General features: G+C 61.2%; 51 protein-coding genes. 16 read left to right on the forward strand and 35 right to left on the reverse strand.

The annotated features are described in order from the left end of the window. Positions 1 to 32: 32 nt before the first annotated feature. From HX807_RS16555 to HX807_RS16595, 9 genes are all read right to left on the reverse strand, one after another. Entirely contained in the window at positions 33 to 797 is a 765-nt protein-coding gene (locus HX807_RS16555) for an ABC transporter ATP-binding protein (protein ID WP_003209529.1), read from the reverse strand. A 13-nt stretch (positions 798 to 810) separates the two neighbouring features. Next, a complete protein-coding gene (locus HX807_RS16560; RefSeq protein ID WP_177050490.1) occupies positions 811 to 1,929 on the reverse strand; it encodes a succinylglutamate desuccinylase/aspartoacylase family protein in 1,119 nt (372 codons plus the stop codon). Positions 1,930 to 1,938: 9 nt separating this feature from the next. Then, a complete protein-coding gene (locus tag HX807_RS16565) occupies positions 1,939 to 2,649 on the reverse strand; it encodes an ABC transporter permease (RefSeq protein ID WP_003209532.1) in 711 nt (236 codons plus the stop codon). After that, positions 2,646 to 3,374 (reverse strand): ABC transporter permease, encoded by a 729-nt coding sequence (locus HX807_RS16570; RefSeq protein WP_134325837.1) that lies wholly within the window; start codon positions 3,372 to 3,374, stop codon positions 2,646 to 2,648. The genes HX807_RS16565 and HX807_RS16570 overlap by 4 nt, the downstream gene beginning before the upstream one ends. A gap of 57 nt (positions 3,375 to 3,431) precedes the next feature. Beyond that, the gene (locus tag HX807_RS16575; protein ID WP_003213667.1) at positions 3,432 to 4,211 is read right to left on the reverse strand and encodes a transporter substrate-binding domain-containing protein; all 780 of its coding nucleotides are present in this window, start codon (positions 4,209 to 4,211) and stop codon (positions 3,432 to 3,434) included. Between the two features lie 329 nt (positions 4,212 to 4,540). Then, entirely contained in the window at positions 4,541 to 6,175 is a 1,635-nt protein-coding gene (locus HX807_RS16580; RefSeq protein ID WP_102606224.1) for an ATP-dependent DNA ligase, read from the reverse strand. Continuing rightward, the gene (locus HX807_RS16585; protein WP_003213671.1) at positions 6,172 to 7,176 is read right to left on the reverse strand and encodes a ligase-associated DNA damage response exonuclease; all 1,005 of its coding nucleotides are present in this window, start codon (positions 7,174 to 7,176) and stop codon (positions 6,172 to 6,174) included. Before HX807_RS16585 ends, HX807_RS16580 begins: the two co-directional genes overlap by 4 nt. 194 nt (positions 7,177 to 7,370) lie before the next feature. Beyond that, positions 7,371 to 9,812, reverse strand: coding sequence for a penicillin acylase family protein (locus tag HX807_RS16590; RefSeq protein ID WP_177050493.1), 2,442 nt, complete (start codon positions 9,810 to 9,812; stop codon positions 7,371 to 7,373). Positions 9,813 to 10,045: 233 nt separating this feature from the next. After that, positions 10,046 to 10,690 (reverse strand): glutathione binding-like protein, encoded by a 645-nt coding sequence (locus HX807_RS16595; RefSeq protein WP_003213676.1) that lies wholly within the window; start codon positions 10,688 to 10,690, stop codon positions 10,046 to 10,048. 96 nt (positions 10,691 to 10,786) lie between these two features. On the opposite strand from HX807_RS16595, the gene HX807_RS16600 reads away from it, so the two are divergent. Continuing rightward, entirely contained in the window at positions 10,787 to 11,338 is a 552-nt protein-coding gene (locus tag HX807_RS16600) for a cysteine hydrolase family protein (protein ID WP_177050495.1), read from the forward strand. 159 nt (positions 11,339 to 11,497) lie between these two features. Here the strand turns inward: HX807_RS16600 and HX807_RS16605 are convergent, their stop codons facing one another. From HX807_RS16605 to HX807_RS16625, 5 genes are all read right to left on the reverse strand, one after another. Then, positions 11,498 to 12,286, reverse strand: a complete 789-nt coding sequence (locus HX807_RS16605) for an ABC transporter ATP-binding protein (protein ID WP_008432120.1) — start codon at positions 12,284 to 12,286, stop codon at positions 11,498 to 11,500. Then, positions 12,283 to 13,341, reverse strand: coding sequence for an iron ABC transporter permease (locus HX807_RS16610; RefSeq protein ID WP_177050497.1), 1,059 nt, complete (start codon positions 13,339 to 13,341; stop codon positions 12,283 to 12,285). The genes HX807_RS16605 and HX807_RS16610 overlap by 4 nt, the downstream gene beginning before the upstream one ends. 161 nt (positions 13,342 to 13,502) lie before the next feature. Then, positions 13,503 to 14,618 carry an ABC transporter substrate-binding protein gene (locus HX807_RS16615; protein WP_177021283.1) on the reverse strand — a complete coding sequence of 372 codons (1,116 nt, stop codon included), beginning with the start codon at positions 14,616 to 14,618 and terminating at the stop codon, positions 13,503 to 13,505. A gap of 28 nt (positions 14,619 to 14,646) precedes the next feature. Beyond that, positions 14,647 to 15,327 (reverse strand): Fe2+-dependent dioxygenase, encoded by a 681-nt coding sequence (locus HX807_RS16620; RefSeq protein ID WP_003213688.1) that lies wholly within the window; start codon positions 15,325 to 15,327, stop codon positions 14,647 to 14,649. A gap of 3 nt (positions 15,328 to 15,330) precedes the next feature. Then, entirely contained in the window at positions 15,331 to 17,712 is a 2,382-nt protein-coding gene (locus HX807_RS16625) for a TonB-dependent siderophore receptor (RefSeq protein ID WP_177050499.1), read from the reverse strand. Between the two features lie 196 nt (positions 17,713 to 17,908). Here HX807_RS16625 and HX807_RS16630 point away from each other — a divergent pair, with 196 nt between their 5' ends. Next, complete coding sequence (locus HX807_RS16630; protein ID WP_003213692.1) at positions 17,909 to 18,619, forward strand: response regulator; 711 nt, start codon at positions 17,909 to 17,911, stop codon at positions 18,617 to 18,619. After that, positions 18,616 to 20,007 carry an ATP-binding protein gene (locus HX807_RS16635; protein WP_087694265.1) on the forward strand — a complete coding sequence of 464 codons (1,392 nt, stop codon included), beginning with the start codon at positions 18,616 to 18,618 and terminating at the stop codon, positions 20,005 to 20,007. The genes HX807_RS16630 and HX807_RS16635 overlap by 4 nt, the downstream gene beginning before the upstream one ends. 140 nt (positions 20,008 to 20,147) lie before the next feature. Here the strand turns inward: HX807_RS16635 and HX807_RS16640 are convergent, their stop codons facing one another. From HX807_RS16640 to HX807_RS16655, 4 genes are all read right to left on the reverse strand, one after another. Further along, positions 20,148 to 20,348: an SEC-C metal-binding domain-containing protein gene (locus HX807_RS16640; protein WP_003213695.1), complete on the reverse strand. Its 201-nt coding sequence runs from the start codon at positions 20,346 to 20,348 to the stop codon at positions 20,148 to 20,150. Next, a complete protein-coding gene (locus tag HX807_RS16645; protein ID WP_003213697.1) occupies positions 20,345 to 20,845 on the reverse strand; it encodes an LEA type 2 family protein in 501 nt (166 codons plus the stop codon). The genes HX807_RS16640 and HX807_RS16645 overlap by 4 nt, the downstream gene beginning before the upstream one ends. Positions 20,846 to 20,906: 61 nt before the next feature. Next, positions 20,907 to 21,377 (reverse strand): YchJ family protein, encoded by a 471-nt coding sequence (locus HX807_RS16650; protein ID WP_003213699.1) that lies wholly within the window; start codon positions 21,375 to 21,377, stop codon positions 20,907 to 20,909. Positions 21,378 to 21,381: 4 nt separating this feature from the next. Continuing rightward, complete coding sequence (locus HX807_RS16655) at positions 21,382 to 21,879, reverse strand: DUF6231 family protein (RefSeq protein ID WP_177050501.1); 498 nt, start codon at positions 21,877 to 21,879, stop codon at positions 21,382 to 21,384. Between the two features lie 180 nt (positions 21,880 to 22,059). Between HX807_RS16655 and HX807_RS16660 the strand changes: the two genes are divergently transcribed. The 3 genes from HX807_RS16660 (at position 22,060) to HX807_RS16670 (ending at position 23,928) form a co-directional block, all read left to right on the forward strand. Continuing rightward, complete coding sequence (locus HX807_RS16660) at positions 22,060 to 22,755, forward strand: OmpA family protein (RefSeq protein WP_008432103.1); 696 nt, start codon at positions 22,060 to 22,062, stop codon at positions 22,753 to 22,755. Between the two features lie 128 nt (positions 22,756 to 22,883). Continuing rightward, positions 22,884 to 23,177 carry a DUF1145 domain-containing protein gene (locus tag HX807_RS16665; protein WP_003213705.1) on the forward strand — a complete coding sequence of 98 codons (294 nt, stop codon included), beginning with the start codon at positions 22,884 to 22,886 and terminating at the stop codon, positions 23,175 to 23,177. Further along, on the forward strand, positions 23,170 to 23,928 hold the full coding sequence (locus HX807_RS16670; RefSeq protein ID WP_003213707.1) for a hypothetical protein: 759 nt from the start codon (positions 23,170 to 23,172) through the stop codon (positions 23,926 to 23,928). The genes HX807_RS16665 and HX807_RS16670 overlap by 8 nt, the downstream gene beginning before the upstream one ends. A gap of 102 nt (positions 23,929 to 24,030) precedes the next feature. Here the strand turns inward: HX807_RS16670 and HX807_RS16675 are convergent, their stop codons facing one another. Continuing rightward, the gene (locus HX807_RS16675) at positions 24,031 to 24,495 is read right to left on the reverse strand and encodes a CopD family protein (RefSeq protein WP_003213709.1); all 465 of its coding nucleotides are present in this window, start codon (positions 24,493 to 24,495) and stop codon (positions 24,031 to 24,033) included. Positions 24,496 to 24,594: 99 nt separating this feature from the next. Here HX807_RS16675 and dinG point away from each other — a divergent pair, with 99 nt between their 5' ends. The 6 genes from dinG (at position 24,595) to HX807_RS16705 (ending at position 33,124) form a co-directional block, all read left to right on the forward strand. Continuing rightward, positions 24,595 to 26,739: an ATP-dependent DNA helicase DinG gene (gene dinG / locus HX807_RS16680; protein WP_008432096.1), complete on the forward strand. Its 2,145-nt coding sequence runs from the start codon at positions 24,595 to 24,597 to the stop codon at positions 26,737 to 26,739. A 95-nt stretch (positions 26,740 to 26,834) separates the two neighbouring features. Next, complete coding sequence (locus HX807_RS16685; RefSeq protein ID WP_177050503.1) at positions 26,835 to 29,162, forward strand: beta-galactosidase; 2,328 nt, start codon at positions 26,835 to 26,837, stop codon at positions 29,160 to 29,162. Positions 29,163 to 29,254: 92 nt separating this feature from the next. Beyond that, positions 29,255 to 30,400, forward strand: a complete 1,146-nt coding sequence (locus tag HX807_RS16690) for an EstA family serine hydrolase (protein WP_003211696.1) — start codon at positions 29,255 to 29,257, stop codon at positions 30,398 to 30,400. Between the two features lie 142 nt (positions 30,401 to 30,542). Continuing rightward, entirely contained in the window at positions 30,543 to 31,703 is a 1,161-nt protein-coding gene (locus HX807_RS16695) for an OmpA family protein (RefSeq protein ID WP_177021286.1), read from the forward strand. Positions 31,704 to 31,730: 27 nt separating this feature from the next. Then, positions 31,731 to 32,378, forward strand: a complete 648-nt coding sequence (pdxH, locus tag HX807_RS16700) for a pyridoxamine 5'-phosphate oxidase (RefSeq protein ID WP_003211693.1) — start codon at positions 31,731 to 31,733, stop codon at positions 32,376 to 32,378. 281 nt (positions 32,379 to 32,659) lie between these two features. Then, entirely contained in the window at positions 32,660 to 33,124 is a 465-nt protein-coding gene (locus HX807_RS16705; protein ID WP_003189251.1) for a glycine zipper 2TM domain-containing protein, read from the forward strand. 75 nt (positions 33,125 to 33,199) lie between these two features. On the opposite strand, the gene HX807_RS16710 is transcribed toward HX807_RS16705, so the two are convergent. The 3 genes from HX807_RS16710 to nhaA form a co-directional block, all read right to left on the reverse strand. Further along, the gene (locus tag HX807_RS16710) at positions 33,200 to 33,535 is read right to left on the reverse strand and encodes a hypothetical protein (RefSeq protein ID WP_134325849.1); all 336 of its coding nucleotides are present in this window, start codon (positions 33,533 to 33,535) and stop codon (positions 33,200 to 33,202) included. Beyond that, a complete protein-coding gene (locus HX807_RS16715; protein WP_177037026.1) occupies positions 33,532 to 34,761 on the reverse strand; it encodes an S-type pyocin domain-containing protein in 1,230 nt (409 codons plus the stop codon). The genes HX807_RS16710 and HX807_RS16715 overlap by 4 nt, the downstream gene beginning before the upstream one ends. 156 nt (positions 34,762 to 34,917) lie before the next feature. Next, complete coding sequence (gene nhaA, locus HX807_RS16720; protein ID WP_003211688.1) at positions 34,918 to 36,105, reverse strand: Na+/H+ antiporter NhaA; 1,188 nt, start codon at positions 36,103 to 36,105, stop codon at positions 34,918 to 34,920. 213 nt (positions 36,106 to 36,318) lie between these two features. Here nhaA and HX807_RS16725 point away from each other — a divergent pair, with 213 nt between their 5' ends. Next, a complete protein-coding gene (locus HX807_RS16725) occupies positions 36,319 to 37,416 on the forward strand; it encodes a PLP-dependent cysteine synthase family protein (RefSeq protein ID WP_173406096.1) in 1,098 nt (365 codons plus the stop codon). A gap of 135 nt (positions 37,417 to 37,551) precedes the next feature. Here the strand turns inward: HX807_RS16725 and HX807_RS16730 are convergent, their stop codons facing one another. Beyond that, positions 37,552 to 39,165, reverse strand: a complete 1,614-nt coding sequence (locus tag HX807_RS16730; RefSeq protein WP_102368251.1) for an NAD(P)/FAD-dependent oxidoreductase — start codon at positions 39,163 to 39,165, stop codon at positions 37,552 to 37,554. Between the two features lie 107 nt (positions 39,166 to 39,272). Beyond that, positions 39,273 to 39,944, reverse strand: coding sequence for a COG3650 family protein (locus HX807_RS16735; RefSeq protein ID WP_003211681.1), 672 nt, complete (start codon positions 39,942 to 39,944; stop codon positions 39,273 to 39,275). A gap of 172 nt (positions 39,945 to 40,116) precedes the next feature. Here HX807_RS16735 and HX807_RS16740 point away from each other — a divergent pair, with 172 nt between their 5' ends. Beyond that, positions 40,117 to 40,476, forward strand: coding sequence for a hypothetical protein (locus tag HX807_RS16740; RefSeq protein ID WP_003211679.1), 360 nt, complete (start codon positions 40,117 to 40,119; stop codon positions 40,474 to 40,476). A 16-nt stretch (positions 40,477 to 40,492) separates the two neighbouring features. Here HX807_RS16740 and HX807_RS16745 read toward each other — a convergent pair whose 3' ends face one another. Beyond that, complete coding sequence (locus tag HX807_RS16745) at positions 40,493 to 41,092, reverse strand: short chain dehydrogenase (protein WP_003211677.1); 600 nt, start codon at positions 41,090 to 41,092, stop codon at positions 40,493 to 40,495. 104 nt (positions 41,093 to 41,196) lie between these two features. Here HX807_RS16745 and HX807_RS16750 point away from each other — a divergent pair, with 104 nt between their 5' ends. After that, positions 41,197 to 42,105: a LysR family transcriptional regulator gene (locus HX807_RS16750; protein WP_003211675.1), complete on the forward strand. Its 909-nt coding sequence runs from the start codon at positions 41,197 to 41,199 to the stop codon at positions 42,103 to 42,105. Here the strand turns inward: HX807_RS16750 and HX807_RS16755 are convergent. The 10 genes from HX807_RS16755 to HX807_RS16800 all read right to left on the reverse strand — a co-directional run bounded on the left by HX807_RS16755 (position 42,102) and on the right by HX807_RS16800 (position 49,821). Beyond that, complete coding sequence (locus HX807_RS16755; RefSeq protein ID WP_008432068.1) at positions 42,102 to 42,587, reverse strand: DoxX family protein; 486 nt, start codon at positions 42,585 to 42,587, stop codon at positions 42,102 to 42,104. The genes HX807_RS16750 and HX807_RS16755 overlap by 4 nt on opposite strands. Beyond that, positions 42,584 to 43,360, reverse strand: a complete 777-nt coding sequence (locus HX807_RS16760; RefSeq protein WP_003211670.1) for a DUF2063 domain-containing protein — start codon at positions 43,358 to 43,360, stop codon at positions 42,584 to 42,586. Before HX807_RS16760 ends, HX807_RS16755 begins: the two co-directional genes overlap by 4 nt. Then, positions 43,357 to 44,232, reverse strand: a complete 876-nt coding sequence (locus HX807_RS16765; RefSeq protein ID WP_177050505.1) for a DUF692 domain-containing protein — start codon at positions 44,230 to 44,232, stop codon at positions 43,357 to 43,359. Before HX807_RS16765 ends, HX807_RS16760 begins: the two co-directional genes overlap by 4 nt. Positions 44,233 to 44,258: 26 nt before the next feature. Then, a complete protein-coding gene (locus HX807_RS16770; RefSeq protein ID WP_003211666.1) occupies positions 44,259 to 44,564 on the reverse strand; it encodes a DUF2282 domain-containing protein in 306 nt (101 codons plus the stop codon). Positions 44,565 to 44,825: 261 nt separating this feature from the next. Beyond that, positions 44,826 to 45,527 carry an ABC transporter ATP-binding protein gene (locus HX807_RS16775; protein ID WP_003211664.1) on the reverse strand — a complete coding sequence of 234 codons (702 nt, stop codon included), beginning with the start codon at positions 45,525 to 45,527 and terminating at the stop codon, positions 44,826 to 44,828. A 1-nt stretch (position 45,528) separates the two neighbouring features. After that, positions 45,529 to 46,296, reverse strand: a complete 768-nt coding sequence (gene livG / locus HX807_RS16780; protein ID WP_003211663.1) for a high-affinity branched-chain amino acid ABC transporter ATP-binding protein LivG — start codon at positions 46,294 to 46,296, stop codon at positions 45,529 to 45,531. Beyond that, positions 46,293 to 47,546: a high-affinity branched-chain amino acid ABC transporter permease LivM gene (locus HX807_RS16785; protein WP_003211661.1), complete on the reverse strand. Its 1,254-nt coding sequence runs from the start codon at positions 47,544 to 47,546 to the stop codon at positions 46,293 to 46,295. The genes livG and HX807_RS16785 overlap by 4 nt, the downstream gene beginning before the upstream one ends. Further along, entirely contained in the window at positions 47,543 to 48,466 is a 924-nt protein-coding gene (gene livH, locus HX807_RS16790; RefSeq protein WP_017137212.1) for a high-affinity branched-chain amino acid ABC transporter permease LivH, read from the reverse strand. Before livH ends, HX807_RS16785 begins: the two co-directional genes overlap by 4 nt. After that, positions 48,466 to 48,648 carry a hypothetical protein gene (locus HX807_RS16795; RefSeq protein WP_177009879.1) on the reverse strand — a complete coding sequence of 61 codons (183 nt, stop codon included), beginning with the start codon at positions 48,646 to 48,648 and terminating at the stop codon, positions 48,466 to 48,468. Before HX807_RS16795 ends, livH begins: the two co-directional genes overlap by 1 nt. 45 nt (positions 48,649 to 48,693) lie before the next feature. Next, positions 48,694 to 49,821, reverse strand: coding sequence for a branched-chain amino acid ABC transporter substrate-binding protein (locus HX807_RS16800; protein WP_003211654.1), 1,128 nt, complete (start codon positions 49,819 to 49,821; stop codon positions 48,694 to 48,696). A 340-nt stretch (positions 49,822 to 50,161) separates the two neighbouring features. On the opposite strand from HX807_RS16800, the gene HX807_RS16805 reads away from it, so the two are divergent. Then, positions 50,162 to 50,464 (forward strand): DUF2288 domain-containing protein, encoded by a 303-nt coding sequence (locus tag HX807_RS16805; protein WP_003211652.1) that lies wholly within the window; start codon positions 50,162 to 50,164, stop codon positions 50,462 to 50,464. Positions 50,465 to 50,811: the final 347 nt, after the last annotated feature.

Raw genomic sequence — 50,811 nt, forward strand, 5'->3', positions numbered from 1 at the left:
TAAATAACGGATATACACCCAACCCCTGCGGGCTACTTCAAATTCCCACTCAAAAACTGCTGCAACCGCTCGCTCTTCGGATTACCCAGCACATCCTCCGGCGCACCCTGTTCCTCCACCAACCCCTTGTGCAAAAACAGCACCTGGCTCGACACCTTGCGCGCAAAGCTCATCTCATGGGTCACCATGATCATCGTCCGGCCTTCCTCAGCCAAACCCTGGATCACCTTCAACACCTCACCCACCAACTCCGGGTCCAGCGCCGAAGTCGGCTCGTCAAACAGCATCACCTCCGGCTCCATCGCCAGCGCCCGGGCAATCGCCACCCGCTGTTGCTGGCCACCCGACAAAAACGCCGGATATTGACCGGCCACCCGCGCCGGCAACCCAACCTTGTCCAGATACCGGCGAGCGCGATCCTCGGCGTCCTTCTTGCTGCAACCCAGCACCCGGCGCGGCGCCATGGTGATGTTCTCCAGCACACTCATGTGGCTCCACAGGTTGAAATGCTGAAACACCATCGCCAACCGCGTACGCAGGCGCTGCAACTCAGCATCATCCGCCACGCGCATCCCATGGCGGTCACTGACCATGCGAATCTGCTGCCCATCCAGCGTCATCGCGCCATCATTCGGTTGTTCAAGAAAATTGATGCAACGTAAAAAGGTGCTTTTGCCCGAGCCACTGGCGCCGATCAAGCTGATCACATCACCGGTCTTGGCCTTGAGCGAGACACCTTTGAGCACCTCATTGTCGCCATAGCTTTTATGCAGGCCTTCAACGGTCAATTTGTACATGGGGCGTGCATCCTCAAGGCGAAAGTAGGTAGCCGCTGCGATAGGCTTCAGTGCCGGCGACATGGGCAATGACCATCCCGGCAGTGGCCATGCGCCGCAGCGAACGAGCGTAAAGCAGCCCGGCATTGCGGCAATGCACTGGCGTTACGCGGTCGGAAATGGGGTCGATGATTTCGGCGATCAGTTGCCCGGCGTCCACGTATTCCCCAGGCAGCGCGCTGAATACCAGCAAGCCGCCCACGGCTGTGGCCACCGGCTCGACGCCCGCCAGCGGTGTGGCGGGGTAGGGCAATTCCGGCAGCGGTGCCGGCTCGCCGCTGATTGCGCCGAAGTGAATCAGGTAATCGATGATCGCCTGGCAGTCGAGGCTGGCCAGGCCGTGGTTGACGTCGCCCTGGCCGCGCAATTCGACGGTTACCGAAAAGCTGCCCATCGGGATCGGGAAGTGCTCGCCAAACCGTTGTTGCAATTGCCACCACACCAGCGTGAAGCATTCATCGAATGACTGCCCGCCGGAGTCGGTGGCCAACAGGCTGGCTTCCGAACCGATATAGCGCGCCAGCGGCTCCACCCGGGGCCACGCTTCGGGGGTGGTGTACAGGTGCGCCACGGCTTCGAAGTCGCAGTGCAGGTCCAGCACCATGTCGGCATCACACGCCAGTCGTTGCAGCATCAGGCGTTGGGATTCCAGTTGTGTGACGGGCGTTTGCGCCGCCAGGGCCATGGTCAGCGCATCGCGGATCAGTTCGACGTTGTGCGCAGGATCATCTCCCAGCAGGCCTTCGACTTGATTGCCAACCTCGTCGGACAGGTCGACAAACAGGCGGTTGAAGTTCTGCCCGCTTTCCAGCTCGTAGCGGCCCAGGGGGATGTCCATCAACACCTGTTCCAGGCCGGTCGGGTTGGCGATCGGCACCAGCACGATCTCGCTGCGCAGGCGGCCGGCCGCAGCCAGCTCCGCCAGGCGCGCCTTCAAGTGCCAGGCCACCAGCATGCCCGGCAATTCGTCGGCGTGCAGCGACGACTGGATGTAGACCTTGCCTTCGGCCTGCTCCGGCCCGAAGTGGAAACTGTGAATTTGTCGCTCCGTGCCCGGCACCGGCGCCACAAGTGGATGAATCTGATGACGCATGAAGGCTCCTTAGTGGCTGGGGCCGAGAAAGGCCAGCCAGCGACGCTCCGCCAGACGAAACAGACCGACCAGGGCAAAGGTCACGGTCAGGTAGATCAGCGCAGCGATACCGAATGATTGAAAGGTCATGTAGGTGGCCGAGTTGGCGTCCCGGGCGACTTTCAGGATATCCGGGATGGTCGCGGTGAAGGCCACCGTCGTCGAATGCAGCATCAGGATCACTTCATTACTGTAGTACGGCAGCGAGCGGCGCAGGGCCGACGGCATGATCACGTAGGCATACAGCTTCCAGCCGCTGAGGCCGTAGGCTTTCGCCGCTTCGACTTCGCCGTGGGCCATGCTGCGGATCGCCCCGGCAAAAATCTCCGTGGTGTAGGCGCAGGTGTTGAGGGCGAAGGCGAGAATCGTGCAGTTCATCGCATCACGAAAGAACGCGTCCAGCACCGGCTGCGCGCGAACCGCCGCGATGCTGTAGATCCCGGTGTAGCAAATCAGCAACTGGATATACAGCGGCGTGCCGCGAAACAGGTAGGTGTAGAACTGCACCGGCCAGCGTACCCAGCGATTGCGCGACACCCGCGCAATGGACAGCGGGATCGATACCAGGAAGCCGATGAAGATCGACGCGCTGAGCAGCCACATCGTCATGGCCAGCCCGGTGATGTGCTGGCCGTCGCTATAAAGGAAGGGGCGCCAGTATTGCTGGATAAGTTCGATCATCGCACTGCCTCCCGGGAGCCTGCGGAGTAGCGCCGTTCGAGGCGGCGCAGGACGAAGTTGGACGCGCTGGTGATCAACAGGTAGATAAACGCGGCGATCACCAGGAAATAGAACAGCTGATAAGTACTCTTGCCGGCATCCTGCGCGGCCTTGACCAGGTCGGCCAGGCCGATGATCGACACCAGGGCGGTGGCCTTGAGCATCACGCACCAGTTGTTGTTAATGCCCGGCAGGGCGAAGCGCATCATCTGCGGGAAGGTCACGAAGCGAAACCGCTGGCCACGCGTGAGCCCGTAGGCCGTGGCGGCCTCCAACTGGCCACGGGGCACGGCGAGGATCGCGCCGCGAAAGGTCTCGGTGAAATACGCACCGTAGATAAAGCCCAGGGTGATCACCCCGGCGCTGAATGGGTCGATCTCGATGTAGTCCCATTCCATAAAGTCGGTAAAGCTGGTCAGCCAGATTTGCAGGCTGTAGAAAATCAGCAGCATCAGCACCAGGTCGGGCACGCCGCGAATCAGGGTGGTGTAGATCTGCGCGGGAATCCGCAGGAACGGCAGGCTGGACAGTTTGGCAGTAGCCCCGAGCAGGCCCAGCAACACGCTGACGGCCAGGGAGAACACCGACAACTTGACGGTCATCCAGGTGCCTTGCAGCAACAGCGGGCCGAAACCCTTCAAGCTGAAGGCACTGAGCCCCAGGGTTTGCAAAAGATCTTCGAACATAAATCAGGACCTATGGCGATAAAAAAGCGCCCCTCCAGAGGAAGGGCGCCCCAGGCATTATTTGCCGCTGTACAGGTTCAGATCGCCAAAGTGTTTCTTCTGGATGGTGGCGTAGGTGCCATCATCGTGTAACGCTTTGATACCTTTATCCAACAAGGCCTTGAGGTCTTTGTTACCTTTTTTGATACCGACCGCAGTTTTGGACGGCAGCAGTGGATCGTCGATGGCCTTGCTGACTTCGTAGTCAGCACCGGCTGGCGACTTCAAAAAGCCCAGTTCGGCTTGCAGCATGTCCTGCACGGAAGCGTCCAGGCGGCCGGAAGTCAGGTCGGCGTACACCTGGTCCTGGTTGGCGTAGGCCTTGGTGGTGACACCGGCCTTGTCCAGTACGGCCTTGGCGTAGGCTTCCTGGATGGTGCCTTGCTCGTAGCCAACGCTTTTGCCCTTGAGGGACTCAGGCGTGGAGTAGTTCGCGCCCTTTTTGAACACCAGGGAAGTCGGGCCGGAGAACAGCTCGTTGGAGAAGTCGATCGCCTTTTCACGGGCTTCGGTCACGGTCATCGAGGAAATCACGCCGTCAAACTTGTTGGCGTTGAGGCCTGGGATCATGCCGTCGAAATCACTTTCGACCCACTTGCACTTGACCTTCAGCTCGGCACAGATGGCATTGCCCAGGTCGATATCGAAGCCCACCAGGCTGCCGTCAGCGGCTTTAGACTCAAACGGCGCGTAGGACGGATCGACACCAAAACGCAATTCCTTGTATTCCTTGGCCAGCGCGGAACCGGCGGCCATGCACAGAGCCAGTGCAGAAAGGGTCAGCAATGCTTTTTTCATTATGTAATCCCTGGAAACCAAGATAAGCGCTTGTGGCGCGGTTAGGACTGTTACTGAACGGTGTCAGACCGGACTCAAGTAGCAATTTCTGCACCATAGTTCCGAATGGTCGTTTTAAAAGGTGAGATTAAGGAGTTGTGCCAGTAGGAAATGCCCGAAAATGGGCATTGATCAATCTATGCATTATTTTGGGGCGTGTGAGGTTTTCAAATGTGGGAGCGGGCTTGCTCGCGAATGCGGTGGATCAGTCGGTACATGTATTGACTGACACACCGCATTCGCGAGCAAGCCCGCTCCCACATTGATCGGTGGCGTTCGTGAGAGGCGTGTCAGGCCAGTAAATCCTGCAGGGTCGCCAGGTTGTCGGCTTCCTCGACGGCCTTGTCCTGGCGCCAGCGCAACATCCTCGGGAAACGCACCGCAATTCCGCTCTTGTGCCGCTTGGACAGGGCAATCCCTTCAAAACCCAGTTCAAACACCATGCTCGGCGTGACGCTGCTCACCGGGCCGAATTTCTCCACGGTGGTCTTGCGTACGATGGCGTCGACCTTGCGCATTTCTTCATCGGTCAGCCCCGAATACGCCTTGGCGAACGGCACCAACGTACGCTCAGTACCGGGCGGGCCGTCCCACACCGCAAAGGTGTAGTCGCTGTACAGGCTGGCGCGCCGGCCATGGCCGCGCTGGGCATAGATCAGCACGGCATCGACACTGAACGGGTCGACTTTCCACTTCCACCACACGCCCATGTCCTTGGTCCGGCCCACGCCGTAGAGCCCGTCCCGGGCCTTGAGCATCATGCCTTCCACGCCCAGGCTGCGAGACGCCTCACGCTGCTCTGCCAAGTCTTGCCAGCTATCGCCGATCAGCACTGGCGACGTGCGCAATATTGGCTGGTCGCAGTCGCTGACCACCAGCTCCAGTTGCGCCCGGCGTTCGGCCTGGGTGTGGTTGCGCCAGTCTTCGCCGTGGTGTTCCAGCAGGTCATAAGCCAGCACGGCGACCGGCGCGTCTTCGAGGATTTTCTTGCCCAGGGTCTTGCGGCCAATGCGCTGTTGCAGCAGGGCGAAGGGTTGCACCGAGTCCTTCCACACCACGATTTCGCCGTCGATCACCGTGCCATCGGGCAGGCTGTTTTCCAGGTCATGAAGCTCCGGAAAGCGCTCGGTGACCAGTTCTTCGCCCCGAGACCAGATCCACAAGCGGCCTTCGCGCTTGACCAGTTGTGCGCGGATACCGTCCCACTTCCATTCCACTTGCCAGTCAGCAGGGGAGCCGAGCAAGGCATCGAACTGCTCCACCGGCTGGGCCAGGCCATGGGCCAGGAAAAACGGATAAGGCTGCCCGCCACGCTGGGCGTGTTCGTCGGACGATTCGGCGGCAATCAGCTTCAAGTAGCCTTCGGCCGTCGGACGGTTCGACAGGTCGGTGTAGCCCACCAGCCGCTGGGCCACGCGTTTGCTGTCCAGCCCGGCCATGGCGGCCAGGGCGCGGGTGACCAGCAACTTCGACACACCGACCCGGAAGCTGCCGGTGATCAGCTTGATGCAGAGCATCAGGCTCGGCTGATCCAGCTGTGCCCACAACGCGGGCAGGCGTTCTGCCAGTTCTTCTGGCGGCAGGCCACGCAAGGGCAGGAGTTTTTCTTCCAGCCACACGGCCAGACCATCGTCCGAGGTGTGGGGCGATTCCGGTAACAGCAGGGAAATGGTTTCCGCCAGGTCGCCTACCGACTGATAACTCTCTTCGAACAGCCACGGCTCAATGCTCGCGGCTTCGGTGGCCATGTCCCGCAGCAACCGGGTGGGCACCAGTTGTCGGGGCCGGCCGCCGGATAAAAAGTAGACCGCCCACGCAGCATCTTCCGCGGGCGCCTGTAGGAAATAAGCCTGCAAGGCGGCGAGCTTGGCGTTGCTGGAGGTGGTGGCGTCGAGGTTGGCGTACAGCTCGGCGAAGGCTTTCATGACGTGGCCTCCTCTTCGTCATCGCCGTATTCGGTGGTGAATCCCTGGGCATCCAGGCCCTTTTCCCGCAGGTGCCTGACCAATACGCCCACAGAACCGTGGGTGACCATTACCCGCTCGGCACCGGTTTGCTCAATGGCCCATAACAGTCCGGGCCAATCGGCGTGGTCCGAGAGCACAAAGCCGCGATCCACGCCGCGCCGACGCCGGGTTCCGCGCAGGCGCATCCAGCCGCTGGCGAAGGCGTCACTGTAGTCGCCGAAGCGGCGCATCCAGGTGCTGCCACCGGCGGAGGGCGGGGCGATGATCAGGGCCTGGCGCAATAAAGGGTCGGTTTTTTTGAAGTCGCCGGCGTAGAGGGTTTCAGGGATATAGATGCCAGCTTCGCGGTACACCCGGTTCAAGGGTTCGACCGCGCCATGGCTGAGGATCGGGCCGATGCTGGCGTCGATGCCGTGGAGAATCCGCTGGGCTTTGCCGAAGGAATAACAGAACAACACGCTGGCCTTGCCGGCGGCGATATTGGCCTGCCACCAGTCGTTGATCCCGGCAAAAATCTGCGCCTGGGGCTGCCAGCGGTAGATCGGCAGGCCGAAGGTCGATTCGGTGATAAACGTATGGCAGCGCACCGGTTCGAACGGCGCGCAGGTGCCGTCGGGCTCGACTTTATAGTCGCCGGAGGCGACCCAGACTTCACCCTGGTATTCCAGGCGCACCTGGGCGGAGCCGAGGACATGGCCGGCGGGGTGGAAACTCAAGGTGACGCCGTGGTGGCGCAGGCTTTCGCCGTAGGCCAGGGTTTGCAGGTTGATGTCCTGGCCGAGGCGCGAGCGCAGGATACCTTCGCCGGGGGCGGCGGCCAGGTAGTGTTGGTTGCCGGTGCGGGCGTGGTCGCCGTGGGCGTGGGTGATGACCGAACGTTCCACCGGGCGCCAGGGGTCGATGTAGAAATCCCCGGCGGGGCAGTAGAGGCCTTCGGGCCGGGCGATAACAAGGTCCATGGGCGTGCCGTGGAGGTGGGCTTGTTAATTATGAGGCGAGGGCGGGTGGAGAAGTTCTATCGGAATGCATGCAATCAAATGTGGGAGCTGGCTTGCCGGCGATGCTGGCGACTCGGTCTGACAGTCAGACCGGGTTGATGCCATCGCAGGCAAGCCAGCTCCCACATTGATTTGGTTGAGTCTGGGAAACCGGGTTACTTGCCCGGCACCAGTGTCAACCGCGTCTTCCCGTACACCCCGTCAAAGTTCTGTGGCTGCATCGGGAAGCTCAGGTATTGCGCCTTCAGCCACGGGTCGATGCCATTGGCATAGTTCGGGCTGGCCGGGTTGCCGGATTGGCCGATGCCGCTTTGGCCCATCATCGGTTCCGCCAGGCCGAAGTCGACAATCATCCGCAGCGCCGGCACCTGGGTCGTGTCGAAACTCTGGCCCCAGCTATACGGTGCGCTGTTCAGCGTGTTGTGATCGCCGCCCGCGGCCAGTGGGCCGCGAATAGCCTGGCCGCTGGTGTTCTTCCAGGTGTAGCTGTGCAGTTTGCCCCACTGCCAGGCCTTGTGATCGGCGCCCAGCGCGCTGTCGCCTGCGGTGATCGCGGCGGCCAGGCTGCGGGCGAGTATCGCCGGCTTGTCGGTTTTCTGCCCGGTGCGGGCGTCATTCCAGAACGGGCTGTCTTCGCGCCCCAGCAAGTGGTCGGCCACCGCCGAGTACGACAGGTTGGCGTTACCGATAAAGGCTTTCCAGGTGGCGCTGTTTTCCGGACCGAGTTCGTCGAGGAAAATCTGCTTGGCGCTTTCCTGCAGGAACAACTCATAAATCGCCGCGTCGGCGGAGGTGGATGCCAGCCGACCGTCGAAGGCCATCAGGCGGCTCAGTGCTTCCCGCGCCTTGGCCTGGTCTGCCACCGGCAATCCATCGATCGCCTGTTTCAGCGGCTGGGCCATGCCCGGCGCCTGGAACATGCTCTTGAGCTTGGCGGCAAACGTGGTGGTCTGGTCGTACTGCATGGCAATCATGCTGCGGCTGTCATGCTTGCTGCTGCCGGCCAGTTGCGCGATACGTTCGGCGCGTTCCGGCGCGGCCCACGAGTTGGACAGTTGCATGCCGTAGCCACGGGGAATGGTGCGCTGGTTGGCCGTGCCGATCCAACCCTGGGCCGGGTCCTGATCGTAGGGGTGCAGCATCGCGTCGGCGTAGCCATCCCAGTCGAAACGCCCGTCCCAGCCCGGCGATGGCACCAGGCCTTCGCCTTCACGGCGGTTGGGGAACCGCCCGGTCACTTGCCAGCCAATGCTGCTGGCGTCGGCGAAGACCATGTTCAAGGCAATTGCGCGAATTTCCCGGGTGGCGTCAGACGCTTTACCGGCGGTTTGCGCACGGGACAGGTCGAAGAACGCGTCCAGGCTCTTGTCGTCCTTGAAATCGGCGGTTTGCAACGCCAGGCCGTAGCCGCTGGTCAGCGACTGGGCACTGTTGAGCAGCGGCCCGTGGCGGGTTTCGTACACCGCTTCGCGAATCGGCCGCTGGCCCTTGGCGAAGTAGGTTTCATTGCGCACGATGGCGGGCAGCCATTTGCCGTTGTTTTCGTAGTACAGCGCGTTGCCCTGGCGCTTGACCTTCTCCAGGAATACGTCCTGGGTGTCACCCGAGACCTGGCTCATGCTCCAGGCCACCTTGCCGTTGAAGCCGGAAAGCAGGGTTGGCAAACCGGCGATGGACACACCGGCGGCCTGGTATTTCGGCGAGCGGATCTGCACGTAGTTCCACAGCGACGGGGCCTGCATCGAGGTCGACAGGTCATTGGCCAGCAGGCTCTTGTTGCTGCGGCTGCGCTGCGGGCCGATCGCCCAGTTGCTGGAGCTGGACGTGCCCAGGGTGTTGAGGGTGCCGAGGTGCTCGCTGAGGCTGGTCAGCGCAGCGAGGCCCGGGATCTGGCCCAGGTTGATGCCCTTGAGCTTGTCGGACTCGGCCACTGGCAGCGGTTCATCCGGGTAGCTCGGGGTCAGCCAGGCGAGTTTGTCGGCACCGACTTTTTGCGCGAGCACCAATGACGACAGCTCTTCCTGCAAGTTGGTCGATTCGCTGAAATTCAGCAGGCAGAACAGCAGCGCCGAATCTTCCGGCTTCCAGTATTCAGGCTTGTAGCCAGTCTGGGCCAGGTCTGGCGGCAGCTTGTCGCGGTAGCGGAACAGGTAGGCGTTGACCCCGCGCGCATACACCTCAAAGAAGCGCTTGAGGCGCGGCGACGAGGCGTTATAAAGCTCGCCGGCGCTTTTGCGCAGGTTGACCGCCCGCATGAAACGGTCGACATCCAGCACATCCGGCCCGGACATTTCCGCCAGGCGGCCCTGGGCCAGCAGGCGCAGGGCGACCATCTGGGTGATGCGGTCGCTGGCGTGCACGTAGCCCAGGGTGAACAGCGCATCGTGGAAGGTGCTGCTTTCAATCAGCGGGATGCCCTGGCTGTTGCGGCGCACCGAAACGTTCTGCGCCAGGCCCTTGATCGGCTGTACGCCGGAAACCGGAGGCAGGGTGTCTTGGGTGCTCTGTAACTGGCAACCGGCCAGGCCCAAGGCACTGGCAATTGCCGCGGCAACGCCGAACCGGGGAAGAAAGTGTGAGAGGGCTGGCGAGGCCATGGCAAAGCTCCTGCGGGGGGTAGCGTCAGTAAAGGCGCTACGTTAGTGAGCGCGGCGAAACGACGCAAGCGGGAGGCGATGCTTATTTCAGGATTTGCGTAAGGTTTCCAGTCGGGCACAAATCAGTGTGGGAGCAGGCTTGCTCGCGAATGCGGTGTATCAGCTAAAAGAGTTGTGGCTGATCCACCGCATTCGCGAGCAAGCCCGCTCCCACATTTTGATCCCGTTGACCTTCAGGATTTTGGCGGATTGACCTTCTGCACCAGCTCATAGGCACGCACCGTCGCCGGGCGTTGCTTGATGTGGTTGAACCAGCGTTCTACATGTGGGAAGTCTTCCAGCTTCTGGCTCTGCCACTTGTGGGAAACGATCCACGGGTAGATCGCCATGTCGGCAATGCTGTATTCCTCGCCGGCCACGAACGTGCGGTCGGCCAGGCGCCGGTCCAGCACGCCATACAGGCGGGCGGTCTCATCCACATAGCGTTTGATCGCGTAGGGAATCTTTTCCGGGGCGAACTGGCTGAAGTGGTGATTTTGGCCGGCCATCGGCCCCAGGCCACCCATTTGCCAGAACAGCCATTGCAGCGCTTCCTGACGACCACGCAGGTCCTGGGGAATGAACTTGCCGGTTTTTTCCGCGAGGTACAGCAGGATCGCACCGGATTCGAACAGGGAAATCGGCGCGCCGCCGTCGGTCGGGTTCTGATCGACGATGGCCGGGATGCGGTTATTGGGGGCGATCTTCAGGAAGTCGGGCTTGAACTGATCGCCCTGGCCGATGTTGATCGGGTGTACCTCGTAAGGCAGGCCGGCTTCTTCCAGGAACAACGACACTTTGTGACCGTTGGGGGTGGTCCAGTAATACAGGTCGATCATGAAGCTCTCCAAGGGTGGTGATGCTTGAGCGAATGCCTGTAGGTATAGGTGATGTTAGGGTGACGAAAATTCAATGAAACATTTGGGTCTATCGATATGGAAATTCGTGCGGGCGCAGCGTTGATTCTGATTGACCAGCAAAAAGGCATTCACCATCCCAGGCTGGGACGGCGCAATAATCCGCACGCCGAGGCGCGCATGCTGGCGTTGCTGGCGCATTGGCGGCGCGAAGGCTGGCCGGTGATTCATGTGCAGCATCTGTCCCATTCGCCGGAATCGGTGTTCTGGCCGCAGCAGTCGGGGGTGGAGTTTCAGGACGCGTTTATTCCGCAGTCGGGTGAGCAGTTGATCCAGAAACGGGTGCCGGACGCATTTTGTGGGACGGGGCTGGAAGCGAGGTTGCATGAGGCCGGGCTTCGGCAAGTGGTGCTGGTGGGCGTGGCCACCCATAACTCGGTGGAGGCCACGGCCCGCAGTGCCGGCAACCTGGGGTTTGAGACGTGGGTTATCGAAGATGCCTGCTACACCTTCGACAAGGCGGACTTTTTCGGGCAGATGCATTCGGCGCAGGCGGTACATGCCATGTCGTTGGGCAACCTGCACGGCGAGTACGCCACAGTGATTTCCTCCAAACAGTTGCTGGAGTGACCGTTGTGGCGAGGGAGCTTGCTCCCCGCTGGACCAGGCTGGAGCTCCAGTGCGAAGCGCTCCCGAGTGCCTCACCTCAGTCCGCCTGAAGACGCGCGTGCACAGATTTTGGGGCTGCTACGCAGCCCAACGGGAGCAAGCTCCCTCGCCACAGAGGATCTAAGCCACCGCGCCGTCCACCAACACCTGCAACGTTTGTTGTGAGCATCGCTCGATGCGTACCCGCACACCATAGACTTCGGCAAACAGCGCCGTATCCAGCACGTCATCCGCCGCGCCACTGGCGTACAGCCGGCCCTGGCGCAGCACCGCGATATGGTCGGCATAGCGCGCCGCGAGGTTGATGTCGTGCAGCACCACCACGGCGATCAGGTTGTGTTCCCGCACCAGGTCGCGCACGCAATCCATGACCTTCAACTGGTAGTTCAAGTCCAGCGCACTGGTGGGTTCATCCAGCAGCATTACCTGTGGCCGACGCGCAATCAGTTGCGCCAGGCTGACCAGTTGCCGCTGGCCGCCGGATAACGTGCTCAATAGCTGATCCGCCAGATGAGCGATGCCAATCCTTTGCAACGCATCAAAGGCCTCGCGCATGCACGCGTCGCTTGAAAGCGCAATGCCCTCGACGTTCGCCACCCGCAGCGCCGCGATCACGCTTTCCATCACACTCAGGCTCAAGCCCGGCGGAAGATTTTGCGGCATATAGGTCACACGCCGGGCGCGTTCACCGACGGACATTTTCGTCAGGTCCAGGTCACCCAATCTGACAACGCCCTGCATCTTTTCCAGCCCCGCCACCGCCCTCAGCAACGTCGACTTGCCCGCACCGTTCGGCCCGATCAACGCGGTCAGGCTACCGTGGGCCAAGGTTGGCAAACTCAGGTCATGCACAATCTGGCGCCGGCCGTAGCTGACCTGGGCGTTCTGAATCGACAGCCCGCTGCTCATAACTGCCTCCCGCGCTTGAACACCAGCAACACGAAAATCGGCACGCCCACCAGCGCGGTGACGATACCCACGGGTACGATCACCCCGGGCATGATCAGCTTGCTGGCGATGGATGACAGCGACAACAGTAACGCGCCGACAAGCGCGCTGGCCGGCAGCAGGAAGCGCTGGTCTTCACCCACCAGAATCCGCGCGATGTGCGGACCCACCAGGCCGATAAATCCGATGGTTCCCACAAACGCCACGGCGGTGGCCGACAGCAGGCTGATACGCAACAACGAGAAAAACCGCAGGCGCTTCACATCGACACCGAAGCTTTGCGCGCGGTCTTCGCCCATGCGCAACAGGGTCAGGCGTGGCGCGGCCGCGAAGGAAAAGGGCATGACCACGGCGACCACCAACGCGAGGATGCCGAGCTTGTCCCAGTTGGCCCGGGTCACGCTGCCCAGGGTCCAGAACACCAGTTGTTGCAGCACATCTTCGGTGGCGACCAGTTGCAACAGGGCGACCACCGCGTTGCAACTGAACACCAGGGCAATCCCGAACAGCACCAGGCTTTCCACCCCGGCACCGCGCAGGCGCGACATGGCTTGCAGCAAAAAGACCGAGGCGGCGGCAAACACAAAGGCTGAAATGGAAATCGCCGTATTGACCGACACCCACAGCGTCGTCACCGGAAACACAATCACCAGGGACGCGCCCAACGCCGCCGCCGAGGAAACCCCCAGGGTGAATGGACTGGCGAGCGGGTTGTTAAGGATCGCCTGCATCTCGGCGCCCGCCAGCGACAGCGCGCAACCGACCAACACCGCCATCAAGGCGTAGGGCAGGCGCACGTTCCAGATGATCACCTGGTCGGTGGCGCTCAGGTGGGCCGGGTGCAGCAAGCCATCGAGCAGGGCGCCAAGGCCCATGCCCGACGGGCCGCTGGCCAGGTCCACGAGGATCGCGCACATCAGCGCGCCACCCAGCAGGGCCAGCAGCCAGAAGCGGCGGGCCAGCAGGCGGCGATAGCCTTGGCTGGCGGTGGCGAGGTCGAGGGTTTGAGTGGTCATTGGATTCGCAGCCTTGAAAACGACGAAAATCCCTGCCGGTACACGGTCAGTGTGGGAGCTGGCTTGCCTGCGATGGCGATGGTGAATCCAACACCGCTATCGCAGGCAAGCCAGCTCCCACAGGAACCGTGTACAGGCAGGGAATGGGTTGTGAGCCTTAGTTACTTGGCCTTGCCATCAATCCAGTAAGCACCCTGCAGCGGCATGCCGAGGAACTGTTGGTTCATCGCTTCCATGGTCGCCTTGGGATCCAGCTTGGCGAACAATTCCGGATGCACCCACTTGGCCAGCGCTTCAATCGCCAGCAGGTTGTACGGCGAGTTGTAGAAGTCATGCCACAGACCGTGGGAATTGCCCTCACGAATCGCCCGAAGGTTCACAAACTCAGGGCGGGCCAGCACGGTATCAAACGCGGCACGCGCGTCTTCGTTGCTCACGCCAGCACCCAGAATCAACCCGGGCTTGTGATTGCCGGTGGCCACATACACATCCGGGTCAGCTTTCAGCGCGTACTCGACACTGATATCTCCCAGCGCCCCCGGCACCACGTCGGCGGCGATGTTGCGCCCGCCCACCAGCTTGATCACTTCACCCATGCCGCTCTTGCCAGTGGTGTGCCCCGGTGCCTGCCAGGCGCCGGCCAGCAATTCCAGGAACACGCTCGGGCGCGGCCCGGCCGGCAAGGTGGCGACGGCGTCGGTGATCACCTTGATGTGCTGGTCATAAAAGTCGAGGAACGCCTTGGCCTGGGTTTCCCGGCCCAGGGCCTGACCCAGGGCGGTCATGCTGGCGTGGGTGCCTTGCACCGGGTTGATGCGGAAGTCGACGAACAACACTGCAATGCCCGCCTTGGCCAACACGTCCGCCACCGGGCTGTGTTCAGTCGGGCCATGGCCGGAAATGCTGAACACCGCCAGGTCCGGTTTCAGCGAAAGAATTTCCTCGGCGCTGACGCTTTGCTCCGACGCCTGGCCAATCAGCGGAATGTCTTTTACCGTCGGAAATTTCGCCACGTAGGCGTTATAGGTGTGGGCGTCCAACAGTTTCAAGTCATTCTGCCAGCCGACAATCCGTTGGAATGGCGCGTCCTTGTCCAGCAAGGCAAAGGCCGAAATCAGCCGGCCTTCGCCGAGCACCACGCGCTGCACGTGGTCTGGCACCTCGACCTTGCGGCCCAGCACGTCGGTGACTTCATGGGCGGCGGCGGTTTCGGCGTGGCCGAGGATCAGCACGGCAAACAGCGCGCCCAGCTTGAGGAAGTTGCGGGGTTTCAGCATGGCGAGAACTCCAGGTGAAGGCGGCGCATCAGACATCGCTCCAGCGCCGCAAAAGGTTGTGATAGGCGCCGCTCAGTTGCAGCAGCGCGTGGTCGTCGGCGTGTTGCGCGGTGAGGCGTTGAATCGCCACGTCCATGTCCAGCAGCAGTTGGCGCTGGCTGTCTTCGCGCACCAGGCTTTCGACCCAGAAGAAACTGGCGATGCGCTCGCCGCGGGTGACCGGGTTGATCTTGTGCAAACTGCTGCCGGGATAAATCAGCAGGTGCCCGGCGGGCAGCTTCACCGCGTGCTCGCCGAAGGTGTCGCGGATCACCAGTTCGCCGCCGTCGTAGCTGGCCGGATCAGCCAGGAACAAGGTGGCGGAGATGTCGGTGCGCACCCGTTCGCGCACACCCTTGAGGCCGCGAATCGCATTGTCGATATGCCAGTCGAAGGCTTCGCCGCCGCTGTAGCGGTTGAACAGCGGCGGGTAGATTTTCTTCGGCAGGGCGGCGGACATGAACAGCGCGTTGTCCGACAGCCGCGACAGAATCTGCTCACCCAGGCGAATCGCTACCGGCGCGTCTTCCGACAGCTGCCGGTTGTTTTTCGCCATGGCCGAGCGTTGCCCGGCAGTGACCTTGCCGTCGACCCACGGTTGATCGAGCAGGGTGGCGACGGCCACCGCGACTTCTTCGGCACTCAACAGGCCGGGGATTTCGATCAGCACGGCTTAAAACTCATAGTCGACACTGGCGGTGAGCGTGCGCCCGGCGCCCGGAATGCCGTAGAGCTGGAAGCCGTCCAGGGACGCGCCGATCTGGCTGTAGTAGAACTTGTTAAACACGTTGTTCAGGTTGAGGTTGACCGTGGTTTGCCTGGTCACTTTGTATTGCGCAGCCACGTTGTTGAGCCAGTAGCCGGGGGCCTTTTCGTGGTCACGGGTGTAGATCGCGTACACGCCGGACGGGCCGGTGGCGTAGCTGCTGTTGTTGTTCAGGCCGCCGACGTATTTGTTGTCGCTGTAGCGGCGGCGTCCTACGTATTGCGCGCCGTAACTCAGGCTCAGGTCGTCGGTGACGGCGTAGGTGGTCCACAGGTTGGCGGTCAGGTCGGGAACGTTCTTGGCTTCCTCGCCTTTGTTGGCCCCTTTGGTCTGGGTGCTTTTCAGCGCGGAGAACCCGCTGTACACCGTCCAGCGCGGGCTGATATTGCCTTGCAGGCCCAGTTCCACACCGTCTACGCGCTTGGCGGGGAGGGCGCGTACCGGAGCGCTTTCGCCGTCCTGGTATTCCCAGGAGTTGTCCAGTTCGGTGCGGAAGATCGCGGCGGTGACGTTCAGCAGGTCGTGGGCAATGTCCCACTTGGTGCCGATCTCGTAGGTCTTCGACTTGGCCGGGGTGTAGTTGCTGGTGCTCGCGGCGCCGTAGATCTGGTTGTTGGTCGACGCACCCAGGGCTGACGGTTGTGCCGCTTCGCTGTAGGACACGTAGATGCTGCCGTTAGGCAACGGCTTGTACACCGCGCCGACCCGGCCGCTCACGGCACCGTCGGTGCTGTCGATGGACGCTTGGCCACGCTGGGTGGTTTTGGCCTGCCAGTTGTCGTAGCGCAGGGAGCCGAGCACTTGCCACTGTTCATTCAGGGTGACGGTATCGCCCAGGTAGATGCCGGCGTTGTCGATCACTGAGCGTGGCTGGCCTTCACCCTTGGTCACTTCGGTGCTGGCGAAGCTGTGGTTCGGGTCGTTCATGTCGAAGAACAGATCGCCGGCCGGCACTTCGGCGTTGCGTTTCAGGCCGCCGTAGGTCTCGTGATAGAACTCGAGCCCGCTGACCACCGCGTGTTCCAGCCCGCCGGTATTGAGCTTGAAGGCGAAGTCGGTCTGGTTGTCGAGGATGGTGTAGCGCGTCGACTGGCCGAAGTCGCTCCCTCGCAAAATACCGTAGGCGGTGTTACCGCTGTTGGCGTATCCCGGGTAGGCATTTACCGTGCTGCCGGGCACTTGGCTGATCGGTCCTACGCCGGTGTAGCCCAAGGTCGCACAGCGCGTGCCGGTGCAGGTTTTTTGGCCATTGCCGTTGGCGGCGAAGAAGCGCGCGGGCGAGAGCACCGCGAAGTTGTCGGTGCGTTCCCACTTGGTCTGGTTCTTCAGGGTCGCTTCGTTCCAGTCGAAATCATGCTCGAAGCGGGTGGTCAGCGAAGTGGTTTTGGTCTGCTGGGTGTACAGGTGCGAGTCGCCATACCAGTTGGAGCGCTTGACTCCCGGCATGCGGTCGCCGTCGGTGCCGCGCTGGATCGGCACACCGCCGTCCGGCGTGTTGTCGTCCTTCTGGTAGAAGGTGTCGATAAACAGGCGGGTGTCGGTGCCCAGGCCGAAGCCGAGGGAGGTCGCGATGCCCCAGCGGTCGTAGTCCACGTCGTCACGCTCGGCCACCTGGTTGTAGTGCTTCATCAGGTTGATGCGCAGGGCGGTGGTGTCATTCAGTTGTTGGTTGAAATCGCCGGTGAGGCGGCGGTAGCTGTCGGTGCCGATGCCGGCCGAGAGTTTGTTGGCATCCCCCAGATGCGCCTCTTTACTCACCAGGTTGACGCTGCCGCCTACCGCGGAAACGCCGGATTCGATCGAGCCGGTGCCCTTGAACACTTCTGCCTGTTGCAGGTTGAAGGTGTCGGTGCGGGTCGATTGGCCGGCATCGCGCACACCGTCGACGGTCAGGCTCTGCTCCGAGGAAAACCCGCGAATCGAAAACAGGTCGCCCCAGCCCAGGTTGCCTTCGCCGGACATGAAGGTGATGCCCGGCACGTTGCGCAACACTTCCTGCAAGGTCTGCGCGTTTTGCTCCTTGAGCACTTGCTGCGGGACGATGGTTACGCTTTGCGGGGCATCAAGCAGCGGCTGGCTGATTTTTGCCGAGGTCACCCGGTCGACTTTAAAGGCGGAAGTGGCGTCACCGTCGATCTTGATTTCCGGCAGGCTCAGCACTGAATCATTCGACGCCGCCACCGGCGCATCGGCCCAGGCGGTGGGAGAAACGCTGCCGGCGGCAAGCAGGCCGAACATCGGCGCAAGGGTAGATTGCAGCGACAGGGCGCGCGGGGTAGGCAATGGCATTCGGAGTGACCTAGGCTAAATTACAATTAATCTCATTTAGATTCGGTAGTCTAAAGACCGATACCGGCCGCCATGCCGTGGCTTTGTAATGTGGATGCGTGATTACCGCTTCCCACAACATTCCATTACATTTGCGCGTACTCCTGGCTGAAGTTTCGGCTATCTCCTGCCTTTTGAGTTTCGGACGAATTGCCCCATGGCCAAGCAAGACCACCTGCTGATCGTTGATGACGACCCGCAAATCCGCCAATTGCTGTGCGACTACCTGAGTGACGCCGGCTTCCAGGTGTCCACCGCCGGCGACGGCAAGGAAATGCGCCGCCGCCTGGCGCTGAATGTCATCGACCTGATCGTCCTCGACCTGATGTTGCCCGGCGAAGACGGCCTGAGTTTGTGCCGCGAATTGCGCGTCAGCTCCAACACGCCGGTGATCATGCTCACCGCCAAGGGCACGCTGATCGACCGGATCGTCGGCCTGGAAATCGGCGCCGACGATTACCTGCCCAAGCCGTTCGACCCGCGGGAGTTGCTGGTGCGGATCAAGGTGGTGCTGCGCCGGGTGCAGAGTTTTCCGGACCGGGCGCGGCTCGATGAAGCACCGAGCATCAGCTTTGCCGGCTGGCAGCTGGACACCCGGGCCCGCCAATTGCTTTCGCCGGAAGGCGTGGTGGTCAGCCTCGGCAACTCCGATTACCGGGTGTTGCGCCTGTTGTTGCAGCATCCCAACCGGCCGCTGAGCCGCGACTTTTTGCTCAACCACGTGTTCGACAAAGACAGCACGCCGTTCGACCGCTCGATTGATGTGTGCGTCAGCCGACTGCGCTCGCAGTTGCCGGCCGGGTTGATCAAGACCGTGCGCAACGAGGGTTACATGCTCACCGCCGACGACGTGGCGCTGCAATCGTGAAACTGCTGCCGCGTTCGCTGTTCGGCCGGCTGGTGCTGATCCTGGTCAGCGGCATGCTCGCGGCCCAGGCCCTGACCAGCAGCATCTGGTACGACATGCGCCACGGCCAGGTGCTGGAAATCCCCAGCCGGCTGATCGCCACGCGGCTGGCGGACGTGGTGCGGCTGGTACACAGCGATCCGGCGCAGGCGGATGTGCTGATCAAGCTGCTTGATACGCCGCGCTTTCGCCTGACCCTGAGTGACCAGGCCAGTGATGTGACAAGCAGCATCAGCGACAGCGACCAGGCCACCGAGCGCTTGCTGAATAAAGTGCTCTCGGAGAAAACCGGCTACACCCAGAACCTGCATCTGTTGAGCCTCAAGCTGCTGGATGCCGAGGGCCAGCATGCCGGGCTGTCGACTCTGCTCAGCTCCAGGCCTGTGGTGGGGCAATTCCTGATTGACCTGCGTTTGCCGGACGGGCGCTGGCTGCAGGTGCAGGCCACCGAGGAACAAGGCTGGACCAGTACTTCGCCGATGGACTTGCTGTTCGATTACGTGATGCGCATTTATCTGCTGCGGGTATTGGTGCTGGTGATCATTGCCCTGGTGGCGGTGCGCCTGGCCATTCGCCCGCTCAACGCCCTGGCCAAGGCTGCCGAAGCCTTGGGCCGGGACATCCAGCGGCCACCGCTGGCCCTCGATGGGCCCACCGAAGTGCGCCGCGCCGCCCAGGCGTTCAACGCCATGCAGCAGCGGCTGATCGCCAATATCGCCGAGCGGACGCGCTTCCTGGCGGCGATTTCCCACGACCTGCGCTCGCCCATTACGCGCCTGCGGTTACGTACGGAAATGCTCGACGACAACCGCACCAAGGAACGTTTTCGCAGCGACCTGGAAGAAATGGAGCACATGGTTTCCAGCACCCTGGACTTCGTCAGCAGCGGCGAAATCAACGAGAAGCGCCAGAACATCGACATCAACGCCTTGCTGCAAAGCTTGCAGGCGGACCTGCAGGACGTGGGCGAGACGGTGACGATAGAAGGGCGGGCCAAACAGCCATTGCCGGGGTATGCCCGCAGTCTCAAGCGTTGTGTGCAGAACCTGCTGGAGAACGCGGTGCGTTATGGCTCCGAGGTGGTGGTGCGGGTAGAGGACAAGGCGGACAGCTTGAAGATTGTCATCAGCGACCGTGGGCCGGGGATTCCCCAGGAACAACTGGAACAGGTGATGGAGCCGTTTTACCGGGTGGAAGGCTCACGCAATGTGGAAACCGGTGGTTACGGGCTGGGGCTGAGTATCGCGCATACGATCGCCAGTGCCCATGACGGGCGGTTGAGCTTGAGCAATCGGGAGGGTGGGGGATTGGAGGTGGTGTTGGAGTTTCAGCGCAAATCCTGGCCTTGAAATGCAGGCTAAATGTGGGAGCGGGCTTGCTCGCGAAAGCGGTGTATCAGTATCAGAGAGGTTGACTGACACTGCGCTTTCGCGAGCAAGCCCGCTCCCACATTTGGATGTGCAGTGTTTCGAGAATCGGGTTTCTTAACTCAAGCCCCGTGGCACTTCTTGAATTTCTTCTCGCTGCCGCACGGGCAAGGATCGTTACGACCCACGTCCTTCAACGTATTGCGCACCGGCTCCTGGTGAGCGTGGCCGCAGTTCGGGCCGTGGACATGGCCGTGGTCGTGATCATGATGATCGTGATCGTGGTTGCAGTCGGGACCATGGACATGGGGTTGCTGAGTCATCGATGTCGCTCCGGAATAAAATCGCCGGGGATTATCTCGCCATTGCGCAACACCTGCACGTCGTTCCCGATAAATAAACCGGTTTTCAACTCGCCTTCAAGACGATAGGGCACGGGATCGCGCGGATTTTTCAGCATGTCGACCACATCGCGGATCTGCGGCCACAGGTTGGTGCGCACCGATACCCGGAAAAAAGCGTGGCTGTGGGGTGGCACGGTCAGCCATTCGTTGGACTCGCCTTCGGTCAGCACCATCGTGCCGAGGCTGACCTTGTAAACCAGGCCGCGTACGGTCAGGTCGTTGTCGTCACGGTTATCCACGCGGAAATACAGCTTGAACTTCTGCTCCAGCAACTTGACCCGCACGGGGTCGACCTTGACCAGACGCACCTCGGGGGCGGGCGTATCGTCGGCGAACCACGACGCGCAGCCGGAGAGCCCCAGCATCAATGCCAGCAGAAGGCTGTAAGTCCTGAATACCCGCGCCTGAGAAACCATGCCGTTACTCCGTGTGAAGAGTCAGCATAGCAAGCGAGAGCCTGTCGGGTATCAATGAATGTCAGAGGTAGCCGGAACAGCACTTCTTGAATTTCTGCCCGCTGCCACACACGCAGGCGTCATTACGCCCGGCCTTCACGTCCACTGTCGGGTCGATAAAGTACCAGTGCTCATTGTTCTGTACGAAAGATGAGCGCTCGCGGTGGCTGTGTTCGCCGGTGCTGTCATGCCAGCGAGCGGTAAAGGTCACGAAGGCGTGTTCCGGCTGGCCGCCGAACACCTCGGAGCTTTCCACTGAAAGGCCCAGCCAGGTGCTTTGGGCGCTCCAGGCGCCGATGGCGGCCGTGTCCAGCCCGGCTTGCTGCGCAGGCAGGGTGGTTGCCACCAGGTAGTCCACCAGTCCCAACACGTAGGCGCTGTAGCGCGAACGCATCAGCGCTTCGGCGCAGGGGGCCGGGTGGCCGGCGTGATAATGACCGCAGCAGGCATCCAGCAGGTTGCCACTGCCGCAGGGGCAAATGGATGTACTCATTGGGTTACCACCAATACTTTCCAAAGTTTTGCGGGTTGGCCCAGAAGCGGGCGTTCAGCCAATCCGGCACCTGTTTATAGTCAAGCAGATCATAGGTAAACAGCGTCAAAACCTGACCGTCGCGCTGGAAGCGTTCGCTGGCTTGCAGGGCCAGGGAGAAGAAGTCGGTGTCTTTCCAGTGGCAGGCCTCCAGGTCCACCAGCACCGCAATGCGACTGGCATTGAGGTTGCGGATGCCCCCCAGCAGGGTCAGGCCCGCAGGTTTTGACAGGTGTTCCAGGCAACCGACCGCCAGTGCCAGGTCAAAACGCTGGGCCGCGAGGTCGGTGGGCAAGGGGCCGGGCTCGGCGAAGGACACCACGGTATCCGGGTGTGCTTCCTTAAAGGCATCCAGCGCCGGGAACTGGCTGGCGCCCAATAACAGCAGGCGTTTGGGCGCGTGAAGATCAAGCAGCGCAGCGAGCGCTTGCTGGGGTGTACGGGAAGAAATACCGGCAGTCATCGAAGATCCTCACATCAGGACCGTAGAGACTAGCCTGCCTGAGCGTGCGGGCCTAGAGCGGGCGGCGAGAATAAACCGCTCGGCCCAATGAATACTGGGGTGTGACACGCTGGCGCAGATGAAAAGAGCCGTCTTTACTCCACTCGTCGGCCCCCGCCGATCCCCTCAGGAGAAAGTCAGATGAGCATCATGCGGACAGCTCTACCCTTGGTTCTGCTAACCGGAGTATTGACAGGTTGCGCAGGCTTGCAAAAAACCGACTGGCCCACCTGTGCCGCCGTCGGCGGTGTGACAGGTGCTGCCATTGGTGCGACCCAAAGCTCGTCCTATGCAGGCTACGGCGCACTGCTGATTGGCGGCATGGCTGGCGCCTATTGCTGGGTGCATGGCGACGGTGACGAGGACGGCGATGGCGTACCGGACAGCCGCGACAAGTGCCCTGGCACGCCAAAAGGCGTGCAGGTCGACGCCAATGGCTGCCCTCCGGTGCCGGTAGCGGTGGTTCAAGAGGAAGTGGTGGTGGTCAAGGAAGAAACCATCGTGATTCGTGACGTGCACTTCGAGTTCGACTCCGCGAAGCTCACGGCTGCCGACAAAACCAAGCTCGACGTGATTGCCACCCGCCTGAAAAAAGAGGCCCCGAGTGCGCAGCTGCGCGTCAGCGGGCATACCGACAGTGTCGGTAAAGATGCCTACAACCAGAAACTCTCTGAACGACGCGCTCATTCGGTGACCGACTACCTGGTCAGTTCCGGCATCCCGCGCAGCAGTTTTGTCTCCGTGACCGGCGCCGGCGAAAGCCACCCCGTAGCCGATAACAAAACCGCTGATGGCCGCGCGCTGAACCGCCGCGTGGAAATTCAGATCAACCGCTGACCCCGCCTCAAGGCCCCTGTGGAATCCCCAGGGGCCCCTTCATCAATTTTTTAATCCTTCACTGGCACAACGCCTGTAGAAGTCGTTACTGTGCGCCCAAAGAATAATGTGCAAGGGGAGCGTGCGGGATGAAGGTGTTTTGGGGGCTGGGTAAATTATTGACGTTGCTGTTCTGGGGCGTGGTGGTGGTCAACCTGATCACACCGCTGATCAACCCGTTCCACCTGTTGGTCAACCTGGCCGGCAGCCTGTTGTTGCTGACCCATGTTCTGGAACTGCTGTTGTTCAACGGCAGTGTGAAAACCCGTGCCCATCCCTGGCGTGACCGCTTGCAGATCCTGCTGGTGGGTATGTTCCATGTGCAGAGCTTTTCGACGCCGACACCGGCTAATGATGTAAACAAGGAGGCCAATCATGCGTAAGGTTTTTCTGTTGGCCCTGCTGGTCAGCCCCATTGCCCTGGCCCAGAGCGTCAGCGTCGAGACCAACTCGTTGATGCGCCTGCCCAACAGCAGTGGTGTGTTGCAACTGGAGCGACTGGACGTGGCGGATTACGGCACCTTGCTGATTCCCGCCAATATCACCCAGGTGACGGTGGATGAACTGCACCTGGGCCGCGACGCGCGAATCGCCATCGTGCCCGGTAGCACCACGTTGCAACTGCAGGTGCGTCAGGCGCAGCTGGAGCAGGGCAGTCAGATCACCTCACGCGGCGCTCCCGGTACCCATGAGCGCCCGGCCAAGGCGGGGCGTGACCTGGTGTTGCGGATTAACTCGCTGACGGCCGATGAGCTGTCGGTGGATGCCCGCGGTGGCGCGGGTGCCCAGGGTTATGCCGGGCTGGATGGTGCCAACGGCGAAGACCCGGGCTGCACCTGGGGTTCGGCCGGGCGCGGTGCCAATGGCGACAACGGCGGCGACGGGCTGCCGGGCGCGGCGGGCGCGCAGGTTCGTGTGGAATTGCCGCAGGACTTCCCGGGCGAGAAAATCAAGGTCTGGGTGGACGGCGGAGCCGGTGGCTTGGCGGGCACGGCGGGCAAGCCGGGTAAAGGCGGGCAGTCCAAGGGGTGCCTGGTGTACCGCGCGGATGGCGGCGAAAAGGGCCGGGCCGGGTTGGAAGGGCAGCCGGGGCCAGCGGGGCCTGCGGGTGCTGTGACCATTCAGAGGCTCTGAGGCGACTGGCCTGACGCTTTCGCGAGCAAGCCCGCTCCCACATTTGAAACGCATTCCAAATGTGGGAGCGGGCTTGCTCGCGAAAGCGGTCTACTAGGCGCTTTAGAACATCGGCCGTGCCGAAGCAATCGCCACCAGCACCAACCCCACTATCAAGTTAATCCCCACCAATTTACGAATCTGCCCCAAGGCCGCAGCCCCGGCCGGCCAATCCTCCGCCGCCACCGCCACGCGCAGCTCCGGCAACTTCAGCGCCTGAATCCGGATAAACAGCGCCGTCATCACCACATACAACCCCATCATGACCTGTACATAACGCGGCGCGGTCTCAAACCCGCTGAAGCGCAGTTGCAGCAGGCCGACACCGCTGATCGGCAACACCAGCACCGCCACCCAGACCCACACGAAAAAACGTTGAAACACATTTACCCAGAGTTTCAGCCGGGCCGGCCCGTCCAGCGCGGCCATGGCGGCGGGGCGCAGGATCATCCAGGCGAAAAACATACCGCCGACCCAGATCAGGGCGGCCAGTACATGCAGGGTGTAAGCGAAGCTAAAGACGGTCATTGGGGTACTCCGTTCTGCGCGGGATTAATTAGCGGGGTATGATAGCGGCCGATCCGAACCACTGAAAATTTATCCAGCGTTTTTTGCGCCCGACTATCCATGATCAGCACTGAACTCAAAACCACGATCCAGGGCGCCTACTCGCGTTTTCTCGAAGCCAAGAGCTTGAAACCGCGGTACGGCCAGCGCCTGATGATCGCCGAAGTCGCCAAGGTCCTCGGGGATATCGATACCGACGACGAAGGTCGGCGCAGTGGCGACCCCGCCGTGGTGGCCGTCGAGGCCGGCACCGGTACCGGTAAAACCGTGGCCTACAGCCTGGCGGCGATCCCCACCGCCAAGGCCGCCGGCAAGCGCCTGGTGATTGCCACCGCTACCGTCGCGCTGCAAGAGCAGATTGTCTACAAGGACCTGCCCGACCTGATGCGCAACAGCGGACTGAACTTTACCTTCGCCCTGGCCAAGGGCCGTGGGCGCTATATGTGCCTGTCCAAGCTCGACGTGCTGTTGCAGGAAGGCCACGCGCAAACCGCCACTGCCTCGCTGTTCGAAGAAGAAGGCTTCAAGATCGAAGTCGATGAGGTCAGTCAGAAGCTGTTTACCAGCATGATCGAGAAACTGGCGGGCAATAAATGGGACGGCGACCGTGACAGCTGGCCCAATGCCCTGGAAGACGCCGACTGGGCACGGCTGACCACCGATCACAGCCAGTGCACCAACCGTCATTGCCCCAACTTCGGCCAGTGCGCCTTCTACAAGGCCCGGGAGGGCATGGGCAAGGTAGACGTTATTGTCACCAACCATGACATGGTCCTCGCCGACCTGGCCCTGGGGGGCGGCGCCGTGTTGCCCGACCCGCGCGACACACTCTACGTGTTCGACGAAGGCCATCACCTGCCCGACAAGGCCATCGGCCACTTTGCTCACTACACGCGGCTGCGCTCCACCGCCGACTGGCTGGAAACCACCGCCAAGAACCTCACCAAGTTGCTCGCCCAGCACCCGCTGCCGGGCGACCTGGGCAAGTTGATCGAGCAGGTGCCGGAGCTGGCGCGGGAGATCAAGACCCAGCAGCAATTCATGTTCAGCGCCTGCGAGCAGGTGGCAGACTTCAAGCCCGGCGAAGATGTGGAAGGCCGCGAACGGCCGCGCCATCGTTTCGTTGGCGGGCTGATCCCCGAGCACATGCGCGAAATGGGCGTCGAGCTGAAAAAGGGCTTTTCGCGCCTGACCGACTTGTTCACCCGTCTCACCGATTTGCTCAAGGAAGGCATGGATGGCGAGGTCAATATCGGCATCGCCAGCAACCAGGCTGAAGAATGGTACCCGCTGTTTGGCAGCCTGCTGTCCCGTTCCCAGGGCAACTGGGAGTTGTGGACCGCCTTTACCGTCGAAGACCCGGAAGACAACCCGCCCATGGCCCGTTGGCTGACCCTGTCGGAAAGCGGTGCGCTGTTCGATATCGAGGTCAACGCCAGCCCGATCCTGGCGGCGGAAATGCTCCGACGCAACCTGTGGAACGTGGCCTACGGTGCCTTGGTCACCTCGGCTACGCTGACGGCCCTGGGCACCTTCGACCGCTTCCGCATGCGCGCCGGGCTGCCGAAAAAGGCCGTCACCGCCGTGGTGCCCAGCCCGTTCCATCACGCCGACGCCGGTGTGCTGCGGGTACCGGACCTCAAGGCCGACCCACGGGATGCGCCGGCCCATACGGCGGCGATCATTCGTGACCTGCCCTCATTGGTAGAGGGTTCCCGGGGCACGCTGGTGTTGTTCTCGTCCCGCAAACAGATGCAGGACGTGTTCGACGGCCTCGACCGTGACTGGCGCAAGCAGGTGTTTATCCAGGGCAACCTGTCGAAACAGGAAACCCTGAACAAGCACAAGGCGCGGGTGGATGGCGGCGATTCCAGCGTGCTGTTCGGCCTCGCGAGTTTCGCCGAGGGTGTGGATTTGCCCGGTGCCTACTGCGAACACGTGGTGATCGCCAAGATCCCGTTCTCGGTGCCGGATGATCCGGTGGAAGCCGCGTTGGCCGAATGGATCGAAGCCCGGGGCGGCAATCCGTTCATGGAGATCTCGGTGCCGGACGCTTCCTTGAAACTTGTCCAGGCCTGCGGCCGCCTGCTGCGTACCGAAGAAGATCGCGGCACCATCACCTTGCTTGACCGGCGTCTGGTTACCCAGCGCTATGGGAAAGCTATCCTGAATGCTTTACCGCCGTTTCGGCGGGAAATTTCTTAAGGCCCAGTGGGCGAATTCGCCCACTTTGTGGTCTATCTCACCATCGCTTCACGTCATCAGGCCAGTCACCGGCCGTTTGGGAGAACCTTGTTCACATGATTCGCACGCTGCCCGCTGTTTTTGCCCTGTTGTTTGCCGCGCCATTGCTGGCTGCGCCTGCCGGGCAACAAACCTTGTTCAACTTTGTACGGCCCGCCGATGTGGTCAAGGTGGCGACCCAGGACGCCAGCCTGCCGCAATACAACGCCGAACAAACCGCTGAAGGCGAAGTGCTGCGCCGTATCACCTTCAACCCGGCGGCCGAACCGAGCCTGGTGCTCAGCCCGCAGACCGGCGCCTGGGACTGGTCGCAATCCGGTGCCATGAGCCTGCGGATTCAAAGTGCGATGGACTGGGCGCTGACCCTGTACGTCAAGGTGCAGAGCAATGACGGCCGAACGCTGTTCAGCCGTATCGACCTGCCAGCCGGTCCCGCGCAAACGCTGTTGATTCCGCTGCAAGCCAATTCGCCCCTGAGCCAGGGGATGAAGGCCGGCCCGCCGATGCCGATCACCGTCGATGGCCAGCGCGTGCTGCTGGCCAGCAGCGAAGGGGAGATCGACCGCAGCCAGATCGTGTCGGTGACCCTGTCGATGATCAAGCCGAACGTCGCCCAAAGCATCTTGCTCGAACGCTTTGGCGTGCAGGACATCGCGCCGGTACTCAAGGCTACCTACAGCGATCTGGTGGACGCCTATGGGCAGTCCACCCGCGCCCGGTGGCCGGAGAAAATCAGCAGCGACGAGCAGTTGAGGGCCGCAGCGGTCAAGGAACAGCAACAGCTCAAGGGCTGGCTGGCCGAGCGCGACAAGGCCTCCCTGGACAAATTCGGCGGCTGGAACAAGGGCCCGGCCTTTGACGCCAGCGGCTTCTTCCGCACCGAGAAGCGCGACGGGCGCTGGTACCTGGTGACACCGGAAGGCCATCCGTTCTACTCCCTGGGCGTCAACACCGTCGCCCCGGACAACAGCCAGACCTACGTGGCGGGCCGCGAATGGATGTTTGCCGCGCTGCCCAAGGCCGGCGAGCCTTTCGACAAATACTACGGCAGCGGAGACAGCCGCAGCGGCAATGGTGCCGATCAGGGGCGCAGCTTTAATGTCGGCCGCTGGTACGACTTCTATGGCGCCAACCTGCAGCGTACCTATGGCCAGCCGTGCGTGCCGCCGGCACCTTGTGCTCCGGAAGGTTTCGACCAGAAACGCTGGGTCAGCCACACCCTCGACCGCCTGCGGGCCTGGGGTTTCAATACTGTCGGCAACTGGAGTGCGCCGCAGCTGGCGACCGCCGACCGCGTGCCTTACACCTTGCCACTGTCGATCGTCGGTGATTACGCGAGCATCAGCACCGGCACCGATTGGTGGGGCGGCATGCCCGACCCGTTCGACCCGCGCTTCGCCATGGCCACCGAGCGTGCGGTGGCAATTGCCGCCCGTGACCATCGCGACGACCCGTGGCTGATCGGCTTCTTTGCCGACAACGAACTGGCCTGGGCCGGTCCCGGTGATGATGCGAAATCCCGCTACGCCCTGGCCTACGGCACCCTGCGCATGACCACCGACGTGCCGGCCAAGCGCGCGTTTCTCAAGCAATTGCGCGACAAGTACCGCAACCAGGAGGGGCTTTCCAGGGCCTGGGGCATCGAGCTGCCCGCCTGGGAACTGATGGAAGACCCAGGCTTTGTGCCGCCAATGCCAAGCCCGGAGCACCCGGAAATCGAAGCGGACTTCAAGTACTTCCAGAAGACCTTTGCCGACGCCTACTTCAAGACCATCTCCGATGCATTGAAATGGCATGCGCCCAACCAGCTGTTGCTGGGTGGCCGATACGCGGTCAGCACGCCGGAAGCGGTGGCGTCCTGCGCGCAATATTGCGATGTGCTGAGCTTCAACATGTACACCCTCAAGCCTCAGGACGGCTACGACTTCGCGGCCCTGCGGACGTTGGACAAGCCGGTGCTGATCACCGAATTCAACTTCGGCTCGGCGGACCGCGGCCCGTTCTGGGGCGGCGTGACGCAGTTGGCCCGGGAAGAGGATCGTGGGGTTGCCTACGCCAACTTCCTGAAGCAGGCCATGACCGAGCCGTCGATCGTCGGCGTGCATTGGTTCCAGTACCTGGACCAGCCGGTTACCGGCCGTTTGCTTGACGGCGAAAACGGCCACTTCGGCCTGGTCGGCATCACCGATGTGCCGTTCCAGGGGTTTGTCGACAGTGTGCGCAAAAGTAACCTGGCTGTCGTCGATCAGCTGGGCAAGGAGGCCGAAAAGGCCAAGGCTGCCGCAGCGGTCCACGCCGGTGAGGGCGGCAAGCCCGGGCGTGAAGGCAATGCAGCAGCGCCGGGTGCAGAGCATTCCGGCGGGCATTCCGGCAAAGGTCATTGATGGGGGCTGATCGACGAGAGCGGGTTCACAAATCGCTCAATGGCTGGAACAATGTCGGCCACTTTCTGTAGTACTTTTCCAAGGGGGCTTAGGTGCAGATTCAGGGTCATTACGAGCTTCAATTCGAAGCGGTGCGTGAAGCCTTCGCCGCGCTGTTCGACGACCCTCAGGAACGTGGTGCCGCGCTGTGCATCCAGATTGGCGGCGAAACCGTCGTCGACTTGTGGGCCGGTACCGCCGACAAGGACGGTGCCGAGGCCTGGCACAGCGACACCATTGCCAATCTGTTCTCCTGCACCAAGACCTTTACGGCCGTCACGGCGCTGCAACTGGTGGCCGAAGGCAAGTTGCAGCTGGATGCGCCGGTCGCCAAGTACTGGCCGGAGTTTGCTGCCGCGGGCAAGGAAGCCATCACCCTGCGCCATCTGCTCTGTCACCAGGCCGGGTTGCCGGCCCTGCGTGAAACGCTGCCCGCCGAAGCCCTGTACGACTGGCAGATGATGGTCGACGCCCTCGCCGCCGAAGCACCATGGTGGAAGCTCGGGGAAGGGCACGGTTATGCGGCGATTACCTATGGTTGGCTGGTGGGCGAGTTGCTGCGCCGCGCCGACGGTCGTGGGCCGGGCGAGTCCATCGTGGCCCGGGTTGCACGGCCACTGGGCCTGGATTTTCATGTGGGGTTGGCAGATGAAGAGTTTTATCGAGTTGCCCATATAGCCCGAGGCAAGGGCAATGTTGGCGATGAGGCGGCACAACGTTTACTTCAAGTAACGATGCGCGAGCCGACGGCGATGACTACCCGTGCATTTACCAATCCACCGTCTATTCTGACCAGCACTAATAAACCCGAATGGCGGCGTATGCAGCAGCCAGCGGCAAATGGTCACGGTAATGCGCGAAGTCTGGCGGGTTTTTATAGTGGGCTGCTCGACGGTAGTTTGCTGGAAGCCGATATGCTCGAAGAGTTGACCCGCGAACACAGTATCGGCCCGGATAAAACCTTATTGACACAAACCCGGTTCGGGCTGGGTTGCATGTTGGATCAACCGCACGTGCCAAACGCCACCTTCGGCCTTGGCCCACGGGCCTTTGGGCATCCCGGGGCCGGTGGTTCGGTGGGGTTTGCCGATCCGGAACATGATGTAGCCTTTGGTTTCGTGACCAATACATTGGGCCCTTATGTACTTATGGACCCGCGGGCGCAAAAGTTGGTAAGAATATTGGCCGGTTGTCTGTAAATAGCTTGCTGTCTTGCGTTTTTTTGTTACAAAGGCACATACAAAAAGACGCTAGGCGAAATGTTGTAACTTTAATGTTCCAGAAGCGTCTGTTTAACGGGTCATTCAGGCCCCTGGTTTTTTCTCATTTTGTGGATATCTCATGTTATCGAACAAGTCCTTGGCACTGGCGCTATGCCTCACTATTACTGGCTGTGCACAAACCCCACAAAATGATGCCGAGGGCGGGCATTGGTGGTCATTTGGCTCCGATAAGGCTGCTACCAAGGACGCAGTGAGCCAGGCCGACACCAAACCGGATGCCAAGCCGGCGGTAGCGGCCAAGGCGCCAGCGCCGGTAGCACCCGCCGCTGCTGCACCTGCTCCGGTTGCGAAGGCGGATACCGGCTCCAGCTGGTGGCCGTTCTCGTCGAAAGCCGACGACGCCAAGGCAGACCTGAAGGCCGACCTCAAGGCGGCAACGCCTGCCTCCGGCGCCCCGGCTGATGCACCGGCCGCTGCACCTGCCGTTGCCAAGACGGATACCGATACCAAATGGTGGTGGCCGTTCGAAAGCAAGCCAAAGCCATTGGCCAAGGTCGACGTCGCCAACATCCCGATGCCTGATCCAAAAATCACCCAGGCCTGGTTGGACGACTACGAGCCACGCCTGCGTCTCGCGATCAAGGACAGCAACCTGCAACTGGAACGCCGCGACAACGTATTGGTGGTGATTGCTCCGGTTGACGGCTCCTACAACCCGAAACGCCCGGCGATGTTGCTGCCGGTGACCCTGGGTCCGTTCACCCGTGTTGCCAAGGCTGTTGAAGGCGATCCGAAGACCGCCGTACTGGTCCTGGGCCATGTAGATACCTCGGGTGCCGAGCCGGTGAGCCAGGCCCTGACCAAGGAACGTGCACAGTCCATCGCTTCGATCTTCAGCCTCAGCGGCCTGAAGCAGGACCGCCTGATGCTGCGTGGCATGGGTGACCTGATGCCGCGTGCCGCCAACGACAGCAACCAGGGCCGTGCCCTGAACCGTCGCATGGAAATCATGTTCACCCAGCGCACCACCATGCTGGCCCTGTTGAGCAAGTACAATTCGGCCAACCCGCCGAAGGCTGAAATGGTCGCTGTGCAGGACGTTCCTGCTCCAGCCGCTGCTCCGGTCAAAAAAGCTGCCGCTCCGGCGAAAAAAACCGTTGCCAAGAAAGCTGCCGCCAAGCCGGCTGCCAAAAAGGCCCCGGCCAAGCCTGCTGCTAAAAAGCCAGCACCTGCCAAGGCCGCCGCTCCAGCTGCTACCAACGACCAGGCGAAGAACTGATTATTTGAGCAAGAAGGATAAAGCCGCATGACCCAGGCACTGGCCGATATGCGCCGTGACTACACACGGGACGGTTTGAGCGAGGCCCAGGCCCCGGATGAACCGTTTGCCTTGTTCCACCAGTGGTTCGCCGACGCGGTGAAAACCGAACAGCCACCGGTGGAGGCCAATGCCATGACCCTGGCTACGGTGGACCAGGACGGTCGCCCGCACTGCCGGATCCTGCTGCTCAAAGGCCTGGATACACAGGGCTTTACCTTCTTCACCAATTATCAGAGCGCCAAGGGCGAACAACTCGCGGCGCGACCGTTTGCTGCCATGACCTTCTTCTGGCCGACCCTGGAGCGCCAGGTGCGCATCGAAGGTCGGGTGGTCAAGGTCTCGCCCGAGGAGTCGGATGCTTACTTCCAGGTCCGTCCCCTGGGTAGCCGCCTGGGTGCCTGGGCTTCACCGCAAAGCCGGGTAATCAGGGACCGCGAAGAGTTGCAGGCGCTGCTCAAGGCCACCGAACAACGCTTCAGCGATACCCAGCCTGATTGCCCCGAACACTGGGGTGGTTACCGCCTGCTGCCGGAGCGCATCGAGTTCTGGCAAGGCCGCGCGAGTCGTTTGCACGACCGCTTGAACTTCCGCTTGCAGGGTGCCGACTGGACCCGTGAGCGGCTGGCGCCCTGAGCCCACCTTTCGTCACCTCGCCTGAATGTAGCGCTGCACGCCGAAGTCTCTAGTCAGAGGCCTTGGATGGGTAGCGCTGCGCTGCGTTATGCGGCCGTTAGCTACAATGATGACAGCGTCCATCAAGATCCTGAGGGAGGTGGGAACGCTACCGTTCGTCGAGTTTTTCGGTACAGGTTCTCTGTACTAAGGCTGAATGAAAACAATTTTCTGCCCGGCATGCCGTGACAGGCGGCAAGCCACAGCGGTTTAATGGATACCTGTCCTTTGGAGTTGATGCTATGCGTAAGTCCGTTTTACTAGTTGCCTGCTTTACCACCCTGTCGCTGCTGCTGGGTGGCTGCGCCTCGAGTCTGACCGGCGACTCGTACTCCCGTGACGAAGCTCGTCGTGTACAGACTGTTCGCATGGGCACCATCGAATCCCTGCGTCCGGTGAAAATCGAAGGCACCAAGACCCCAATCGGCGGCGCTGCGGGCGCAGTCATCGGCGGCGTTGGCGGCAGCGCCATCGGCGGCGGCCGTGGCAGCATCGTGACCGCCGTTATCGGCGCAGTCGCCGGCGGCCTGCTGGGCTCGGCCACCGAGGAAGGCCTGACCCGCACCCAGGGTGTTGAAATCACCGTCCGCGAAGATGATGGCAGCATGCGCGCCTACGTCCAGGCGGTTCAAGAGAACGAAATCTTCCGCATCGGCGACCGCGTTCGCATCATGACGGTGGACGGAACCAGCCGCGTTACTCGCTAAGGGTAAGGTTGCAGGAAAAGAAAAACCCCAACCGGGTGGCCGGTTGGGGTTTTTTGTTGGAGAAAATCCGGGACGTCAGGTGAACATCTGAATATCGTCAAGTGCGTCTTGTACTACCCCACTCAGAGAAGGAGATTTTCTTTTTGCTTGCTGCAGCACGGGCGTAACCTTCGCCATATCCAACTCACCGAAACGGCGCGCAATGTGGCCTATCGCAATGATGGCAGCCGACGCGATGTCCTCGTTGTCATTGTTTGCGTACTTGAGACAGGTTTCTTGTGCCCAGATAGCATCTGTCTCGTTAAGGCCGATGGATATTAGAGCTTCTGTGACCTTGGTCAGGTCATTAGTGGCTATAAAGCTTATAGCTTCATCCTGACTTAAAGAAGGGTCGTGATAGCGCAAACTCATTTTTCGGCTCCCAGAATCTTTCCTTTTCGATCTGTTTTGTTCGCTTTTATTAAAGCATTTTTCATCTCTTGTCTTAGCTCACTCCACAGTCTCACATGACCGTGGTAAACGCCTTCTGAGGTGCGATCGATCACTACAAACTCTTTTGTGTGTGGGTCAATCCCTATGCGTCTACGTGAGTTTGGCGGATTCAGCTCTACCGAGTTATTAAGCGCATCCAGGCCGTTAGTCGGCTTTCTGCTTTTGACAGCGTTATCTTTTTTTCCATGATAGGGGGCGTCCTCATACCTCAGGCTTACGACGATATACAGAGGTCGAATACCCGAACCCGCCGGAAACACCAGAATAAAATCCCTGTATTCCGGCGGATAGATCGGATCAACGATGATGTTGTCGGCCTTCTCGGTTGGCGGATACACCCAGATTTGCGGCGCCTGCGGTGCAGCCTCCAACGCAGGAATGCCGAGGGTGTCAGCGGGGTCGACAGCAGGCGTCCAGATCAGCTCGACGCCGTCGCCCAAGTCCGCGACCTGCTGCGTGCCGCGCTGGCCAAACTGCACGACATCAACCATTTCCCAGTCGCGATTTTTCCCGGTGTAGAAGGCGTATCCCTTGAGCGTGCCGTCAGCAAGTTGCTCGATATGCAGGCGGGCTCGGGTGCGTGCCCGTGGCATTGAGCGCAGTTGACGGTCGCTGTAAAGCGCACTATCGCCCAGGCTGGAGGGCCAGACGAGGGCTGCAACCCCAAGCATCAGTCCGGCCCCAGCTGTTCCAACACTCGCTGCGATGCTGGAGGCGCCACTAACCGCTGAGCCACCCAGTGCCAATGTCCCTAGCCCAGCCGGGAGTGCGCTGCCGCTGATCTTTTTGAGTGACAGCAGCCCCTCGATGTCCGTTTCACGACCACCCAGCAGAACGTGCTCGCCATAGTCTCCTATGGGGTCAAGCGGTACATAGCCGGATGGATTGTTGTAGTCGATGTGGGCGTCCGGCAGGTTGCAGGACTTGGCGAAGACGCAGCCCGCGATGGGCAATGTTGCTGGCGGTCGCTCCACTTTGCGTCTGGCCTCGTAGACCTCCTGACGGGCAAGCATGGCTTCGTATGCTCGCTGCCTGGCCTCACGATCAGCCAGCTCGCGCTCGCTCATGTTCTCGAGCCGTCGGTAACCCCCCGTGCCGGTCCCGTAGCATCGCCAGACTTGGGGGATATCCTTGCTGTTTGCCATCGTGCCCTCCTGGCGTGTTGCATAACGACGTCCGGCGGCGGAGCCGGGAGCACGACGTTATTGCAAGCAGCGGAGGGTGGATGTAGGACGGTTCTGTGAGATGGCGCCGAATGGGCCTAGAGGAGGTTGGAGCCGGCAAGCCGGCTCCAAAAGCGGTTACGCCTGAACGAGCGCCTGCTTGCGACTGGCCATCGCCGTCACTGCATACCCGATCAGCGCCGCCAATATCGATCCGGTCAGGATGCCCATCCGGTCCATACCCGCGTATTCACTGCTGCCCGGCACAAACGCCAGGGAGCCGACAAACAGGCTCATGGTGAAGCCGATGCCGCACAGGACCGCCACGCCGAGCACCTGGCCCCAGTTGGCGCCGGCGGGCAGTGCGGCAAGGCCGGTTTTTACCATGACCCAGGTGAAACCCAGTACGCCAACGGTCTTGCCCAGCAGCAGGCCGGCGGCGATGCCCATTGGCACGTGGTGGGTGAAGCTTTCCAGGTTGACGCCCACCAGCGAGACGCCGGCATTGGCAAAGGCAAACAGCGGCAGGATCGCGTAGGCCACCCAGGGATGCAGGGCGTGTTCCAGGGTCAGCAGCGGCGATGGCTCGGCGTTTTTGGTGCGCAGCGGGATGCAGAACGCCAATGTAACGCCCGCCAGGGTGGCGTGTACGCCGCTCTTGAGCACGCAGACCCACAGGATCAGCCCGACAATCATGTAGGGCCCCAGCTTGACCACACCCAGCCGGTTCATCGCTATCAAGGCGATCAGGCATGCCGCTGCGCCGGCCAATGACGCCCCGGACAGGTCGGTGGAGTAGAAGATGGCGATCACGATGATTGCGCCAAGGTCGTCGATGATGGCCAGGGTCATCAGGAACAACTTCAGCGAAACCGGCACGCGCTTGCCCAGCAGGGCCAATACGCCCAGGGCGAAGGCAATGTCGGTGGCCATGGGGATTGCCCAGCCACCCAGGGCGGCCGGGTTGTCCTTGTTCAGCGCCCAATAGATCAGCGCCGGCACGACCATGCCGCCGATGGCTGCCGCTCCCGGCAGTACTACTTGCGAAGGCTTGGACAGTTGGCCGTCGAGCAACTCGCGTTTGACCTCAAGGCCGATCAGCAGGAAGAACAGGGCCATCAGGCCGTCGTTGATCCACAGCAGCGCCGGCTTGGCGATTTTCAGGGCGCCGATTTGTGCGACCACCGGCACGTCGAGAAAACTCGCGTAGAGGTGCGACAGCGGTGAGTTGTTGATGATCAGCGCCAAAGCGGCAGCAGCGATCAGGAGCAGACCGCTGGCGGCTTCCAGCTGGAAGAAACGGGTGAAAGTGCTACGCAGAGGCAAGGGATGCTCTCCAATCAAAGTTCAATAGGTGGGTACCCTAACCCGTACCGTTAGTTGTTAAAACAAAAGTTATATTCTTATTTGTTATAAGGGATCGGTCTGATCACTTGCGCGCCAGACCCCGGAAATTGTGTGTCCAATTGAGTCATGACTGTATCTGTGTGGAGTGTAGGAAACATCCTAAGATCAGGACTGAAATCCTTAGAGAAACCGATCATGAGCGACAACCGCCAATGGGCCCGCGAAGCCATTCGCATTATTGAAGCGGACTTCCAGCGCAGCGCCGACACCCACCTGATCCCCTTGCCAATGCAGGGTTTGCCAGGTATCGAGTTGTATTTCAAGGATGAGTCCAGCCATCCCACCGGCAGCCTGAAACATCGGCTGGCGCGTTCGTTGTTCCTCTATGCGTTGTGCAACGGCTGGCTCAAGCCCGGTGCACCGGTGATCGAAGCCTCCAGCGGTTCCACGGCGATTTCCGAGGCGTACTTCGCCAGGCTGCTGGGCTTGCCGTTTATTGCGGTGATGCCGGCCACCACTTCCCAGGAAAAGATTGCGCAGATCGCGTTCTACGGGGGCAAGAGCCATCTGGTGCAGGATCCGACGCAGATCTACGCCGAATCCGAGCGCCTGGCGCAGGAAAGCGGTGGTCATTTTATGGACCAGTTCACCTATGCCGAACGTGCCACTGACTGGCGCGCGAACAACAACATCGCTGAATCGATCTTCCAGCAACTGCGCTTTGAGCGTTATCCGGAGCCGAGTTGGCTGATTTCCAGCCCCGGCACGGGTGGCACCACGGCGACGTTGGGGCGTTATGTGCGTTATCGCCAGCACTGCACCCGAGTGTTGTGCGCGGACGCGGAGCGTTCGGTGTTTTTCGACTACTACCTGAGCGGCGACGCCAGCCTGCGCCTGGACTGTGGCTCGCGCATCGAAGGTATTGGCCGGCCACGGGTTGAGGCGTCGTTCCTGCCGAAAGTGATTGATGCGATGGTCAAGGTGCCGGATGCGCTGTCCCTGGCGGCCATGCATTACCTGGCGCAGCGCTTGGGGCGGCGAGTAGGCGGCTCAAGTGGCACCAACCTGATCGGTGCATTGATCGCGGCGCAGCAGATGAAGGCGGCAGGGGAGTCGGGCTCGATCGTGGCGATCTTGTGCGACGGCGGTGAGCGCTATGCCACGACCTATTACGATCAGGCCTGGCTGGCAGGGCAGGGGTATGAGTTGGAGGGTTTGATTGCGGCCGTTGCGGCGAGTGTCGAGCGGGGGCAACCGTTGCCGGAAAGCATCCTGCGCGCCAATATCTAAAACACCGCATTATCAATGTGGGAGCGGGCTTGCTCGCGAATGCGGAGTGTCAGCCAATACATGATTCGGCTGATCCACCGCATTCGCGAGCAAGCCCGCTCCCACATTTGATCTGCTGCGTTTTCAGCGCAGTGGTTAAGCCTCCAGGCCCAACATATCCCGCGCCAGCGCCTCGGCAATCCGAATCCCGTCGACACCCGCCGACAAAATCCCACCGGCATAACCGGCACCTTCGCCCGCCGGGAACAGGCCTTTCACGTTCAGGCTCTGCATCGACTCGTTACGGGTAATCCGCAGCGGCGAAGAAGTGCGGGTCTCGATCCCGGTCAGGACCGCGTCGTGCAGCGAGTAGCCCTTGATCTGCTTCTCGAACGCCGGCAACGCTTCGCGGATGGCTTCGATGGCAAACTCCGGCAACGCCAGCGCCAGGTCACCCAGGGCTACGCCGGGCTTGTAGGATGGCTCCACGGTACCGATGGCGGTGGACGGCTTGCCGGCGATGAAATCACCCACCAGCTGCGCCGGTGCTTCGTAGTTGCTGCCGCCGAGGATGAACGCGTGGGATTCCAGGCGTTCCTGCAACTCGATCCCGGCCAGCGGGCCGCCCGGGTAATCCACTTCCGGGGTGATGCCCACCACGATCCCGGAGTTGGCGTTGCGTTCGTTACGGGAGTACTGGCTCATGCCGTTGGTTACTACGCGGTTCGGCTCTGATGTCGCCGCGACCACGGTACCGCCCGGGCACATGCAGAAGCTGTACACCGAACGGCCGTTCTTGGCGTGGTGCACCAGTTTGTAATCGGCGGCCCCGAGTTTCGGGTGGCCGGCGTACTTGCCCAGGCGTGCAGCGTCGATCAGCGACTGCGGGTGTTCGATACGGAAACCCACCGAGAACGGCTTGGCTTCCATGTACACGCCACGGCCATGCAGCATGCGGAAGGTATCGCGGGCGCTGTGGCCGAGGGCCAGGATTACGTGTTTGGACAGGATCTGCTCGCCGCCATCCACCACCACGCCATTCAACTGGCCGTCTTCGATCAGCACGTCGGTGACCCGCTGCTCGAAGCGCACTTCACCGCCCAGGGCGATGATCTGCTGGCGCATGTTTTCCACGACGCCGGTCAGGCGAAACGTACCGATGTGCGGCTTGCTGACGTAGAGGATTTCATCTGGCGCACCGGCCTTGACGAACTCGTGCAGCACCTTGCGACCGTGGAATTTCGGGTCCTTGATCTGGCTGTAGAGCTTGCCGTCGGAGAAGGTCCCGGCGCCGCCTTCACCGAACTGCACGTTGGATTCCGGGTTCAGCACATTCTTGCGCCAAAGGCCCCAGGTGTCCTTGGTGCGCTGGCGCACTTCGCGGCCGCGCTCGAGGATGATCGGCTTGAAACCCATCTGTGCCAGCAACAGCCCGGCGAAGATCCCGCACGGGCCAAAACCGACGACGATCGGCCGCTCGGTCAGGCCTTCCGGCGCATGGCCCACGACCTTGTAGCTGATGTCCGGCGCCGGGTTGACGTTGCGGTCGTCGGCGAACTTGAGCAGCAGGGCCGCCTCGCCTTTGACTTCCAGGTCGATGGTGTAGATGAAGCACAGCTCCGACGATTTCTTGCGGGCGTCGTAGCTGCGTTTGAACAGGGTGAAATCGAGCAGGTCATCACTGGCGATGCCCAGGCGTTGCACAATGGCAGGCCGCAGGTCTTCTTCGGGATGGTCGATGGGCAGCTTGAGTTCGGTGATTCGTAACATGACAGGAATCCGGTAGGCGGCGGGCAAAGAGGCCGGCTGTTTTGCAAACCGGCGATTATAAGCCCCAACAGCGGTTTCCCGTCATGCTAAAACAGCGCAGGGCGCAATCAGTCGTCTCGCGAACCGCCGAACGACGCGCAACCGCGTTGCACCTGGCCATTGACCCGAAGCTCGGCGGACATGTGCTGCAGGCTGCCGCTGGCGCTGTCGACACAGCGTTGCGGGGCCACCCACAGTTCGATGTGCTGGTTATTCGCTTCGGTCATCAGGTTGAACCGTCCGTCGCCCGATTGCTCTTCCACATACGGCACGGCCAATGGTGGCTGGCCTTCACGCTCCAGCACCATGCCCTTGGCGGTGACGTTCATCGCCCAGGCCGGTTTGTGGCCGTTGGCCCGCAGGATCATGCGCTTGAAGTCCGGGTCATCACAGGCCGAGGTCGAGCGCTCGACACGGTACACCTGTTGCAGGTCCACCGTGCCCTGGGTGCCGCTGGCGACGCCGGAGAACTTGCCACGCAGGTCGGCAAACAGTGCGCCTTGCTGGCCGGCCAGGGAGGCGGCCTCCTGCAGGATGCTGGTGCCACCGGTGTCGTTGACCACGTAGTTGCGTTTGTCGTTGCAGGGCTGGAACAGCAGTTTGTCACCCTGGGCCGTCAACTCGCCCTGCATGCGGGTCATCCCGGCGAGAGAGGGCTTGGCCGGCTCGTTATCGAACATCTGGCAGGCGGCGAACAGGGGCAGCAGGGCAAACAAGGCTAGGGTACGGGCGGCACGCATCATCGGGTCTCCTGATAAGTGCCGCCACGTTACGCAGGCTGGCGGTGCATCACAAGCCCGGGACACAGGTTGAATAAGGTGTGCCGGGGGCGATCATCCCTGCTGGGACTTTTCCTATAGAGGGATGTGAACGGTCATGGGAACGTCTTTCTCTTTTATTCGGAAAGCCGCGATGACTATTCGATGGAATCTGTGGGGGCTGTTACTGGTGACGGGTTCTGCACTGGGCAGTGAACCGGCGCGGCTGGAGTACTCCTCTGCCACTGACTTTACCGAGATCTCGATCACCGTGAAGAGGACGCCTGACAGTAGCCCGGACTTTATTTCGGTCAATGTCACGCTGAGCCCGGAGGCCAGGGCCCGCACGGCTGCAATTACTTTACTGGCTTACAACAAGCAGGTTTCGACATACGTAGACGGCTACAACGTGAGTGATGGCGCCACTGTCATGGGTGTGCTGAACACACGAGAAATACAGTTTTCCGTCCCCCAGGACATGCTCCGTAAATGGATGCCCTGGGTTCAACGGTGACGGCTTTTCAGGCTGGTCAACCAACGATAAACGTCTGCCCGGTCTGCAAGCCTTCCACGCTTTTCGCGTAGGCCAACGCCACTTCTGCACCCGGAGCCGGTTTGTACCCACGGAAGTATGGCGCGTAGCTGCCCATGGCTTCCAGCAGGACGGTAGGGCTGACCGAGTTGATGCGCAGGCCGCGGGGCAGTTCGATCGCAGCGGCTTTCACGAATGCATCCAGCGCGCCGTTGACCAGGGCAGCCGAAGCACCGGTGCGAATCGGATCGCGGTTGAGAATGCCGCTGGTGAAGGTGAACGACGCGCCGTCATTGGCGAACTCGCGGCCAATCAGCAGCAGGTTGACCTGGCCCATCAGCTTGTCTTGCAGGCCCAGGTCAAAATCGGTTTCGCTCATGTCGCCCAGGGGCACGAAGTTGACGCTGCCGGCGGCGCAGATCAGTGCGTCGAATTTGCCGGTCTGTTCGAACAGTTTGCGGATCGAGGCGCTGTCGCTGATATCGACCTGGAAGTCGCCACTTTTGCGACCGATGCTGATCACTTCATGCCGTTGGGACAGTTCTGCCTTCACCGCCGAACCCACGGTACCGCTTGCGCCAATCAACAGGATTTTCATCGTGCCTTCCTCCAGATGTTTAGGTGAGGTTTCAGTCTAGAGTGATTTTTTGCGCGGATAAGTGCACTAATAGGCAATCTTTGGTTTTCAATTGGAAACAATCCATGAGCGAAATGGATGACCTCGCCGCGTTTGCCGTGTTGATCGAAGCCGGCAGCTTTACCTTGGCGGCCCAGCAACTGGGCTGCAGCAAAGGGCAACTGTCCAAGCGCATCAGCCAGTTGGAAGCGCAGTTTTCGGTGGTGTTGTTGCATCGCACCACCCGCCGCCTGAGCCTAACGGCGGCGGGTGCGGCGCTGTTGCCGCAAGCCCAGGCGTTGGTGGTCCAGGTGGAGCGGGCACGTCAGGCATTGGCCAGGCTCAAGGATGATCTCGTCGGCCCGGTGCGTATGACGGTTCCGGTGTCCCTGGGCGAAACCTTCTTCGACGGTCTGTTGCTGGAGTTTTCCCGGGAGTACCCACAGGTGCAGATCGAGTTGGAACTCAACAACCAGTACCGGGACCTGGCGCGGGATGGCTTCGACCTGGCGGTACGTTCGGAGGTCGCCAACGACGAGCGTCTGGTCGCCAAGCCGTTGCTCGCCTGGCACGAGATGACCTGCGCCAGCCCGGCTTACCTGGAACAGCACGGCGAGCCGCTGACGCCGGCGGAACTGGTGGGCCACAACTGCTTGCTGAACAGCCACTACAGCGGCCGTGAAGAGTGGCTGTATCACCAGCAGCATGAGCTGCTGCGGGTTCGCGTATCCGGGACCTTTGCCTCCAACCATTACAACTTGTTGAAGAAGGCTGCACTGGTGGGGGCGGGCATCGCGCGCTTGCCGTCCTACGTGCTGCACGCGGAATTGGCTGACGGTCGCCTGCGCTGGCTCCTGCGGGATTATCAGACCCGCAGCATGCCGATGTACCTGGTCCATCCGTATCAGGGCGGCCTGCCGCGCCGCACCCAGGTACTCGCAGATTATCTGGTGGGCTGGTTCAAGCGCAGCGGCGAAGCCCTCGATCGCCTTTAGCGGTAGCGCCGGGCGATCAGATGATCAATCGAGAAGCTGCCCGGCCCCTTGGCCATCAACAGCAGCAGCAATGCGATCCAGGTGCCGTGGGTCGGGTAGGCGTCCGGGTAGACGAAAAGCTGGATGGTCAGGGTCATGCCCAGCAGCGCCAGCGCCGAGAATCGCGTGGCAAACCCCACGAGGATCAGCACCGGGAAGAAATGCTCGGCGAACGCAGCCATGTGCGCCGCCACTTCCGCAGACAGCAGCGGCACGTGGTATTCGCTGCGAAACAGCGGCAGGGTGGACGGCGCCAAGTGCGGCCAGCCCAGCTGGAAGGTACCGCCGATCAGGTCCACGGCGAAGCCTTCGACCTTGGTCTGGCCGGATTTCCAGAACACCGCTGCGATAGAGAAGCGTGCGACAAAGGCGATCAGGCTGTAGGGGATTTTCTCGAAGCACTGGATGATCCGTTGGATCAGCCCGGGAGCGGTGGTGTTCATGGCGATACCTTGGGTTCTGTGTGCAAGTGGGTGATGGCGCCGTGACCGATCAGCAGGGCCAGGCATTGGTGCAGGTCAAATTCGGCGGCCGCATCGAGGGCGTAGGCCACGGCCATTTCCAACGGCCAACCGTTGTTCAGGCTGTTGATAAACGTCGCTGAGCCGCTGTCGATGTGAAATACCTGCACGTGCAGGCCATTGCGTAGCACCAGCGCGCTTTGGGCATGGAAGGGGTCGAGGGTGGCGAGGGATTCGCCGGTCTGATGCGCCGCCCATAAAGCCACCACGGCGTAGGCCGAGTTCAGGGTGGCCAGGGATGGATGCAGTTGCAGGCGCAGTTCGCCCAGGTCCGACTGTTGTTGCAGGGTGGCGATGACCTCCTGTTGATCCAGTGGCTGTGCGTCTGCCGCGTGGTAGGCCCTCACCCGCAATCGCTCCAGGCGCGCCACATCAGCCAGGTAAGGCACGCTGGCGGCGGGGGCGAAGCCCTGGATAAAGTCCGCCAGGTCGCTGCCGTATTCATTGATCAGAGGGCTTGTCGGCGGGAAACCCTGGACATACACACCGGCCATCGCCCGAAAAAACTCATCGCCCACCAGTTGCAGGGTGACCGGGTAGCCGGCGGCCAGCGCGTTGATCAGCGAGCTATGGACATTGTTGCGATACACCGCAAAACGACCGGCCGGATCGGCGCCGTTGCGGCTGAACAAGCCTTGCGGGCAGTTTTCCTCGGGGGACAGCAGGGCGCGGCTAAAGACGTCCTGGCGGCTCATGCACGCACCTCCAGCAGAAACCGGTCGGCCTCGCGTGCTTCAGCGTGCAGCACGCTGAACGCCGGCACCTGGTTGTCGCGCTCGATCAGCGTGGCGACCGGCCCGGTGCGGCTGAGCACGTGCTGGTAGAGCTGCCATACCGCGTTGTCGATGGGGGCGCCGTGATCGTCAATCAGCAAACGGTCGCCGAGGCTGTCGATGTCTTCGGCAAACCCTGCCAGGTGAATCTCGCCCACGGCGTGCAACGGCAAGGCCTCGATGTACTTCAGCGGGTCTTGCTGATGGTTGATGCACGACACATACACATTGTTCACGTCCAGCAGCAGCCCGCAGCCGGTGCGGCGAATCGCTTCGCTGATGAAGTCGGTCTCTTCCAGGGTGGAGCACTGGAATTGCAGATAGGTCGACGGGTTCTCCAGCAGCATGGTCCGCTGCAGGCGGGTTTGTACCTGGTCGATGTGTTCGCACACCCGCTTCAGGGTTTCATCGTCATACGCCAGCGGCAGCAAATCATTGAGAAACACCGGGCCGTGGCTGGACCAGGCCAGGTGTTCGGAAAAGGAGTGGGGTTGATAGCGTTCGATCAGCGTGGCCAAGCGCGCCAGGTGCTCGTCGTTCAGCGGACCTTCGCCGCCAATGGACAGGCCTACACCGTGCAGCGACAGCGGGTACTGTTCGCGGATCAAGCCCAGGTAGTGATGGAAAGGCCCGCCGGCCACCATGTAGTTTTCGGCGTGGACTTCAAAAAAACCGATATCGGGGGACGTCTCGAGCACTTCACTGAAGTGCTCGTTCTTGAGCCCCAGCCCGGCCCGACGGGGGAGGCCGGGCGCCTGAGCCTGGGAGATGGAGTGGGTGAATGAGAGCGTCATCGTCAGTACTCAGGCTGTGCAGGGTTTCAGGACTTGGCGGTGAAGGCAGCTTCCTGGCCGAAGCCGGTTGGCGAGGTGGTGCTTGGGGTTTTCAGGCAGGTACCGGCCGGGACCAGTTTCCAGGCGTTTGCCTGATCCTTGACCTTCGAGGTGCCCGCGCAGGAAGTGCCCGCGCCTGCAGCGCAATCGTTCTTGCCGGCTTCGGCTACACCGAAGCATTTCTGCATGTCATCGGCGGCGTGGGCGGTGGTGGTCAGGGCGGACAGGCTCAGGGCCGAACCCAGGGCCAGGACGAGGGTGGCGGCGGACAGCGAGCGGGTTTTGGTAGTCATGGTGTATCTCCAGCAGTGGGTTGAGTTGGCAAGCATGTTCGCCTGCTTACACCACTAGAGAAAGGGGGAAGGGATTCGTTACAAAGCCGGGGAAAATAATTTCAGGTTTCGCCAAAGTCTTTGGTTCACACCAAGCAAATGTGGGAGCGGGCTTGCTCGCGAAGGCAGTGGGTCAGTCACCAAACAAGTTGGCTGATCCACCGCCTTCGCGAGCAAGCCCGCTCCCACAAAAGCCCGCTCATACATTTGACCAGATGGGCATCAACCGCCCAAATAAGCCTCACGTACTTTCGGATCGGTCAGCAGTTGTTCGCCGCTGCCCTGCATCACCACGCGGCCGTTTTCCAGCACGTAGGCGCGGTCGGCAATCTTCAGCGCCTGGTTGGCGTTCTGTTCCACCAGGAACACTGTCACACCGTCCTTGCGCAGCTGTTCGATGATGTCGAAGATCTGCTGGATGATGATCGGCGCCAACCCCAGGGACGGTTCGTCCAGCAACAACAGCTTGGGCTTGCTCATCAGCGCGCGGCCGATGGCGAGCATTTGCTGTTCGCCGCCGGACATGGTGCCGCCGCGCTGGCTGAAGCGTTCCTTGAGCCGCGGGAACAGGTGCAGCACCTTGTCCATCTGCTCCTGGTAATCGCCCTTGTCGGTGAAGAACCCGCCCATGGCGAGGTTCTCTTCCACGGTCAGGCGGGCAAATACCCGGCGGCCTTCCGGAACCACGGCAATGCTCTTGCGCATGATCTCGGAGGAGGCCTGGCCCACCAGCTCCTCACCCATGTAGCGGATGCTGCCGCTGTGAGCCTGGGGCGAACCGCACAGGGTCATCAGCAGCGTGGATTTACCGGCACCGTTGGCGCCGATCAGGGTAACGATTTCGCCCTGGCGCACTTCCACGTTGACGCTGTGCAGCGCCTGGATCTTGCCGTAGAAAGTGGAAACGTTTTCGAATTGCAGCATTTTACGCTTCCCCCAAATAGGCTTTGATCACTTCCGGGTTGTCGCGGATCTGCTCCGGCGTACCGTCGGCCAGTGGCGTGCCCTGGTTGATCACGACGATATGGTCGGAAATGCTCATGACCAGTTTCATGTCGTGTTCGATCAGCAGCACGGTGGCGTTGTTTTCTTCACGCAGCACACTGATCAGCGCCTTGAGGTCTTCTGTTTCCTTCGGGTTCAAGCCGGCGGCCGGTTCGTCGAGCATGAGGATCCGCGGGCGGGTCATCATGCAGCGGGCGATTTCCAGGCGCCGTTGCTGACCGTAGGCCAGGGTGCCGGCAGGACGGTTGGCAAACTCGGTGAGGTTGACCTTGTCCAGCCAGTACGCTGCATATTCCATGGCCTCGCGCTCGCTCTTGCGGAACGACGGCGTCTTGAACAGGCCGGCAAAGAAGTTGGTGTTCAGGTGGCGATGCTGGGCGATCAACAGGTTCTCGACCGCCGTCATGTCCTTGAACAACCGCACGTTCTGGAAGGTCCGCACCACGCCCTTGCGGGCGATCTCGTGGCCGGCCAGGCCCTGGATCGGCTGGCCGTCCAGCAGGATGGTGCCGCCAGCCGGCTTGTAGAAGCCGGTCAGGCAGTTGAACACCGTGGTCTTGCCGGCGCCGTTGGGGCCGATCAGGGCCACGACTTGTTTCTCTTGCACGGTCAGGGCCACGCCGTTGACCGCCAGCAAACCGCCGAAGCGCATGCTCAAGTTTTCGACTTTCAGGATCTCGCGGCTCATTTGCGCAGCTCCATGTGGGGACGTTGCATGGGCAGCAGGCCTTGAGGTCGCCAGATCATCATCAGCACCATCATGGCGCCGAACATCAACATGCGGTATTCGCTGAATTCACGCATCATTTCCGGCAGCAGGATCATCACGATCGCCGCGAGGATCACGCCGAGCTGCGAGCCCATGCCGCCCAGTACCACGATGGCGAGGATGATTGCCGACTCGATGAAGGTGAACGACTCCGGCGTCACCAAACCTTGGCGAGCGGCGAAGAAGCTGCCGGCAAAACCGGCGAAGGTCGCCCCGAGGGTGAATGCCGAAAGCTTGATGACGGTCGGGTTCATGCCTAGTGCACGGCAGGCGATTTCATCTTCACGCAGCGCTTCCCACGCGCGGCCGATCGGCATGCGCAGCAGGCGGTTGATCACGAACAGCGCCGCCAGTGCCAGCAGCAGGGCCACCAGGTACAGGAACACCACTTTGCTCACCGGGTTGTAGTCGATCCCGAAGTACTCGTGGAACGTCTGCATGCCTTCGGCCGCGGTGCGGTCGAACGTCAGCCCGAAGAACGTCGGCTTGGGAATGCTGCTGATGCCGTTGGGGCCGCCGGTGATATCGGTGAGGTTACGCAGGAACAGACGGATGATTTCACCGAAGCCCAGGGTCACGATCGCCAGGTAGTCACCGCGCAAGCGCAGTACCGGGAAGCCCAGCAGGAAGCCAAATGTGGCCGCCGCCATGCCGGCCAGTGGCAGGCAGATCCAGAAGCCCCAGCCCAGGTAATGCGAGAGCAGCGCGTAGGTGTAGGCACCCACCGCGTAGAAGCCCACATAGCCCAGGTCGAGCAGGCCGGCGAGACCCACCACGATGTTCAGGCCCAGGCCCAGCAACACGTAGATCAGGATCAGCGTCGCGATATCCACCGCACCACGGGAGCCGAAGAAAGGCCAGATCAACGCGGCCACGATCAGGCCGATGATGATGTAGCGCTGGGTGCGCGGCAGGGTCAGGAACTGGCTGACCTTGGGCGATACCAACGGGCCACGGTTGGACTTGAGGAGTGCCCCGACCTGCTGAGTGAACAGCACGCGCAGGAACATCAGCACCGAGCACAGGGCAATGATGGTCAACGTCACGGGACCGGTGCCATGCACTTCGAGGTTGATCCCGACAATGCTCAACTTGAGCCCGAGTACCGGGAAGGCCACGGCCCAGACCAGCAAGGCGCTGAAAAACGCCGATTTAAGATATCTGCTCATACTTTCTCAACCTCCGGACGGCCCAGAATGCCGGTCGGCCGGAACAACAGCACCAGAACCAATAGACCGAATGCCACCACGTCCTTGTACTGGTCACCGAATACGTCGGCGCCAAAGGCTTCAGCCACCCCCAGCACCAGCCCGCCGAGCATCGCGCCCGGAATGCTGCCGATGCCGCCCAATACCGCTGCGGTGAAGGCCTTGAGGCCCACCAGGAAACCGGCGTTGGGGTTGATCACGCCGTACTGCATGCTCAGCAACACGGCAGCGATAGCCGCCAGTGCGGCACCGATGACGAAGGTCAGGGCGATGATGTTGTTGGTGTTGATGCCCAACAGGTTGGCCATCTTGATGTCTTCGGCGCAGGCCCGGCAGGCGCGCCCCAGACGGGAGCGAGAGATGAACAGGGTCAGGCCGAGCATTGCCACCAGGGTGACGACGAAGACCAGGACCTGCATGTAGGAAATCAGCACTTCTTGTGCGCCACCTGGGCCGAAGGAGAAGCTCCCCGGGATCAGGTTGGGAATGGATTTGTCCTTGGAGTCCTGGGACAGCAATACGGTGTTCTGCAGGAAAATCGACATGCCGATCGCAGAGATCAGCGGGATCAAGCGGTTGCTGCCACGCAAGGGGCGGTACGCAACGCGTTCGATACTGTAGCCATAGGCACTGGTTACGACGATGGACGCCAGGAACGCAGCGGTCATCAACAGCGGCAGGGAGTGGATACCCAGCATGGCCAGCCCGGCAAGGGCGATGAAGGCCACGTAGGAACCAATCATGTACACCTCGCCATGGGCGAAGTTAATCATTCCAATGATGCCGTAAACCATTGTGTAGCCAATGGCTATCAAGGCATAGGTGCTGCCAACGGTCATGCCGTTAACCAGCGTTTGGAAAAAATGATAGATCTCAGGCATTACAGCGCTCCTAAAAACCCGATACGCATTTCACTGGTGGAGTCAATTTCCGGCTCGGTGCCCTGTTCTGTGATCAGGTTGCACAAAGCGTTTGCCAGCGAACCGCTGGTGACGGTTTTAAGATTTTCAGGTGAACCCACTCCCGGATCGCGGGTGACAGGCCCATAAACCTCGTAAAACAAAGCCCACTGCTTGCACAGTGGGCTTGTTGACCAGTAACGCCTGGCTTACTGAGGGGAAACTTCGGTTTTTGGTTTGCCGAAGTGCCATTCGTAGACCACGAACTTGAAGTCCTTCAGGTCGCCCTTGGCGTCGAAGCTCAGGTCGCCGGTCGGGGTCTTGAAGGTACCGGCGTGGATGGCCGCTGCCACCTTGGCGGTGTCTTCGCTCTTCGCGGCAGCGATACCGCCGGCGATCACTTCAACTGCCGAGTAGGCCGGGAACACGAACGGACCGGTTGGGTCCTGCTTGTTCTTGGTGAACTCTTCAACGATTGCCTTGTTGGCAGGATCGGTGTCGAAGGATTTCGGCAGGGTAACCAGCAGGCCTTCGGAAGCGCCCTGGGCGATTTGCGAGATGGAGTCGTTGCCGACGCCTTCAGGGCCCATGAACTTGGCGTTCACGCCTTTTTCCTTGGCTTGGCGCAGGATCAGGCCCAGCTCAGGGTGGTAGCCGCCGTAGTAGACGAAGTCGACGTTGGCTTGCTTGAGCTTCTGGATCAGCGAACCGAAGTCTTTGTCGCCAGCGTTGATGCCTTCGAAGAGGGCAACTTTCACGCCTTTCTTCTCGAGGGTTTGTTTAACGGCGGTGGCGATGCCTTCACCGTATTGCTGTTTGTCGTGGATAACGGCTACGACTTTCGGCTTCACGTGGTCGGCGATGTAGTTACCGGCGGCAGGGCCCTGGGCGCTGTCCAGGCCGATGGTGCGGAAGACCAGCTTGTAGCCACGGGACGTGATTTCCGGGCTGGTGGCAGCCGGGGTGATCATGATCACGCCTTCGTCTTCGTAGATGTCGGATGCTGGCTGAGTGGAGCTGGAGCAAAGGTGACCGACCACGAACTTGACGCCGTCGTTGACCACTTTGTTGGCTACGGCCACGGCTTGTTTTGGATCGCAAGCGTCGTCGTATTCCTTGGCTTCGAGCATTTTGCCATCTACGCCGCCCTTGGCGTTGATGTCGGCGATGGCCTGCTTGGCACCCATGAACTGCATGTCGCCGTACTGGGTCACAGGGCCGGTTTTAGGGCCGGCAATACCGATCTTGATGGTGTCAGCTGCGAACGAATGGCTGGCAACCCCGGCCAGGACCATAGCGGCAAACAGTTTGGAAATCTGCTTAGTAGCCTTATTCATAGTGCTCCACTCTTACTGTTGTATTTTTTATAGTTCTAGCGGCCTTGTGAGCTGCAGAACCGGATCAGATATCTCGGATATCCCCCGGCAGCGGCCTGGCAACTGTACCGGTACAGTGTAGAGCGCCGGTTGATCGCTTGAAAAGCTGGCTGCTGGGGGCAAAACCCGGGTATGTCGCTTAAATGAAAGAAAAAGACAGAATTGCGGCGGGGTGATGCCAGAGTTTCGGGCAATCCTTGGCTTTCCTGACACTTTCGTTCGGTGCCTCATTTGCAACTGGGTTTTTCTGCCTGGGGCTCGACGGTATGATTGCGCCGATTTTTTCTTCAGGTGAACTCCCATGACGCAAGAACCTAGCACCCTCTATGCCAAGCTGCTTGGTGAAACTGCCGAAATTTCCTGGAAGGAGCTTGAGCCGTTCTTTGCCAAGGGTGCCCTATTGTGGGTCGACGCCGGGCTGGATTTGATCGAGGCCGCCGAGGGCATGGCTGAGGACAACCGTGAGAAAGTCGCTGCCTGGCTGGCTGCGGGGAGTCTTGGCGAGGTGTCTGCGACGCGGGCATTGGACCTGGTTGAGCGGGATCCGAGTTTGTGGGCGGTGGTGGTTTCGCCGTGGATTCTGATCCAGGAAAGGGCAGTGTAGGAAATGCATGCGCGAAAAAGGTGCGTGATTTTTCCGAGTTTAAGTGTGTAGGCGGGTAACTGCATTTGCGGTGATGGCACCTTGCCGTAGAGAAAGGTCACAGGCGGGGGTTACGTGCGCGTCATGGGAACAGTTTTGGTAGCGGCGGAGTGTGGGGGGAATTGTTTCTGGGTATGTGTACATATCCGTTATTTAGGTAACGGCCACCTATGGTTCCGCTCTTACAGCGGGTCACTTTTGGCAAACGCCCGGAATGCCGGCCCAGCCAAAAGTAACCAAAAGGTCTTTGCCCCACCACTCGGTGCCTCGCCTAGGCTCGGCATGCCCGCACTCCGGCCCGGTTCCGC

Source organism: Pseudomonas sp. D8002 (genome assembly GCF_013385695.1).
Classification (GTDB): domain Bacteria; phylum Pseudomonadota; class Gammaproteobacteria; order Pseudomonadales; family Pseudomonadaceae; genus Aquipseudomonas.

Excerpts from the sequence above, each read along its gene's own strand:
- HX807_RS16745 (WP_003211677.1), bottom strand. The coding sequence starts at position 41,092 with ATGAAAATCCTGTTGATTGGCGCAAGCGGTACCGTGGGTTCGGCGGTG.
- HX807_RS16710 (WP_134325849.1), bottom strand. The coding sequence starts at position 33,535 with ATGAGTTTGCGCTATCACGACCCTTCTTTAAGTCAGGATGAAGCTATA.
- dinG (WP_008432096.1), top strand. The coding sequence starts at position 24,595 with ATGATCAGCACTGAACTCAAAACCACGATCCAGGGCGCCTACTCGCGT.
- HX807_RS16615 (WP_177021283.1), bottom strand. The coding sequence starts at position 14,618 with ATGCTGAAACCCCGCAACTTCCTCAAGCTGGGCGCGCTGTTTGCCGTG.
- HX807_RS16665 (WP_003213705.1), top strand. The coding sequence starts at position 22,884 with ATGAAGGTGTTTTGGGGGCTGGGTAAATTATTGACGTTGCTGTTCTGG.
- livH (WP_017137212.1), bottom strand. The coding sequence starts at position 48,466 with ATGCCTGAGATCTATCATTTTTTCCAAACGCTGGTTAACGGCATGACC.
- HX807_RS16685 (WP_177050503.1), top strand. The coding sequence starts at position 26,835 with ATGATTCGCACGCTGCCCGCTGTTTTTGCCCTGTTGTTTGCCGCGCCA.
- livG (WP_003211663.1), bottom strand. The coding sequence starts at position 46,296 with ATGAGCCGCGAGATCCTGAAAGTCGAAAACTTGAGCATGCGCTTCGGC.
- HX807_RS16800 (WP_003211654.1), bottom strand. The coding sequence starts at position 49,821 with ATGAATAAGGCTACTAAGCAGATTTCCAAACTGTTTGCCGCTATGGTC.
- HX807_RS16695 (WP_177021286.1), top strand. The coding sequence starts at position 30,543 with ATGTTATCGAACAAGTCCTTGGCACTGGCGCTATGCCTCACTATTACT.
- HX807_RS16570 (WP_134325837.1), bottom strand. The coding sequence starts at position 3,374 with ATGTTCGAAGATCTTTTGCAAACCCTGGGGCTCAGTGCCTTCAGCTTG.
- HX807_RS16730 (WP_102368251.1), bottom strand. The coding sequence starts at position 39,165 with ATGTTACGAATCACCGAACTCAAGCTGCCCATCGACCATCCCGAAGAA.
- HX807_RS16645 (WP_003213697.1), bottom strand. The coding sequence starts at position 20,845 with ATGGTTTCTCAGGCGCGGGTATTCAGGACTTACAGCCTTCTGCTGGCA.
- HX807_RS16590 (WP_177050493.1), bottom strand. The coding sequence starts at position 9,812 with ATGGCCTCGCCAGCCCTCTCACACTTTCTTCCCCGGTTCGGCGTTGCC.
- HX807_RS16805 (WP_003211652.1), top strand. The coding sequence starts at position 50,162 with ATGACGCAAGAACCTAGCACCCTCTATGCCAAGCTGCTTGGTGAAACT.
- HX807_RS16735 (WP_003211681.1), bottom strand. The coding sequence starts at position 39,944 with ATGCGTGCCGCCCGTACCCTAGCCTTGTTTGCCCTGCTGCCCCTGTTC.
- HX807_RS16675 (WP_003213709.1), bottom strand. The coding sequence starts at position 24,495 with ATGACCGTCTTTAGCTTCGCTTACACCCTGCATGTACTGGCCGCCCTG.
- HX807_RS16650 (WP_003213699.1), bottom strand. The coding sequence starts at position 21,377 with ATGAGTACATCCATTTGCCCCTGCGGCAGTGGCAACCTGCTGGATGCC.
- HX807_RS16655 (WP_177050501.1), bottom strand. The coding sequence starts at position 21,879 with ATGACTGCCGGTATTTCTTCCCGTACACCCCAGCAAGCGCTCGCTGCG.
- HX807_RS16630 (WP_003213692.1), top strand. The coding sequence starts at position 17,909 with ATGGCCAAGCAAGACCACCTGCTGATCGTTGATGACGACCCGCAAATC.
- HX807_RS16760 (WP_003211670.1), bottom strand. The coding sequence starts at position 43,360 with ATGAGCCGCCAGGACGTCTTTAGCCGCGCCCTGCTGTCCCCCGAGGAA.
- HX807_RS16660 (WP_008432103.1), top strand. The coding sequence starts at position 22,060 with ATGAGCATCATGCGGACAGCTCTACCCTTGGTTCTGCTAACCGGAGTA.
- HX807_RS16575 (WP_003213667.1), bottom strand. The coding sequence starts at position 4,211 with ATGAAAAAAGCATTGCTGACCCTTTCTGCACTGGCTCTGTGCATGGCC.
- HX807_RS16555 (WP_003209529.1), bottom strand. The coding sequence starts at position 797 with ATGTACAAATTGACCGTTGAAGGCCTGCATAAAAGCTATGGCGACAAT.
- HX807_RS16625 (WP_177050499.1), bottom strand. The coding sequence starts at position 17,712 with ATGCCATTGCCTACCCCGCGCGCCCTGTCGCTGCAATCTACCCTTGCG.
- HX807_RS16670 (WP_003213707.1), top strand. The coding sequence starts at position 23,170 with ATGCGTAAGGTTTTTCTGTTGGCCCTGCTGGTCAGCCCCATTGCCCTG.
- HX807_RS16750 (WP_003211675.1), top strand. The coding sequence starts at position 41,197 with ATGAGCGAAATGGATGACCTCGCCGCGTTTGCCGTGTTGATCGAAGCC.
- HX807_RS16580 (WP_102606224.1), bottom strand. The coding sequence starts at position 6,175 with ATGAAAGCCTTCGCCGAGCTGTACGCCAACCTCGACGCCACCACCTCC.
- HX807_RS16585 (WP_003213671.1), bottom strand. The coding sequence starts at position 7,176 with ATGGACCTTGTTATCGCCCGGCCCGAAGGCCTCTACTGCCCCGCCGGG.
- HX807_RS16595 (WP_003213676.1), bottom strand. The coding sequence starts at position 10,690 with ATGATCGACCTGTATTACTGGACCACCCCCAACGGTCACAAAGTGTCG.
- HX807_RS16765 (WP_177050505.1), bottom strand. The coding sequence starts at position 44,232 with ATGACGCTCTCATTCACCCACTCCATCTCCCAGGCTCAGGCGCCCGGC.
- HX807_RS16770 (WP_003211666.1), bottom strand. The coding sequence starts at position 44,564 with ATGACTACCAAAACCCGCTCGCTGTCCGCCGCCACCCTCGTCCTGGCC.
- pdxH (WP_003211693.1), top strand. The coding sequence starts at position 31,731 with ATGACCCAGGCACTGGCCGATATGCGCCGTGACTACACACGGGACGGT.
- HX807_RS16740 (WP_003211679.1), top strand. The coding sequence starts at position 40,117 with ATGACTATTCGATGGAATCTGTGGGGGCTGTTACTGGTGACGGGTTCT.
- HX807_RS16775 (WP_003211664.1), bottom strand. The coding sequence starts at position 45,527 with ATGCTGCAATTCGAAAACGTTTCCACTTTCTACGGCAAGATCCAGGCG.
- HX807_RS16565 (WP_003209532.1), bottom strand. The coding sequence starts at position 2,649 with ATGATCGAACTTATCCAGCAATACTGGCGCCCCTTCCTTTATAGCGAC.
- HX807_RS16600 (WP_177050495.1), top strand. The coding sequence starts at position 10,787 with ATGGAAATTCGTGCGGGCGCAGCGTTGATTCTGATTGACCAGCAAAAA.
- HX807_RS16610 (WP_177050497.1), bottom strand. The coding sequence starts at position 13,341 with ATGACCACTCAAACCCTCGACCTCGCCACCGCCAGCCAAGGCTATCGC.
- HX807_RS16560 (WP_177050490.1), bottom strand. The coding sequence starts at position 1,929 with ATGCGTCATCAGATTCATCCACTTGTGGCGCCGGTGCCGGGCACGGAG.
- HX807_RS16705 (WP_003189251.1), top strand. The coding sequence starts at position 32,660 with ATGCGTAAGTCCGTTTTACTAGTTGCCTGCTTTACCACCCTGTCGCTG.
- HX807_RS16755 (WP_008432068.1), bottom strand. The coding sequence starts at position 42,587 with ATGAACACCACCGCTCCCGGGCTGATCCAACGGATCATCCAGTGCTTC.
- HX807_RS16640 (WP_003213695.1), bottom strand. The coding sequence starts at position 20,348 with ATGACTCAGCAACCCCATGTCCATGGTCCCGACTGCAACCACGATCAC.
- HX807_RS16605 (WP_008432120.1), bottom strand. The coding sequence starts at position 12,286 with ATGAGCAGCGGGCTGTCGATTCAGAACGCCCAGGTCAGCTACGGCCGG.
- HX807_RS16785 (WP_003211661.1), bottom strand. The coding sequence starts at position 47,546 with ATGAGCAGATATCTTAAATCGGCGTTTTTCAGCGCCTTGCTGGTCTGG.
- HX807_RS16715 (WP_177037026.1), bottom strand. The coding sequence starts at position 34,761 with ATGGCAAACAGCAAGGATATCCCCCAAGTCTGGCGATGCTACGGGACC.